The sequence below is a fragment of the Lactobacillus iners DSM 13335 genome (assembly GCF_000160875.1).
Lineage (GTDB): Bacteria > Bacillota > Bacilli > Lactobacillales > Lactobacillaceae > Lactobacillus > Lactobacillus iners.
On the sequence record NZ_GG700809.1, the window covers coordinates 1 to 57,671 of the forward strand.

The following is a 57,671-nucleotide window of genomic DNA, read 5'->3' on the forward strand; positions in this document are numbered from 1 at the left end:
ACCAAAAGAGAGTAGCAATTATGTAATTGCTACTCTTTTTGTATACAATTGTGATTATTAAATAATATTACGTAAAAAAAGTATATTTTTTGGTGGAAGTGCTTACATGCGTAAGCGAATTGTGTTAAAATATCAACGTAGTCTTAATAATAGACATAGTAAGGGGGAAAAAATATGGTAGGAATAGTCCTTGCAAGCCATGGTGGATTTGCTGATGGAATCTTTCAATCTGCTGAAATGATTTTTGGCAAGCAGGAAAATCTTGCACATGTTATTTTAAAGCCTGATGAAGGTCCAGATGACATAAGAAAGAAAATGGAAGATGCCATTGCTTCATTTGATGATTCTGAGCAAGTGTTGTTTATTGTTGATTTATGGGGTGGTACACCATTTAATCAAGCCAACAATTTGGTTAAAGAGCATGAAGATACTTGGGCTATAGTATCTGGTATGAACTTACCAATGGTTGTAGAAGCACTTGGACAAAGATTGGCTTCAAATAATGCACATGATATTGCTAAAGCAATTGTTAAACCTGGTCGAGACGGCATTAAGACCAAACCTGAGTCATTAATGCCTGTAGAAAAGGCAGAAAGTAATGTTTCTGCTAAACACCAAGTTGCCATTCCTGAGGGAACTGTTATTGGTGATGGTCATATTAAATATCTGTTAGCTAGAATAGATTCACGTTTATTACATGGTCAAGTTGCTACTAGTTGGACCAAATCATTAGCTCCTAATAGAATAATTGTTGTATCAGACAGTGTTTCTAAAGACAAAATTAGAAAGACTATGATACGTGAAGCTGCACCTTCTGGTGTACCTGCTAACGTCGTACCTATTGATAAGATGTTAGAAGTTACTAAAGATACGCGTTTTGGTGGTACTAAGGCATTAATTCTTTTTGAAAATCCTGAAGATGCACTAAGAGCTATAAAAGGCGGTATGGATATTAAGACATTGAATATTGGTTCTATGGCTTATAGTGCAGGTAAAGTTAACGTTAATACTGTATTAGCAATGGATCAAAAAGATGTTGATGCATATCGTGAACTTGAAAAATTAGGTGTCAGTTTTGATGTACGTAAAGTGCCAGCAGATAATAAGCAAGATATGAATGAATTGCTTAACAAGGCACAAAAATTAATTAACGAACAAAAATAATTTTGTTTATATAGGAGGTTTTTTAAAATGAATGCTATTCAGATGATTCTGGTAGTGGTCGTTGCATTCCTAGCTGGTATGGAAGGTATTCTTGACCAATTTCAATTTCATCAACCCTTAGTTGCATGTACTTTAATTGGATTAGTTACAGGTAACTTGGAATTAGGATTATTATTAGGTGGATCATTGCAAATGATTGCTTTAGGCTGGGCTAACATTGGTGCCGCTGTTGCACCTGACGCAGCTTTAGCAGCTGTTGCATCAACTATTATTTTGATCCAAGGTGGTCAAGGATCTAAAGGTATTGGTGCCGCTATTGGTATTGCTATCCCATTAGCTATTGCTGGTTTGTTCTTGACTATGATTGTGCGTACAATTTCTGTTGCTATTGTACATATTATGGATAAAGAAGCTGAAAAAGCAAATTGGCGTGCAATTGACGTATGGCAATGTGTTGCTATTGCATTGCAAGGTTTGAGAATTGCTATTCCTGCTGCTTTGTTACTATTTATACCTGCTAGTGTTGTTAAAGCAGGATTGGCTGCAATGCCTGCATGGTTGAATGACGGTATGTCTATTGCTGGTGGAATGGTTGTTGCTGTTGGTTATGCAATGGTTATTAATATGATGGCAAGTCGTGAAGTATGGCCATTCTTCGTCATTGGTTTCTGTGTGGCAGCATTACAAGGTTTGACTTTGATCGCCCTTGGTGGTATCGGTGTCTCTCTCTCTATTATGTACCTTGCTTTGGAAGGCTCCGGTAGCAAGAGCTCAAATAATGGATCTGGAGATCCTTTAGGCGACATTTTAGATAATTATTAAAATAAGACTAAAGGAGGATATATCATGTCTGAAACTGCTAAAAATAAGATTATACTTAGTAAAAAGGACCGTTGGAATGTTTGTTGGCGTTCTACTTTCCTTCAAGGTTCATGGAACTATGAAAGAATGCAAAATGGTGGATGGGTTTATAGTTTAATTCCAGCTTTAAAAAAATTGTATCCAAACAAAGAAGACTTGTCAGCCGCTTTAAAGCGTCACTTGGAATTCTTTAATACTCACCCATACTTAGCAGCACCTGTTATTGGTGTAACATTAGCCTTAGAAGAGGAAAAAGCTAATGGTGCAAAAGTTGAAAATGCTGCATTGCAAGGTGTTAAGGTTGGTATGATGGGACCTTTAGCCGGTGTTGGTGACCCTGTATTCTGGTTCACTGTAAGACCTATTTTAGGTGCTATTGGTGCGTCACTTGCATGTGCTGGTAATATTTTAGGACCTATTTTGTTCTTTGTTGTTTGGAATGCCATTCGTATCGGTTTCTTGTGGAATACTCAAGAAATGGGATATAAAGCAGGTACCAAGATTACTGAAGACGCTTCAGGTGGTTTGCTTCAAAAGATCACACGTGGTGCTTCTATGATGGGTATGTTCGTTTTAGGTGCCTTAATTGAAAGATGGGTAAATATTTCCTTCAAGCCAATTGTATCAAGTGTTAAATTAGCTAAAGGTGCATATATTGATTGGAATCATATTTCAAGTGGTGCAAAAGGCATCCATCAAGTTTTAACTCAATGGAATATGGGCAAAGGTTTGTCCTTGGAACCAATTAAGGTTACTACTTTGCAAGGTAACTTAGATTCATTAATTCCAGGTTTAGCTGGATTACTTCTTACATTCTTATGTATGTGGTTATTGAAGAAGAAAGTTTCCCCAATTGCTATTATTTTAGGAATCTTTGTTGTCGGTGTCCTTGGTCACGTAGTTGGTTTATTATAATATGGTACAATCTATTAATACCAAAAGTGAATATCATGTTGATGCTACGTGGTTTCGTGGCATGTCGGTGTACGGTCAAGTTTTGATTGGTGATGTAGGTTTTGAATTTTATTCTTCAAAGAATGTGAATGATTTTGTTCAAATACCTTGGACAGAAGTGAAATTAGTGATTGCTGACGTATATTTTAAAGGGAGATACATTCCTAGATTTAAAATACAAACACGTAATAGTGGTGATTTCATTTTTGCAACTAGACATCCTAAAGATACATTAAGGGCTATACGTACACATGTTTCCGATGAGAAAATGCGGAAGTCACGTACATTTTGGCAAATTATTAAGAACTTTTTAAAAAGATAGACAAAAAAAACCAGAAAATATATCATTTCTGGTTTTTTTGTTTATGAGGATAAGTGAGATAATTTTTTCTAATTCAATTAATTAATATAAAGACTTAAGAGTTTTACTTTTAAGTCTTTTGATTTTTATAGGTATGTTTAAAATTTGCGAAAAATAAGTGTTTATTTTATAATTCAATAAGACTGTTTGTATCTCATGAGATAAATCAATTATTAGGATAAAATTTATGCAAAATAATTCAAAAAAAATTCAATTAAAACGATCAATGACTGCTGGTCAAATGGAAATGATTTCCTTAGGTGGAGCTATCGGCGTTGGTCTATTTATGGGGTCTACATCAACTATTAAATGGACAGGACCTTCAGTATTGTTGGCTTACATGCTAGTAGGACTAATTTTATATATTGTAATGCGTGCATTAGGTGAAATGCTTTATGTTAACGCTACTACAGGATCCTTTGCTGATTATGCTACACATTATATATCCCCTTTAGCTGGATACTTAGCTGAGTGGTCGAATATTTTTGAGTATATTATGGTGGGTATATCAGAGGTTGTAGCTGTTACGGAGTATCTTAAATATTGGTGGCCTAAAACTCCAACGTGGATAGCTGGTATTATTGTTATCGTATTTTTGGTATTGGCTAATTTAGCCAGTGCTAAAGCGTATGGCACTTTAGAATTTTGGTTTTCTATGATTAAAGTGATTACAATTGTACTTATGATTGTAGTTGGGTTAGCCGTTATTTTGTTAGGTCTTGGTAATAAAGGTGTTCCTATTGGCTTTTCTAATTTATGGTCACATGGTGGTTTTTTTGCACATGGTATTAAGGGATTTTTCTTCTCTTTAGCTATTATTGTTGGATCATATGAAGGAATAGAATTGATTGGTATATCGGCTGGTGAAGTTATGGATCCTCATAAAGCCGTAGTTAAAAGTGTTAAGTCTGTTTTATGGCGTATTTTGATATTTTATGTTGGTGCTATATTCATTATTGTGTGTATATATCCTTGGAATGAATTAAAAGCTATCGGTTCTCCTTTTGTAGAAACATTTACTAAAGTGGGCATTCCTTTTGCTGCTGGATTTATTAATTTTGTAATTTTAACAGCTGCTTTGTCGGGTGCAAATTCAGGCATATATTCTTCAAGTAGAATGCTATTTAGATTAGCACATGAAGGTCATGCACCTAAATTTTTTGGTAAAGTATCTAAAAGAGTTGTACCTAATAAGGCTATTTTGGGAATTTCTGCCGGAATATTAATTGGATTTATTTTAAATCTTATTTTTTCAACTATCAGCAAGTCCGCTAGCAGCTTATTTGTATTGATTTATAGTTCTTCTGTTTTACCTGGTATGGTACCGTGGTTTGTAATCTTGATAGCTGAATTAAAATTTCGAAAAGAAAATCCTAAGCAAATGGCACAACATACATTTAAACTTCCGTTGTATCCTTATTCTAGTTATTTTGCTTTTAGTATGTTATTTTTGATCATCATATTTATGTTTATCAATCCTGAAACAAGATTATCAGTAATAGTAGGAGCAGCTGTTTTATTATTTGCTACAATATTATATTTTATTAGGAAGAAAAAATAGTTAAATAAAAAAGTCTAACTTTTTTGTGTGGGGAGTCACATCAAAGTCTTACAGATAATGCTAATCAAAAATATAAATAGCATTTAAAAAAGTGTTGACAATTTAAAATCATGATTTTATAATTTGCTTAATTTAATTTTAACAAAATACCCAAAGGGTTAAACTAATAATTTCTATTTGGGGAGGTATTATTTATGTCAGATTATAAAAAGATCAATTCAGCCGTAGGTGGTTCTGAAAGAAAATTAGAAAAGGAATTTCAATCCTTAGAAGATATTATTCTTTAATTAGATATGTAGGTTATTTTATGCGTGCTGTTCTAAAAGAGCTTAATAGCAAGTACAAGTTTGAGTATTTTCTTTTTTTAGGAATGAATATTATTAATACGTGTATAGAGACATCTAATATTTTTTTGGAAGGTATGTTAATAAATTCACTAGTATATAAGGCTGATAGAATATCATTCATACACAATGTAGTAATTATAATAGCTTTAAACGTTATAAGACTTTTTTTGTCTTTTTTTATAAATAAAATTCAAATTCTAAACTACAGAAAAATAAACATAGATGTAAACGATACGATAATAAAGAAACTATATTCAAAAGATACGTTAGAGGTCTTAAAACTTGATCCTATTCAAACTGCAGATAGAATTACGGAAGATACTAATGAAATATTGAATTTCTTGTTTCAAACAGTAAATCAAATAATTTCAATTATTATTTCCTCGATTATAATTTTTGTTTATATTATTAAAGCTAAACCTCACTTTTTCCTATTTATAATGATTTTGCTACCAGCATATATTATTTTGTACCTTATTTTGAAACCTAAAATATTCAAAATAAACTTAGAATTAAGACAAGTTTATAATGAATATTTTTCAGGATTTGCTGAATGGTTGAATAGATATGTTGAAATTAAAGGCAATAGACGCGAAGAGAGAGAATATAAAAGGTGGAAAAAGACCCAAGCATCTCTTTTAAATATTACAAGAAGAAACTTCTTTCTTAATTTGGGCATGTCTACTGGTGAAATCGTCTTACAATTGATTTTTCAGTTAATATTGTTTATTAATGGCGGATTGGCAGTAATATCAGGAAGTATGACAATAGGCTCTTTTTCAGTTCTTTTCCAATATTTTAATCAATTATTAGGACAAGTAGATGCACTATTTTCTATTTTATTTGATTTTGAATCTTTTCGTGTTGCATATATGCGAATTGATCAATTGATGTCTATCATGAATGAAGTAGACGGGGAAATAGTTATTACTAAGGTTGAAAATATCCAAGTGCATAATTTCAATATTAGTTTAGATGCACAAAAAACTTACATGTAGTTTTAATAATTCTGGTCTTTATGTTGTTAGAGGCAGAAATGGAATAGGAAAATCTACTTTTTTAAGGACGATAACAGGACTGTATACGCCAGCCAAAAAAGGTACAATTTTAATAAACAATATAGATATTGACTTAATAAACAAGAAAAAACTTAGAGAAGATAATATAAGTTGTTTATTCCAAGATACGATTCTTCCCAATTGTGTTGTAAGAGAATATTTAGATATGTATGTAAACGAGAGTAATGAAAATTGCATTTCTGGATATCAATATTTTCCAAAAGTATTTAGCTCTTCTCAATTTAATATAAAGAAAGTGTTAGATAAAAAAATGACTGAACTGTCAACGGGTGAAATACAATTAGTGAAGCTTTACACTACTATTTTGAAAAACGAAGCCCACTGTTTTTTATTAGACGAACCCTTAGCTAATATTTATCCTGAGTTGCAATCAGATGTATTAAGCTTGTTGAATGAAATAGCACAAAATAATCTAGTTATAATCATTAGTCATGATCTTGGAATTGAAGAAAAAACTAAAAATATAAGGATAAGATAACTATGAACACATTGTTGTAATTAACAATGTATATAAAATTTGGAATGTGGACATATATTTCAAAATCTTACTCTTGTGGCAACATATCTAAATATAGGTTCTGTATGCTCAGGTGGCTTTTCTGAAAAAGAAGATAAATCAAATTTTTAAATTTTTGTTTGAAAATTAAATAGTAATGGAATATTTAGCAAGTGGCTATAGATTAAATGATAACGTTAAACGTGTTATATCTATTTCGTAATAAGTTATAAATTAACTCAAAAAGCATTACCTAATCGTTACAAGAGGTAATGCTTTTTTAAAACTTGATGCATCTTATCATGTTTTGAGGGTTCATATCCAATATCATCTTTGTAGACTTTTTATAATTATAGTCTTTATAAGAGATGAATATTATTTTTCTCGCATTGATCAGCCATTTCCTTAGGCCATATGCTTGCTTGGACTTCACCTATATGTACTTTGGCTAACAATAACATACATAGACGTGATTGACCAATTCCACCGCCAATTGTATATGGTAAATCTCCATTTAACAACATTTTGTGAAATGGTAATTGTTCACGATCTTGTGCATTAGCTTTAATTAATTGTTCTTTTAATGAGGTTTCACTGACACGAATACCCATAGATGATACTTCTAATTTACAATGTAAAGGCTCATACCAGAATATAATATCACCATTTAATTGCCAATCATCGTAGTCTGGAGCACGACCATCGTGTGGTTTACCACTTTTTTCTAGCTTATCACCAATTTTCATTAAGAAAACTGCCTTTTGCTCTTCAGCAATCTTGTCTTCTCTTTCTTGTGGAGAAAGTTCAGGCCATCTATTTTCTAATTCTTGTGTAGTAACAAAGCTAATTTGATCAGGTAATCTATAAATTGAACCTGGATATATTTTACGTACATATTGTTCTGTTTGCTTAATAGCAGCAAAAATTTTACGTACAGTATTTTTTAGTGTTTCTTCAGTACGTTCTTCCTTCTTAATTATTTTTTCCCAATCCCATTGATCGACGTAGATAGAATGAAAGTTATCTAAATCTTCATCTCTACGTATTGCATTCATATTAGTATATAAGCCTTCGTGCATAGGGAAATTATATCTCTTTAAAGCAAAACGCTTCCATTTTGCCAGTGAATGAACTACTTCAATTTGATCATCTGGAATATTTTTTATATCAAAAGAAACAGGTCTTTCAATACCGTTTAAATTGTCATTTAATCCAGTGCTTTTTTCAACAAACATAGGAGCCGACATTCTTTGTAATGTTAATTCAGTGCTAAGTTTATCTTGAAATGTTTCACGAATGATACTGATTGCAGCTTCTGTATCTCGAATGTTTAATTTAGGTACATAATCTTTTGGAATTATTAATGGCATAATTTGTCTCCTTCAAAAAATATTTGAAAGCAGAGAAAAAAGCCCTCTGCCCCCATTAATATCAGGACGAAAGGCTTTTTTCCGCGGTGCCACCTAAATTGTTTAGCTTTAGCTAAACCCACTTTATGAAACACAAACATGTCTCATCGGTAAGGTAACGTGCCGAAAACGTCTCCACCTACTTTAAGTCTTATCATGGCTTATTTAGGTAAGCAGCATTAAGGAAAAAGTGTTATTCGGTAAAAAAGAGCCTGCTGATTTTTCACTACCATCAACTCACTGCTTGGATTAATTACTTACTCATCTTTTTCATAGCTTTTAAATTTATTCATACATTAATGTTATTTAACTACTTTTCTATTTGACTTTCAAGCATTTTTTAAAAAAATTTTGAAAGATTATGTGTAATATAGACAGTATCTGTTATTATTGATAAAGTAGTTAAACACTGGAGGCCAAAAAATGAAACAACAAAAAAAATTATGGATATTTTTAGTAATCATATCTTGTAATTTGTGGGGGATATCAGGATTATGTGCTAAAAGAGTGTTTGATCTTTCTACCCAGGTCAGTCCAATAACTATCACACAAATAAGAATGCTTATTAGTGGGTTGTTTTTACTTTTACTAGCACAACTTACTGGCAAAAAGCCGATTAAAATTCTATATTCTAGAAAAAATATTATAGATATTATCCTTTATGGCCTATTTGGACTAATACCTATACAGTTGTTTTATTTCATTGTAGTTCAAAAATCTAACGCCTCTATAGCGACAATTTTGCAATTTATGGGTCCTTTCTTTATTATGTTTTATATGGTAGTTTTTGAACATCAATTTTTGCGAAGGTTAGATATAGTTGCAGCGTTAGTTGCATTCATGGGAATTATCTTTATTGCAACACATGGTAATTTTTCAAAAATATCATTATCACCTGAAGTTTTATTTTGGGGATTTTTATCTGCGTTAGGAGTAGCAACAAATACATTAATTCCTAGGCCATTACTTAAACGGATGGATAGTGTAACATTGATTGCGTGGTCCATGATAGCGACGGGGTTAATGATGCTGATTGCTTATCCTTCGCAGATTTTAATTCCAAAAGATTCTAGAGTCATCATCCTGCTGGTTGTAATAATAATATTGGGAACTATTTTACCATTTTATTGTATGTTAAATTCTCTCAGATATATTAAACCGTCTACTGCAAGTATTTTAGATGCTTTTGAACCGATATCTGCCACTCTTGGTTCAGTCTTTGTGTTCAATTTAATTTTAAAACCAATTGATTGGTTAGGAACAATATTGGTAATTTTAGCTGTTATAGCAATATGTTATCAACCAAAGAGCAAAATCGAATCGATACAAAAATAACAAAAAAATAGACAAAGCTCAATTAAGGTTTGTCTATTTTTATTTTGTATATATTTTTTTCTTGCTTTTTTGCTTTATATAAACTATACTGTACCTCAATGGTTGCTATTTTATAATATGCATAGTTTATTTTAAATAGCCATTGATAATATACATTATGTATATAATTCGGAGAGGGAAAAGTATGAAGAAAATAAAACAGAAATTATCTCAGCATAATCTGGTTTTTATTATTATGTTTGCGGTAGCTATATTGGCTCCAGTACTTTATAGTCTATCTTTTATTAAATCGGTTTGGGATCCTTATGCGGGTGCCAAGAATTTACCCATTGCTGTGGTGAATAATGATCAGGCAGTAAACTACAATAACAAAAAATTAGCTGTAGGCGATAAGATAGTTTCTCAATTAAAACATAACAAGCAAATGAAATGGTTGTTTGTAACTGAAGAAGAGGCTAAAAAAGGTTTACAAAATAGAAAATTTTATACGGTAGTAACAATACCTAATGATTTTTCTAAAAATGCGACAACAGTTTTGACATCGCATCCTCAAAAAATGAAGTTGTATTATAAAACTAATGACTCGTTGAATTATCTGGGCAGTACAATGAGTGATATGGCATTAATTAGATTAAATGGCAAAGTAAGATCTTCAGTTACTAAGGCCTATGCAAATGCTATGTTTGATCAGTTGCGTATTTTTGGTAAAGGTATGCACAAAGCTGCTAATGGTGCTAAACAAATTAGTACTGGCATGATTAGTTTGCAGGATGGTAGTAAAAAATACGTTGCTGGTGTGTCTAAAATATCCAATGGTATGCAAATTTTAAGGGTATCTGTGCAGCCACTAGCTACAGGATCAAAAAAATTAGTTGAAGGATCAAGCAAATTATATACGGGTATTAATAAATATACGAATGGAGTATCTAAGTTATACTTAGGTTCCGAAAAATTAATTAATGCAACACCAATATTGACCCAAGGTATTAATGAATTCAATACCGGATTATTTGCTTATACTTCTGGCGTTGGTCGTTTATCTTCAGGATTGTCGAAATTAAGTGCCAACTCTTATCGCCTCAGGGCAGGAGGACGTTCCCTATTAACTGCTAGCGATAATTTTGATTTATTAAATGTTGGTAGTCAAAAAGTAAATGCAGGTGTTTCCGCATTTAATAGTAAGCTATCTGATAGTAATTTGTTAGGAACCTTAAATGGTGCTCTTTCTTTACAAGGTCAAGTTTTCCAATTGGAAAGTCAATTAGCAACTGTTCAAGAGACGTTGAAGGTATTAAAATCATTAGATCTTTTAAGTATTGTTAAAAGCATGGCAGATATTAAGCAATATGCCGAAAACTTGTCGCAGGCTAAAAATATTGATCAAGCAATAAATTATAGTGATCAAAATGCAACTAAGGCAGACAAAATTGCTCAACTTGTTAACAGCGAAAGTCAAATAAATGAAAGTACTAAGCAAAAGATTCTAGGATTAGTTAAGGATATAAAAACTAATGCTCAGGCTGGTAATGCTAGTTTAGAGGCATATGTCGGTGAATCTGTAGTGCCACTTTTGCTATCGCTGGAGGGGATGCAATCTAAGTTAAGTCCTGCTCAATTGCAAGGGTTATCAAGTCAAATTGCAAATATAGAATCTGCATTAGTGGGTGCTAAAAAATTACTTTCAGAAACCAAAGGGTTATTATCTAAAGTATCTGATAATAAGGATATGTTGAATAACATGCCAGATAAATTAAAGAAATTATCAGCTGCTACATCACAAATTGCTGCTGGTACGCAACAATTAGTAGATTCAAAAAGTAAAATAAAACAATTGGTATCAGGAATTGATGAATATACTGATGGAGTAGATATGGCAATGTCTGGTGCAGCAACTTTAGATGCTAATTCAGCTAAATTGTTGAGTGGTTTTGATAAGCTTAAGTTAGGATTTAGCCAATATGCTGGTGGTATTGTTCAGATTAATGGTGGGTTGAAATTATTGGATTTGAATAGTAAAACGCTACTATCTGGTTCGAATCAATTAAATGTTGCTTTAATTCAATTAAATGAAAAAGTTCCCGCTTTATTATCAGGTATTGATCGCTTAGCTAATGGCTCCAGTCAATTAAATAGTAAGTCCTCAATTTTATTGCAAGGAATTAATAAATTACGCCAAGGCAGTGGAACATTATCTGATAAATTATCACAAGGAGCAGATAAATTGAATTCTACACAAGCTGCTGATGCCAATAGCGATATGTTTTCTGATCCAGCAGAATTAAAACATGATACAGTTAGTGTGGTACCTAACTATGGACATGCTTTAGCTCCATTCATTATGGCTACTGCATTATTCATAGGTGTATTAATCTTATTAGTGGAATTTCCGGCTAATCGAAGAATGACAGAAATTACATCATATAGATCATTAATCCTACGTGAATTTAAATTAGCAATTATTGCATGTTTAGGTATGGTGCTAGTTCAAAATATTATTTTAATCGTATCAGGATTAAAAGTTTTCAACGTAGTAGAATTATTTACTATTTGTATAGCATATACTTTAGCTATGTTGGGTATCATGCAATTGTTGACATTTATGTTTGGTAGATGGGGTCTGTTACCTGGTTTATTACTATTTGTTTTGCAAATCGGTGGAGCTGGTGGAATGTTTCCAATAGAAGTAACTAATAGTTTCTTCCAAACTATACATCAATTTTTACCTATGTCATATGCTATTGCTGGTTTAAGACAAGCGATAACTAGTGGGTTAGGTACTGGATACTTTATGAGTAATTTAATGGTATTAATATTACTAGCTATTGTTGCTTATGTTGGATTGGTAATAGCTATTGTCTATAAATTTACTAATACAGCTACTGAAACTGTAACTAATTAAATATATTGTAAAATAAACAATTAGGTTTATATATAAAATTAACCTCTAGATTTGCATTAAGTCAAAGCTAGAGGTTTTTATATTTTTAAAATTGACAATTTATTTTGTATAAATAAAAAGATGTAGGTAATTTATATCCTACATCTATGATCATTTAATTGTACTGCAATAAAGCATTCAATTTTTCTTTAAAAAATATATAAATCTTGGAGTTAGAAATTTTGTGGATGAATGTTTGATCATTAGGCTGTTTAACTTTTGCATGATAATAATCAAAATTATTGAATTTTTGATTATTAAACGAAACATACATATCTTTGTCTGCTGCTACTCTGCCTGTTTGATAGTCAAACTTGTACCCAGGTTGGACATTAAAAATATAGACATTAAAATTTAGGGATTTATCTGTTGAGATAGCCTGTAAATGAACACCTCGAGCCATCAATTCACTACCGCGAAAAATAGGTTTTGCTTGATATATTACTTTTTTATCTTGCATGAGTGCGGTTCTAACCTTATCTTCGAATATAGTTTGTAATGCTTTATTTGAAAAATCAGTTTGTGTGAAAAGATTTTTTCTATTGTTTTGATCACCTCTTTGGAGATTAGGGCTATATTTTCCCATTTTATCCATTCCTTTAGATAATGAATAAGCTATAAAGTGTCCACGATTATAAATTTTTTGATCAGGTAGATTGGGATGCCAACCTGAAGGGTTAATATATTGTTTAACTCTGCCTTTAGATAATGAATCTATATTTGATTTAGATAAAAAGGCAGTTTTGGCACCAGTTGCTCTATTAAATTGATCTATACGTTTATAAACTATTTTATGTTCTTGCCAATCATTAGGGTTCAAATTAGCATGATTGTTATTCAGTTCTATGATTGCTTGATTTCCTGAAATAAAATCTAGACTTTCTAACTTATAGTTTTTTATTCCGAGTGTTTGTGTTCTTATATCTTTTGTAGCAGAAATCTCAGTTGCATTAGCTTTGTGAGTTAATGTCAAATTGTGACCTGCTGAAAGCATCAAACCTGTTGATGCAATACTTAATAAGGTAACTAATTTATTTATCTTGATTTTCACGGTAGTACTCCTTTCATCTTGTTAATTAAATGCTTGATTAATTTTTAGATAGAATAATGATTAAAATAACAAATCTTATTTTTGATTATAACTTATGTTTGAAAAAAGTACAGTAAGAATAGTTGTATTTTTATTTTTTAAACTAACAAAAAGAGAAGTAACTTATGCATTAGTTATTTCTCTTTTGAAAAATTTGTTCAGTTATTTGATTTGATTAATTTTACTGTGCTTGTAACCATACAATAGGTAGATAAGAATGCCAATGCTAAACCATATGCCTGCAAACATAAATGTTCTTTTTGATAAGAAAGTCATCATACCAATGCAACATATGCCAGAAAGTAAAGGAATAAAAGGATAAAGAGGTACTTTAAAAGTACCTGATGGTATATCGGTTCTTCTTCTAATTAAAATAACACCAAACGAAACAAATGTGAAAGCTAACAAAGTTCCTATGGAAACTAGGCTAGTGAGTTCATCTAGTGAAAACAGACCACCCATCAAGGCAATAATAATAGTTACAACTATCAAGGCGTTTTTGGGTAATCCTACTGTATTGATTTTTCCTAAAAAGTTTGGCAATAATCCATCACGTCCAATAGAATAAATTAAACGTGAACTGGAATATATCATAGATAGCATCATAGTACTCATTCCTATTATTGCACCTATTGATAAACAATCGGCTATCCAACCTTGGTTCACAGATTTGAGTGCAAAAGCTACAGGATTGGCTACGTCCAACTTGTTGTATGAAATCATACCAGTTAATACGATAGAAACTCCTATATATAATAGAACTGCGATAATTAAAGTACCTATAATGCCTATAGGCATATTTTTTTCTGGCTTTTTAACTTCTGCTGCTGATGCAGATATAACGTCAAAGCCCAAAAAAGCAAAGAAAACTGTAGTTGCTCCTTTAAATATACCGGAAAAATGGAAAGGAAAGTATGGTGTATAATTTTTAGGCTTGATATAAAAAAGTCCCACTATGATAAAAATGCAAATAATTCCGATTTTTAGCAGAACTGCTATATTATTAAATTTTAGAGATGATTTCATACCTTTCGATAACAAGGCTGCAATGAAAATTACGCTTAAAATTGCTAATAAATTAACATATGTTCCTTGTGCTGGATTAAAGGGACCGGAAAGAAAATGAGGTAGTTGCCAGTTAAAACTACTCAATAAGGAGTTGCAGTAAGAAGCCCATCCTGTAGATACTGCAGCTACTGATAGCATATATTCTAATATTAAAGCCCATCCTAAGATCCAACCAATAAATTCGCCATATAATATGTTACCGTAGGAATATGCACTACCTGCAATAGGGATGCTAGCTGATAATTCAGCGTAGCACATGCTGCATAAAGCACAAACGAAGGCCGCAATAATAAAGGATATAGTGACAGCTGGGCCTGCTTTTGTTGCGGCTACAGTTCCAGGTAGGATAAAAATTCCAGTGCCAATTACAGAGCCAATACCTAACGTCAGTAGTTCAAAAGCCCCTATAGTTTTAACGAAATGTTTGTCTGTATTGATATACCGGCTTAGGTTTTCTTTTCTTAATAAATTATAGGGCATGCTCTGTCCTCCTATGATATCGTGTAATAATTTTATCAACTAATGCATTGGCAATATTTTCATTTTTGAGTAGGGGACCATGAGAATAAGATCCAATAAGATTTTTATATCTCATACCTTCAACACCATCTTGGGGATTATTGCCATATCCTTCGATCATTTTCCCTAAAGGTTTTAACTTATCATTATCAAAGTATGTTTGTCCGGAATGATTTTCAAAAGCTCTAACCTCACCCCATTGTGTTATGTAATGTGTATCGCCGATCATTCTTTTGTCAGCTTTAAAAACTGTATGTATTGGAACGATATCTAAGCCTTTAATGGTGATACCAGCATTAGTTTTATAATAAGAGCCTAATAATTGATATCCGCCACAGATGCACAACATAGGATTGCCAGATTCAATATATTTTTGTAAGGTTTGTTTGTGTCGTGGTAAATCTTTAGCAACTATCGTTTGTTCTAAATCTTGCCCACCACCAAAAAAGACAAAATCATATTTTGAAGCATCAAAATTAGTGCCTAATGATACATTGTCTACTTCAGTTTCATAGCCGGCTTTTTTTAATAAAAATTTTATAATTTTAACATCGCCTGAGTCACCATAAGTATTCATCAGATCTTCATATAAATAAGCAATTTTGATTGAACTTTTATTCATAATTATATGCCTTCTTTGTAAATATAATAATATTATTGTAAATAATATTACTATAAAAATCTACTAAGTGTTATAAAATTATATGTAATAAACATATTTATGAATGCATCCAAAATAGCATGTTTTTAAATATTAATATATTATTAAAAAGAGGAGGATTATTTTGTATGAATGATAGACTTATCATCTTGGATGGAGCTGTGAATTTTAGAGATCTAGGTGGTTATGTAACAGCTAATGGTCGATCAGTTTGTTGGAAAAAAATATATCGTTCTGATAGATTAGATAATTTAACAATGCAAGATATGGAAATTTTAGCTCAAAAACACATAGTTACTGATTGTGATCTGCGTACTAGTTATGAGCAATCATATTGGCGGGATAGATTATGGGATGGTGTAGCTCATTATGATTGCCATATTTATAATGAAGAAGATATTACTTATGAAAATCAAATAACTACAGAAACTGTCAATAATTTAATTAATAGTCTTCCAGTTCCACAGGGTATTGTAGGACGACGGTATCAAAAAATATTGTTGGATAAAACTGGTCAGATGGCTTTAAAGCGGGTATTTCAAGAGATATTGTCGCTTGATGAAAACGATGCTCTTGTTTTTCATTGTACTGCAGGAAAGGATCGCACTGGATTAGTAGCTGCGGTTATTTTGCTAGGATTGGGCGTTAAGGAAGAAGATATTATTGCTGATTATTTATTAAGTAATGAATTATATCTTTTTTCAATTAAGCATACTTTACCTACAGATGATGATTTACAAAATATCATTGAGCGGATGAACTTAAATGGAGTTGATGCACTATCTATTCAGACAATTATTCAAACTATTAATCAGGGATTCGGCGGATTTGATAATTACTTTTTAAAAGTTTTAAATTTTAGCAAAGCAGATTTAAGTGAGTTTCGCAATAAATTGACAGTGTGATTTATTCAGTAACTGACTTGTATTTAAATGGTAATTGTTGATAACATACGTTAGAATAAAAATATAGATTTATTGTATTTTTAGGAGGTAATTGTGGTCACATTGTCTGATGTTGCAAAAGAAGCAAATGTTTCAAAAATGACAGTTTCTCGTGTTATTAATCACCCAGAGCAAGTAACTAAAGAATTAAGATCTTTAGTGGAAAAAGCAATGAAAACTTTACACTATAGTCCCAATTCAGCTGCACGTGCCTTAGCTAAAAATCGTACAAATGTAGTTAAGTTTATAATTTTAGAAAATATAGATACTACAGAACCATATTATATGAATCTTTTGTTTGGTATTACACAAGGATTAAATCGTCATCAATATGCGTTGCAATTGCTAACTAGTGTTGATGAAATTACTAAAGGCAATGCTGATGGCTATATTATTACAGGTGCTCGTTCCAGTGATTCTGAATGGCTAGATAAATTAGATAAACCATTTGTACTCTTTGGTGAGAATCGCTACGGGTATGACTATGTGGATACAGATAATAAAATAGGAGAGCAGATAGCTACTCAATATGCATTGAATAAAAATTATCAGTCAATTATTTTTATAGGTATCAATGAAAAAGAAGCGTTCGAATATTCCAGAGAGGCTGGTTATATCAACACTTTGCAAAGTCATAATAAAGTTCCTAAAATTTTTAGATTACCTAATCATAGTCATAGTGCACAGCATTTTATTGATGAACATTGGAAGGAATTTGCACATAATACTTGCTTTATATGTGCTAGTGATAGATTAGCTACTGGTGTTGTGAGAGCTATCATAGCTAAAGGTGGCGAAATACCCAAAGATTTTGGAGTAATCGGTTTTGATGGTATTTTTTTAGATCAAGTTTCACATCCAAAATTGACGACAGTAAAGCAACCTATTATAAAATTAGGTGAGTTATTATCTGACATGTTATTGCAAAAAATATCACAATCAGGTGCTCAACAAGGTGAATTACTGATAGAACCTACATTAATAAAACGAGATACAACAAGAAATTAACACATTTATTAAAAACCTGTTTTCAAAAAAACAGGTTTTTTGTTTGAATTATATTTTTAAAAATAAGTTTATATTCTTTTTTGATAGCGGTAACATATTAATTGGGGCTATATTTACGTGATAACTCTTGTTAAATTGATATTAGTAAAAGAAAGGAGATAATCATGGCTAATTGGTATGATCGAGCAATTATTTATCAAATATATCCCAAATCATTTCAAGACAGTAATGGTGATGGGATTGGTGATTTAAATGGTATTCGCCAAAGAATTCCCTATTTAAAGAGTTTAGGTATAAACGCTGTGTGGTTAAATCCAGTGTTTGTTTCGCCGCAAGTAGACAATGGATATGATGTGTCTAATTATTATGCAATTGACCCAAGTATGGGTACTATGGAGGATATGGAGAATCTGTTATCAGAATTACATGATGCAGGTATTCGTGTGATAATGGATTTTGTTTTAAATCATACTTCATATCAACATCCTTGGTTTCAAGATGCAATCCATAATAAAGATAGCATTTATCGTGATTACTATATTTTTGCTAAGGGCAAGGATGGTAAGGAACCTAATAATTGGGGTAGCTTTTTTGGCGGCAGTGTTTGGGAGAAAGATCCTGCTGGAACAGATGAATATTATTTTCACTTGTTTGATAAAAAAATGCCTGATCTCAATTGGAAAAATCCTGAAGTTAGACATGCTATGTTAGATGTAGCAGAGTTTTGGCTCAAAAAAGGCATCGACGGATTACGAATAGACGCTTTTATTCACATTGGCAAAGCAGATTTACGTCAAAATTATCCTACTGATAGTGATGATGATCAGCCAATTGTTGCTGAACCATTTTTTGCTAATTTATCACAAGTGCAAAAGTGGTTACGCCCATTTTGTAAACAAATTAAAGCTGATTATCCAGATACCTTATTATTAGGTGAAGCTGCCAGTGCTAATGTTAATTTGGCAGTAGATTATACTTTGCCTCGCAATGAGCTAATGGATACTGTGATTACTTTCAGATATTTTACTGAAAATTTGACAAAACTTGATGAAAGCTTTTCTACTAGGTACCAGCCACGTGATTTGGATATTCCTGCGTTTAAGCAAAATCAGGTAGTATGGCAACAAACATTGAGTAATGTTTCGTTACCAACACTGTATTGGAATAACCATGATATGTCACGTGTTGCTACTCGATTTGCCAAAGATGAACAGCAAGTTAAGGGCTTAGCAATGTTGATGTACTTGCAAAGAGGTATACCAGTAATTTATTATGGTGAGGAGTTAGGTCTTAAAAACTTACATTTCGATACAGCAGAACCATTTAATGATATAACTGTTGATGAGTTTTTAGCTTCGGCAATTAAAGCAGGGAAGACTAAAGAACAAGCTCTTGAAATGGTAAGTAAGATGCATAAACTCGCAGCTAGAAATGTTATGCCATGGGATGATAGTGATAATTCCGGGTTTACAACGGGTGAGCCATGGAATGTCGGGGTACCAGCCAATGCCGATAATGTTGCTGGCGAAGAAAATGATAACAATAGTGTATTAAATTTTTATCGTCAATTAATTGACTTAAAGAAGACTGATTTATTTACTAATGGTACTTACTATCTTTTTGATACTAATAGGTATACTTATGTATATGAAAGAGATTTGGAAGATGAAGTAGGCATTGTGGCAGTCTCTTTGAGCTCAAAAAAAGAGATGATCGAGCTTCCTATTGGAAACTATGATATCAAGCTCAAAACCGGTACCTGTGAGCTGGTTAACAATCAATTAACATTAGCTCCAGGATCTGGTGTTGTATTAATTAAAAAATAGGATGGAATATTATAATGCAATTATCAGCTATAAGTCATCGTCCTGATAGTGAAGATGCCTTTTTGTATGATAAAGATCATTTACGTATTAGGTTGCATACTGCTAAAAATGATATTGCTAAAGTTACAGTATTTTATAATGATCCATATATGTTCATGCCTGATAAAGAAGGTAAATATATTTTTCATTATCATATTAAAAAGATGCACTTAATTAGTAAGGGACAAGTTCATGATCACTGGGGGGTAACTTTAACCGCCAAATATCATCGAATTCAATATTTATTTGAGATTCAGGATACATCTGGTAGAAAAATCTTCTTAACTGATAGAGGGTTTAGAACCGCATGTAAAGAAGGATTGAATAAAACTCAGAATTATTATCGTTTGCCATACTTTCATGAAATAGATATGGTTAAAACACCAGAATGGGTTAAAGGTACTGTTTGGTATCAAATTTTCCCAGAACGTTTTTCTAACGGTAATAAATCTAATGATCGTCCAAATGTAAAAGATTGGGATCCACAAACTCATCCTGGACGCGAAGATTTTTATGGTGGTGATTTACAAGGTGTAATTAATCATTTAGATGATTTGCGTGAATTGGGTGTTAATGGACTATATTTCTGTCCAATTTTTAAAGCAAGTTCTAATCATAAATATGATACGATCGATTACAAAGAAGTCGATCCAGATTTTGGTGATAAGGGATTGTTTAGGCAATTGGTCCAAGAGGCTCATAAGCGTGGCATGAAGGTGATGCTCGATGCAGTATTTAATCATATAGGGGTTAATTCACCACAATGGCATGATGTGATTAAAAATGGTTCTAAATCAAAATATGCCGATTGGTTCCACATTAATTATTTCCCAGTTGAACCATATCATGATCCTACTAAAGGACAAGGTGAACCACCTTATGATACTTTTGCTTGGGAACCACATATGCCTAAATGGAATACGGCTAATGTTGAGGTTCAAAATTATCTTCTAGATATTGCAAGTTATTGGATTAAACAATTTGATATTGACGCTTGGCGTTTGGATGTAGCACCTGAAGTTGATCATAACTTTTGGAGGTTATTTAGATCTAAGGTTGATAGTTTGAAGAAGGACTTTTATATTGTTGGTGAGATTTGGCATTCAGCACAATCTTGGCTTGATGGTGATCAATTTTCCTCAACAATGAATTATCCTTTTACTCAACAAATTGAAGATCACTTTTTATTAGGCACCAAGACATCACATCAAATGGTTGAATTGCTTAGTGATCAATTAATGTTATATCGTGCCCAAACAAACCAAGTTATGTTAAATACTTTGGATTCGCATGATACACCACGTATATTAACGATGGCTAATGGAGATAAAAAGCTTGTCTATCAAACGATTGCCTTTACTTTTATGCAAACTGGTAGCCCATGTATTTATTATGGAACAGAAATGGGTATGACTGGTGGACCAGATCCAGACTGTCGTAAACCGATGGATTGGAGCCATAAGGGCGATGAATTTTGGCAAAAAATAGCAGGACTTGTTAAATTTAGGCTCCAAAATGCCCGCATTTTAGGAAAAGGTAACACTAGAATGAGAGTTACTGAGGATGGTTTAATTAGAATTAAGCGTACAGAATCAGGACAGTCAATTTTAGGATACTTTAATACAACTGATAAACCAGTAAGTTGTAAGATGAAAGCGGTTCTTAGCCAGAATTTTGCTAATGATATATTAGAGCCTCATGGCTTTGTTATTGGGTATAATTAATTTTGATAACGGTAACATCAAAGATGGTATTGTAAAGCGTTTTCAAAAACATAATAATAGACTTATAGAGATTAAGCCAGTTAATAGCTGGAGGAGAAGACAAATTAATGAAACGTATTTTTGAAGTAGATCCTTGGAAGGTAACATCACATATATTTAATCCTGAAGACAAACGTCTTCAAGAATCCATGACTGCCATTGGTAATGACTATATGGGTATACGTGGTAACTTTGAAGAAGGATATTCTGCAGATGGGTTGCAAGGAACTTATCTTGCAGGTGTTTGGTTCCCTGACAAAACTAGGGTTGGCTGGTGGAAGAATGGCTACCCTGAGTATTTTGGTAAATCACTTAATGCACCTAGCTTTATTAATGTTGAAATTACAGTTAATGGTGAAAGAGTTGATTTAGCTAAGTCTAAGTTTTCAGATTTCTATTTATCATTAGACATGCATCAAGGTTTATTAACTAGAAGCTATGTTTATGAAGGCAAAGACGTTAAAGTTAAGTTTGAATTTAATCGTTTCTTGAGTAATAAAATCAAAGAAGCTGCATTAATTGATATCAAGGCTACTGTTTTAGAAGGTAGTGCAAAAATTAAATTTAATGCCAAGATCGATAGTAACGTAGTTAATGAAGATAGTAACTATGATGAACATTTTTGGCAACCTTTGGGTGAAGATGGTGAAGGTAGAACAGTTCAAGTTATTACTAAGCCAAATCCATATGAAGGTGTTCCTCAATTTACAGTTTTGTTAAAACAAGGCTTAAAAGCAAATGGTGAAAAAATCGAAGGCAAAGTTACTACAACTACTGGTGTGCTTTCCGAAACAGTTGAAGTTGAATTAAATGAAAACGACACCTACGAATTAGAAAAAGATGTTGTTGTTGTAACTAGTCGTGATGTTGAACCAGCTGAGCAAGCTAAAAAAGCTACAGACTTGTTAGATGCTGTTCAATCTGAAAGTTTTGTTGATAACTTAGCTGATCATACTGCTATTTGGGAAAAACGCTGGGAACAAAGTGATATTGTTATTGCAGGTGATGAAGCTGCACAACAAGGTATTCGCTTTAATATTCTTCAATTGTTTATGACATACTATGGCGAAGATCGTCGTCTTAACGTTGGACCAAAAGGGTTCACTGGTGAGAAATATGGTGGTGCAACTTATTGGGATACTGAAGCATATATCGTCCCAATGTATTTGGCTGTTACTAAGCCAGAAGTTACTAAGGCATTGCTAGAGTATCGTCATGAGCAATTGCCAGGAGCATATCATAATGCTAAACAACAAGGCTTGAAGGGTGCTTTATTCCCAATGGTGACATTTAACGGTATTGAATGTCATAATGAGTGGGAAATTACCTTTGAAGAAATTCACCGTAATGCGGATATACCTTTTGCTATTTATCAATATACTAATTACACAGGTGATGATAGTTATGTCAAAGACGAAGGTATGGATGTATTAGTAGGTACTGCAAGATTTTGGGCAGATCGTGTTCACTTCTCTAAACGTAAGGGTAAATACATGATCCATGGTGTAACTGGACCTAACGAGTACGAAAACAATGTTAATAATAACTGGTTCACCAATACTATGGCTAGATGGTTGATTGGTTATACTTTGGAAAGACTTCCTAAGGCAACTGCCGAAGCACAAAAGCGTGTAGCTGTTACTGATGAAGAAAAAGCTAAGTGGCAAGATATTGTTGATAATATGTACCTTCCTGAAGATAAGGAATTAGGTATTTTTGTTCAACACGATACTTTCCTTGATAAAGATTTGAGACCAGTTAGTGAAATTGAAGATCAGCGTCCAATTAACCAAAACTGGTCATGGGACAAGATTTTGAGATCACCATTCATAAAGCAAGCTGATGTATTACAAGGTATTTACTTCTTGAATGACCATTATACAATGGAACAAAAAGAGAAGAACTTTGATTTCTACGAGCCAATGACTGTGCATGAGAGTTCATTATCACCATGTATTCACTCCATTTTGGCAGCTGAATTGGGTAAGAAAGAAAAAGCTGTTGAATTATATGAAAGAACTGCTCGATTAGATTTGGACAACTACAACAATGATACAGTTGATGGATTGCACATCACTTCAATGAGTGGTTCTTGGTTAGCTATTGTTCAAGGCTTTGCAGGCATGCGTTATGATGCAGATCATTTGAAGTTCAATCCATTTGTTCCTGATAAATGGAATCATTATAGTTTCAAATTAAATTATCGTGGCAGATTGATCGAAGTTTATGCTGATCATAAAGAAATTAAGGTATCACTTCTTAAAGGTGCAGATCTTGAAATTATTGTAAAAGGTGATAAAGTACAACTTAAGGAAGGCGAAACCCAATGCTTAAAGGCTTAATTTTTGATTTAGATGGTGTGTTGACAGATTCAGCTAGGTATCATTTAGCAGCCTGGAGTCAATTAGCAGAAAAGTTAGGTATCCATTTAGATGCTAAGGCGGGTGATGGCTTAAGGGGTTTGTCACGAATGGATTCACTTAATCTTATTCTTAAGTTTGGACATCAAGAAGATAAATATACAGCAGCCCAAAAGGAAGAATTTGCTGCTGAAAAAAATAGTTTATATGTTGAATCTATAAAAGCTATGACAGCTAGTGATATCTTGCCAGGAATTGAGCAGTTGTTGACAGATGCTAAAAAACAAGGTTTGAAATTGGCAATTGCTTCTGCTTCAAAAAATGCTCCAACAATTTTAAATCAATTAAATATTATGGATAAGTTTGATGCAATTGTAGATCCAAGTACATTGCACAAAGGTAAGCCAGATCCTGAAATATACCAAAAGGCACAGGAACTTTTGGGATTAGAATCTGACGAGGTTATTAGTTTTGAAGATGCTGCAGCAGGTGTTGCATCTATTAAAGCGGCAGGTCAATTTGCCGTTGGTATAGGTGATAAAAAGGTCATGGCGGCTGCAGATTACATAGTTTCTGATACTGGTAAATTGCGGTTAGAGGAGATCGAAGCCGCATTTGATCAAAAATAGAGAAAGCAGGTAAGGGCAAATGGTTGAAGTTGATTTAAACCATATCTACAAGAAGTATGAAGGCAATGACAGATATTCTGTTAATGACTTCGACTTGCATATTAAGGATAAGGAATTTATTGTATTCGTTGGCCCTTCAGGTTGTGGTAAATCAACTACGTTGAGAATGATTGCTGGGCTTGAAGATATATCAGAAGGAACATTTGAAATTGATCACCAAGTGATGAATGATACTGCTCCTAAGGATCGAAACATTGCTATGGTTTTCCAAAACTATGCTTTGTATCCACATATGACAATTTATGATAATATGTCATTTAGTTTAAAATTAAAGCACTATGCCAAGGAAGAAATTGATAAGCGTGTGAAACATGCTGCTAAGATTTTGGGCTTGGAAGACTATCTAACAAAGCGTCCATCTGAATTGTCTGGTGGTCAAAGACAGCGTGTAGCTCTAGGACGTGCTATTGTGCGTGATGCACCTATCTTCTTGATGGATGAGCCTTTATCCAACTTGGATGCTAAGTTGCGTGTTACTATGCGTGCTGAAATTGCTAAGTTACATCAAAGATTAGGTACAACTACTATTTATGTTACTCACGACCAAACAGAAGCCATGACTTTAGCAGATAGAGTTGTTGTTATGTCAGTAGGTGAAGTTCAGCAAATAGGAACTCCATTAGAAGTGTATAATAAACCAGTGAATATGTTCGTTGCTGGATTTATTGGTTCACCTCAAATGAACTTCTTTAATGTCCATTATAAGGATGGATATATTTCAGACGGAAAGGGACTTAATATTGAAGTTCCTGCTGGTAAGGCAAGCATGTTGGAATCTAAAGGCTATGCTGATAAAGATCTTGTATTTGGTATTCGTCCAGAAGATATTCACTCAGAGGAAGCTTTCCTTGAAACTTGGCCTCACGCTGTGATTGATTCAGAAGTTGTTGTTTCAGAGCTTTTGGGTGCTACTATCCAACTTTACCAAAAGGTTAATGGTACGGAGTTCGTTGCTAATGTTAATGCACGTGATTATCATAAACCTGGTGATAAAGTTAAGATGGGCTTTGATGTAAATAAAGCACATTTCTTTGATAAAGATACTCAAAAAGCTATTCGTTAATCGTTGTTTTTATGCTAATACTTGCAACGATGTAGAAGAACGTCGTTGCAAAAAAAATATCTATCTATTCTTTGTCTAGTTGAAAACTAGGAGGAAATATATTATGAGTTTGTTGAAAAAATTAGGTGTAAGTAGTGTTGTTGCTTTAGCAGCTGTTTCATTGGCTGCATGTGGTAGTAAAAAAGATGCTGATAAGTCAGCTGAGAGTAGTAAACCTTTAACTTTGTGGGTAGATACTCAACAAGTTGGTTACTACAAGAAGATTGTTAAAGAATTTAATAAGAAGTATCCAAAAATTAAAGTTAGAGTTACTCAAAGCCCTAATGGATCAGCACAAGCTAAGACTGATGTTGGTAAAGACCCTGCAAAAGCAGCTGATGTTTTTGAAGTTCCAAACGACCAATTAGGCCAAATGGCAGAATCAGGTTATATTAACCCACTTTCTCCAGATGCAGTAAAGCAAATTAAAGCTGACAATGTTCCAGAAGCTTACAAAGGTGTTGAATGGAAGGGTAAGGTTTACGCATATCCATTTGCAGAACAAGCACAAACACTTTACTACAACAAGTCTAAATTATCCGCATCTGATGTTAAAGACTGGAAGACTTTAACTTCTAAAGGTGTAGTTGCTACAGACTTTACTAATGCATATACTATGTTCCCAGTATTCTTTACTGCAGGTAACAAGTTATTCGGTGCTAATGGTGAAGATCCTAAGGGAAGTACAGTTGCATCTGAAAATGGTGTTGCAGCATTGAAATGGTTTGCAGAACAAAAAGGTAACAAGGGTGTAATGCAAACTTCTAACGGATTGAACCAATTGAAGAAAGATAAAGCACAAGCTATCTTAGATGGTCCTTGGAACGCAGCAAACATTAAGAAGATTTTAGGTAAGAACTTTGCAGTAACAGTATATCCAAAGATTAATGTTGCTGGTAAAGACGCTCCAATGCAAGCATTTTTAGGTATTGAAGGATTTGCTGTTAACTCACATACTTCAAACGCAAAGAACGCAACATTGTTAGCTGCCTTCATTACTAATAAAGCTGCACAATTAGTAGCACACAAAGAAGCAGGCCAAATTCCTGTAAATAAAGCTGCTCAAGCAAGTGATGAAATTAAGAATGATGACGTTGCTAAAGCTGTTATTGCAATGGCTAAGAAACAATCAGTATTAATGCCTAAGTTATCACAAATGGCAATCTTCTGGGATGGTGCTAGTCCTCTTATCAGTGGTGCATACGATGGTAAGATTAAAGCTGACCAATTCAAAGCACAACTTGATAAATTTGCAGCAAAAATTTCAAAGAAAAATTAATTTAAGTTGATAAGTATTATTTGTTATTAATTTAACAAAACGCATAAGCAAAGGTTGATAATATGTTTAAGAAAAAGCATGTAGCTCCTGAGGCAACGTTTGGTGAGACATTTGCTAAGGGTGATATAGCTACGAAATTGTCATTTTTCTTAATGGGTGTAAATGCTCTAAAACACAAACAATGGGTTAAAGGGCTTTCATTCTTAGTTACTGAGATCGTGTACTTTGTATGGCTAGTATTAAGTGGTATTAGTGCATTAAGTATGCTAAGTAACTTGGGAAAAATAAAGAAAAAGCAAGTCGTTTTTGATAAGGCACAAGGAATTTATCTCACCAAGCAGCCAGATAATTCAGTTTTGATACTTTTATTTGGTATCCTTGCTATCTTACTTACTATTGGATTTATTTATTTATATTATGTAAATTTAAAGTCTAATCGTAATTTGTACGTATTAGATCGGGATCACAAGCATATTCCGACTAATATGGAAGAATTGGCATCTTTGTTAAATACTAGATTACATTCGACTTTGATGTTTCTTCCAATTTTAGGTATTTTATTGTTTACAGTTTTGCCGACTATCTTCATGATTTCCATGGCATTTACTAATTATGATTCGCATCATTCTATAGGATTTTCATGGACGGCATTTAGTGCATTTGGTAGTGTTCTTAGTGGTGATTTGGCTGGAACGTTCTTCCCAGTTTTAGGATGGACATTGATATGGGCTGTTGCTGCTACTGTTACTACATTCTTCTTCGGTGTGTTATTAGCTTTGTTAATAGAGTCGAAGGGAATCAAGCATAAGAACTTTTGGCGTACAATATTCGTTATAACATTTGCGGTACCACAGTTCGTTTCGTTATTGATGATGGCACAATTCTTGGACTTACAAGGTCCGTTGAATTCCTTGCTGAAAATGGTAGGTATTCATGCTATTCACTTTATCGACGATCAAGCATCGCCATTGGTAGCTAGAATAACTGTTATTGTTGTCAATATGTGGATAGGTGTGCCAGTATCTATGCTAACATCTACTGCTATTATTCAAAACTTGCCACAAGATCAAATTGAAGCAGCTAAGATTGATGGTGCTTCAGCTGTACAAATTTTCAGATACATTACGTTCCCTCAAATTTTGTTTGTTATGTCTCCAGCTTTAATTCAACAGTTTATAGGTAATATTAACAACTTCAATGTTATTTTCTTATTGACTGGTGGTAAACCATTTAATAACAACTATAATGGTGCTGGGTCGACTGACTTATTGGTAACTTGGCTTTACAAGTTAGTTTTCGGTCAGCAACAAAGGTATAACGCTTCAGCCGTTTTAGGTATTTTGATCTTTATTATTAGTGCTACAGTATCATTGATTGCATATCGTCACACTAATGCATTTAAGGAGGGCTAAAGATAATGTCTAAAAAAATGAAATCATATTCTGCACAAAGAAGATTATCATTAGCTTTGCGTTACTTGCTCTTAGGATTTTTAGCTATTCTTTGGATTTTACCAATCGTTTGGATTATTTTAGCCAGTTTTTCATTCAACAATACAGGATTTGTATCAGAGTTCTGGCCTGAAAAATTCACATTGGATAACTACATTGGTATCTTTACTAATAATCAATATCCTATAGTTAACTGGATTATTAATACGTTATTGGTAGCCATTGCCTCTGCCATCTTGTCTACATTTATTACCATTTCGGTAGCATATGTTTTGTCAAGATTACGTTTTGGATTCAGAAAGCCATTCTTGCAAATTGCATTAGTATTAGGAATGTTCCCTGGCTTTATGTCAATGATCGCATTGTACTATATTTTGAAAGCATTAAACATGTTGAATTTAGTAGGTTTGTTGCTTGTTTATGTTGGAGGATCAGGATTGGGATTCTACATCGCCAAAGGATTCTTCGATACAATGCCGCGTGCTATTGATGAGGCCGCTGAAATTGATGGTGCTACCGCTTGGCAAGTGTTTATTCACATTGGATTGCCACTTTCTAAGCCTATGATTGTTTATACAGCATTAACTACATTTATGGCACCGTGGGTTGACTTTATTTTCTCAGGAATTATCTTATCAACTTCAGGTAATTCCAAGAATTACACGATTGCGTATGGATTGTATAATATGCTTACATCATCTAAAGGTGCATCCACTTCTAACTTTGCCCAGTTTATTGCTGGATGTGTAATAATTGCTATTCCTATTACGATCTTATTTATGATTATGCAAAAATTCTATGTTAGTGGAATTACTGCTGGATCAGATAAAGGTTAATGATTTAATTTGTTTTATGCGTGAAAAGCCTCTTGCTTTAAAAGCAAGAGGCTTTTTTGGTATTTTAAATTAAAAAAATTATTTACTAAGAATATATTTTGCGGCTTGGATCGCTGCTTCTCTTCCAAAAACGATAGTTTCAGTAATTGAGTTACCGCCTATTCGATTATTTCCATGTAAGCCACCTGTTACTTCTCCTGCAGCATAAAAGCCCTTAATAATATTACCAGATATATCTAGTACTCTAGCATGTTGGTCAATATGAATTCCGCCCATAGTATAATGAATAGCAGGATGGACGTGAATAGCAAAGTAGGGTGCAGTAGCAATAGGACGTTCCAACCCTGTCGTTCGATGATAATCGACATCATTATTTTGGGCGATAGCTTGATTCCAACGCTGGATGGTCTTTATTAATGCTTGAGGACTAATAGAGATAGCATTGGCTAATTCAGATATTGTTTGTCCTGTTTTGACTAAACCTACTGCATCATAAAATTCAAGTGCTTTGACATGATTACGAATTTCCTGATCTAAGATTAGCCAAGCTCCGTCTTCATGTAAATTTGTGATGGCATTTGCTACGATTTTTCTGGTATCGAGTTCATTTACAAACCTAGCGGCTGCTTGATTAATTAAAATAGCTCCTTCGCCACGTACTGCTTCACCTATCAAATATGTGTGTTTATTATCTGTTTGAGCAGTTGGATGAACCTGTATAAAGTTCATCTGGATAAGTTGAGCACCTATTTTAGTAGCTAATTTGAGGCCATCACCGGTAGTCCCATCTTGATTTGTTGTTTTATATGATAATAAATCTGGTCGATATTTTTTGATTATTTCTTTTGATGCACCAAAGCCACCAGTTGCTAAGATAACGACTTTAGCCGAAATAAGCTGTCCATTTTCCAATTTAATAGCAAAATCTTGGTCCTTGTGTATTAACTCAACGACTTTGGCGTTGTTAAAGACACTTATATGTTGCTTTGTAATTTCTTTTAGAAGATTGGTAATTAAAAAATTGCCAATGGGTTCTTTAGAAGCAGGCCGATGTGTACGTTTAATCGTCATACCACCAGTTATGGTGAGTTCATTTAATAGAATATTGTGGTCTTTTAACCATGCAATAGCTAGGGGAGCATGTTCTACAAAAAAATGTAGCATATCTGGATCATTAAGTTGACCGCCACCTTGTAATGTTTCTTGATAAAACTTGGTCATGCTGTCAATAATTCCTTGCTGATATTGAATATTAGTTTCAGCAGCATTCATTCCCGAGGATGCTCTGGCAGTATTTCCTCCCAGTTTATTGTTTTTCTCGAGTATTGCAACTTTTAATCCAAGTTCATGAGCTTGAATAGCAGCACTAAGTCCTGCACCTCCTGATCCAATTACGATAGCATCATAATATGACTCAAGATTATTTATAGAATTAGTTTTAAAAACGAAATTAGACATTTTGTCTCCTTATCTAATAAATATTATAAATTAGGATCAATTTTGAAACTTAAAGGAGAGTCAGCTGTTTGTAAGGTAATTAGTTGCGAAATCAATTTTTTAAAAGCTTTAATTGCTACTTGGGCCATTTCTTTATTAGCCTGATTAACTATATCTATAACTTTATTTTGTTGAGTTTCGTTAACCAACTTTTGATCATATTGATATCTAATTTTTTTCAGAGTATAGCGAACTTCTTTTTGTGTATTAATCAAATATGGTGAATATTTAGCCCAATTTCTGTCTACAAGAGTTCCAGCTAATTTAAATACCCAATATGCTGAGTTGGCAGAGTATTCTTTTTTGCCATATTTAAATAAGTTGGGAACAATAGTACCTTGAGGATAAAAAGGAATATATACACTTTGTGATGCAATACCTAAAGCAAGCCATTGTGTCATATTCTGATCTTTTAATTGTAATAAATGAGATTCTTGTGTAGTTGCTATACTAATAGGTCTAAAAGTGGAATTATTGACATTCTTTGCCTTCGTTAAGTCATACGGTGTGCCGTTATAATGATCACTTAAGACTCTTTGGGCATCTTCAATAGAAATAGGATGATCAGGTTTTTGAATAAAAGGCAATTCAAAACTTTGAGGCTGGTTGCTTACCGATGGTGTTAAAATTTTCTGACCTATCCAAACACGTGGGGTATTGTAGGTTAAATCAGAATCATCATGCGTTCCAAAGATACGCCTAAAGTCAAAGGGTTTATCTTGTGGCCATAAATTATGATCAATAACAAATTGGTTGATATTGTTGGAATACATAAAATTATCTGAATCATTAAAGTCAATGATTTGGATAGATAATTGATTAGCTACGACAGCATACGAATCATCAGGTATTCTTTGAGCTACCCAGTGGTGACCAGAACCAATTTCCATATACCATGCTTCATTTTTGTCAGCAAATAAAATACCATTGGCTTCTGCTGCACCATGAGTTTCTACTATGTTACCTAATCGTTTAATACCATCACGTGCTGTTTTAATATATGGAAGAACAACAGTAATCATAGCTTCTTCCAGAATACCTGTTTCTTCATTAAAAGGATCACAAGCTAGTACACGTTCATTGGCATAGGCACTTTCTGTTGCACTCATTGCTACATGATATTCATTAAATCCATCTTCTTCAAAGAGACCATATTGATCTGTCCATTCAGGAGTAGATGAATATGAAAAAATTTCGCTAGGCAAATCAATTGTAAATTTATTAGCCTTTGATTTAAAAATATTATTGATTTTAACTTGATGTTGGTTAAATGCTAAATGTTTTGGCCAAGCAGTCTTGCAGTCTTCATTGCGACCAATAATAATACTTTGATCTATTGTTGCTTTTTTACCAATTAAAATTGATGTACATGCTGAACGTCCCACTTTTTTTATCATAATTTTCCCTTTTCCATGTTTTTGTAATATCATATATAATTGTAGTATAAAGGCATTATGGCAACAATCATAAAATTAAAAAGTAGAAGGTACAATTATGGAAGATAATAAAAAAACAATAGTTTTAAAATTTAATACTGAAGAGCATACTATCGATATGAATTTCTCACCAGATTTGACTGATGAAATGGAGATAGGTTATATCTTATCGTCTAGTTTTTTGTCCTTTGCGGCTCATCAAGGTGTTAGCAAAGAAGTATTACATGATATTATAGATGATCAGTATAGTGAATTTTTGTCACAGAATAATGAAGATTAAGGAACTAAGTTAATGAAAATAGTTGCTTTAGTCGGTAGTAATGCTAAGTTTTCTTATAATCGAGAATTGTTAAAATTTATTCAAAAACATTATATAGATAATTATGAGATAAAATTAGCTGAAATTAAAAATATTCCTTTGTTCTGTGAGGGTTTAGCTGAACCTGATAGTGTTAAAAATTTAGCTAACCAAATTCTTGATTCTGATATGGTGATTATTGCTACATCAGAAAATCAGCATTCTGTATCATCTGCTTTAAAAAGTGTTATTGAATGGTTATCATCAGTAGAACATCCATTTTTGAATAAGCCAGTAATGGTAATTGGAGTTTCTAGTCAACATACAGGTTCTGCTAGAGCACAAGTTCGATTGAAGAATGTTTTAGCCTCCCCTGGCGTTGGAGCTATTGTTTACAATGGTAATGAATTTATGCTAGGTAATGCTTCAGAAAAATTTGATGAAGATGGGAATCTAGATTCAGCTACAGTTGAATTTTTAGATAAGTTTTGGCATCAGTTTATGGATTTTTATCAAACAATTAATGGAAGGAAATTAGATAATCAATGTTAAAATTAATAGCTATAGTAGGAACTAATGCAGAATTTTCCTTTAACCGTTTTTTATGTCAATATATTGCTAAACGTTATGGGGATAAGTTTAACATTGAAGTTTGTGAAATTAATGACTTGCCACTATTTTCCAAAGATGATTATCCTAATGAAGCTGTACAAAATTTCAGAAAAAAATTACGTCTAGCTGATGGTGTAATTATTGCTACACCAGAGTACGATCACGCAATTCCAGCCGCTTTAAAGAGTGCTATGGAATGGACAGGAAAGCATTCATTAGGTAGTGGTAATGATGTTATGCGACTTAAACCGACAATGGTAGTAGGTACATCATATGGTGTACAAGGTGCATCTCGGGCTCAAGAAGATATGCGTGAGATTTTATTATCATCTGATGAAGGAGCTTTAGTTTTACCAGCCAATGAGATTTTGATTGGTTATGCAGCCACAAATTTTGACAAACAAAGTCATGATCTAATTAATAAAACAATTATTAAACAACTTGATGTTGCTATGGATAATTTTTATCAATTTATTAATCAATGGAATAAATAAAAAATGAGGAGGCATATATGCAAGAACCAATTGTTTTAGATCATATTAAAATTCCTAATGCTCGTGATTTAGGAGGCTATCTAGGTGCAGATGGTCGAAAAATTCTAAAAAAACGTTTATTGCGAACAGGAAAGATAATTGATTTATCTAATGATGATAAAAAGTTTTTAATTAATTATGGAGTGAAGACGGTGATTGATTTACGTACGCCGTCTGAATATAATGTCAACCCTGATACTCCAATTGAAGGTGTAGAGGATGTACATATTCCAGTCCATAGGGATGCAAAATTAGATACAAAATTAATAGCTATGAGACAGACTTATGATAAGATTCAATATGCAGGATTTAAGTCTATGTGCTACCAATATCGTCGTAGCATCACGGAACCTTTTTCGCAAAATGCGTTTAAAAAGATATTAGAGACTTTGGCCTCCCAAAAAGATGGTGCGACTATTTTTCATTGCTCTGAAGGAAAAGATCGAACAGGATTAACTACTGTTTTTATTCTATATTTGTTAGGTGTTAACTGGGAGACAATTAGACAGGATTATTTATATTCTAATTTTACGTTGAGAGACTATCAGGCTGCTATGGATAAAAAAATTATAGCTGAGGGTGGTAATGATATTTTACGTTCTAATATTAGATCACTAGCCGGTGTAGCCAATGAATATTTAGATACGGCTTTATTAACCATTAAACAAGAATATGACGGAATAGACAATTTTATTCATAATCAATTAGGATTAGATCAAGAATTTATTCAAGAATTTCGCAATTTATATTTAGAAGTAAAATAAAAGATTCTTCAATTAATTTTGAAGAATCTTTTTTTTAGCTTAAGGTTTGACTGATACCAAAGATGCTCTTGAACATACCATTTGATATCAAAGGCGTACTATAAATAATAAATCTGAGGAATGGTGCATCGATTGTTTGCTGGATAAACCATGGATTTTCGAAAAATTCAAACATAGATAGTATGATATATACAAAGAAATATGCCGCAAAAAATGAAATACAAGCTCCTAATATACTATCTAGTAATCCTATCAAATGATGTTTACTATGTTCTCTCTTTGGGAGTCGTTTTTTGATAAATCTTTTGATTATTTTACCAATGAATAAGATAATGAAGAATCCGATGAAATGATATAAGATTAAATCAGAACTATTATTCGTTGAGTTAAGATTGGGTGTTTTATTGGAAAACTCCATAAAAAGCCAATCTCCTAGTGGATTTTGAAATATGACTGCTATAGAAAAAATGATGGCAGAAAAAACCAAGTTAATAATGCGTTGTGCGAAGCCAATCTGAAATCCTTTCTTGGTTTGATAGATTAAATATGCTAATACTAGTAATAATATAATCATAAGCTTGTATCAACCTCCTTTAGTGATATTAGAACATATTTTAATGATTTATGCAAAAAGTTTCATAGGTAAAATGGTATGTATTATGTTGCCCTAAAGCCTAAATTGCGGTAAATTATAAGTTGTGTAACAGTAGTTTCGTTGGGGTGAAAAATGAATTCAGACATATTTAAAGAATTACTATTAAAGCAAGGTATAGAGCTTAGTGCTAGGCAACAAGAACAGTTTAGGACATATTATCATCAATTAATTGTTGCTAATGAAAAAACAAATCTTACACGAATTACTGAAGAAGACGAGGTGTATTTGAAACATTTTTATGATAGTTTGACACCAATTATCAAATTCAGAGAAATGATATCCAATGCTGAATCTTTATGTGATGTTGGTGCTGGTGCTGGCTTTCCTTCTGTACCTATCAAAATAATATATCCTGATATAAAATTAACCATTATTGATTCTTTAGGCAAGCGTCTTACTTTTTTGGATAAATTAGTTAAGCAATTAGGCTTAGATAATATTACTTTAGTTCATAGTCGTGCTGAAGATGCAGGTAGAAATATCAAATTGCGGGAAAACTTTGATGTAGTTACAGCCAGAGCAGTAGCAAGAATGAGTGTTTTAAGTGAATATTGTTTGCCTTTAGTTAAGGTTGGAGGCTATTTTGTTGCTTTGAAGGGACCTAAGCTATCAGATGAGTTATTTGAAGCACAAAATGCTTTAACAATATTAGGTGGTAAGATAGAAAAAACATGTGAGTTTACTTTACCAGATAGTATGGATGATAGAACACTAGTAGCTGTTAAAAAAATCAAAAAAGTGTCTAATAAGTATCCTAGACAAGCTGGTATACCTAATCGTAAACCCCTTTAATTTTTCGGAGGTAATTAATAATGTCATTATTTTTTAGTCACAAAGATAAGTTACCGGAAAATAAAAAAATAAAAGATATTGATTTGGATAATATTGTTCCTAATCGTTATCAGCCTAGAAGAGCATTCAATGATGAAACGATAGCACAGTTGGCCCAAACTATTCAGGAACAAGGATTATTACAACCAATTGTTGTCAGACACATATTAGATTCTGATAAATATGAAATTATTGCCGGTGAACGTCGATATCGTGCAGTTAAGCTGCTTAAATGGGCTACAATTCCAGCTATTGTCAATTCAATGGCTGATGAACAGGTTGCTTCTTTAGCTTTGATTGAGAATTTACAACGTGAAAATCTTAATCCGATTGATGAAGCAAAAGCATATGCACAATTGATGAAAATTAATAACCTTACTCAGGAGCAATTGGCACATCAGGTTGGTAGGACACAGTCATATATTGCTAATAAGATCCGATTATTAAAGCTTACTCCTAAGGTACAAAGTTTTTTAGTTGCTCAAAAAATCACACCACGTCACGGTCGTGCTTTACTTACATTATCTGCATCTGATCAAGATAGGGCAGTAAGTGAGATAGTAAAAAAAGATTTAACTGTTAAAGAAACAGAGAATATGGCTCAAGATATTGATCGTTATTTTAGTAATATGGGTCAAGAAGGTGCAACTAAGGCGAAAGCTTCAAGAAAAGTTACTGTAAAAACAGGTAGTGATTTTACAGTACAAATTAATACTATTAAGCAGGCTATAAAGATGGTTAAAGATTCAGGTATGATAGTCAAACAGCATGAAAATAAATCAAAAGATTCATATAAAATTACAATTGAAATATTAAAAGGGGAGTAGTTATGGCACAAGTAATCTCAATAGCCAATCAAAAAGGTGGCGTTGGTAAAACTACAACGACAATTAATTTGGGAGCTAGTATTGCTATTCGTGGTTATAAAGTATTAATTATTGATACTGATCCTCAAGGTAATGCCACTTCTGGACTGGGTATAGAAAAGTCATCTGTTGATCAAGATGTTTATAATGTGTTAATTGATGAAATATCCATGTCCAAAACAATACATCATACTTCAACTCCAAATTTAGACATAGTACCTGCAACTATTCAATTAGCAGGTGCTGAAATAGAATTAACATCATTGATGGCTAGAGAAACTAGACTTAAACAAGGAATAGATGAAATTAGTGATCAATATGATTTTATTCTTATTGATTGTCCACCTTCTTTAGGACAACTCTCAATAAATGCTTTTACTGCTTCGGATTCGATTTTGATTCCCGTACAAAGTGAATATTATGCTATGGAGGGATTAAGTCAGCTACTTAATACTATTAGATTAGTTCAAAAGCATTTCAACAAAAATCTTGGTGTCGAAGGCGTTTTATTAACGATGTTGGATGCTCGGACTAATTTAGGTGCAGATGTAGTAAAAGAAGTTAAAGAATATTTCAATAAAAAAGTGTATAAAACTATTATTCCAAGGATTACTAAATTAGCAGAAGCACCAAGTTTTGGAAAACCAATTACAGAATATGCACCCAAATCTAGAGGTGCTCAAGTTTATGATTCATTGGCTAAGGAGGTGTTAAAATCTCATGGAAAAAAGATCTAAAGGTTTTAAGAGCTTAGGTAGAGGATTAGAAGCACTTTTTGATGATGGCCCAAAAATAAAAGACGGTGAGGAGATTAGGGACATAAAATTAGACGATATTCGACCTAATCCTTACCAACCTAGAAAAAATTTTGATGATAAGGGATTACAAGAACTAGCTGAATCAATAAAAGAAAATGGCGTTTTTCAACCAATTATTGTGAGAAAATCTGTTGAAGGATATGAATTAATTGCGGGTGAGAGGCGGTTCCGTGCTTCTAAAATAGCTGGTAAAGAAACGATACCAGGCATCGTTCGTGATTTTGATGAAGCAAAAATGATGGAAGTTGCTATTTTGGAAAATTTGCAACGTGAAGATTTAACGCCTCTAGAAGAAGCACAAGCGTACGAAACACTTCAGAAAAATCTGGGATTAACACAAGAAGATGTCTCTAAACGTTTAGGTAAGTCACGACCATATATTGCAAACTATTTACGTTTGTTAACATTGCCTCCCAAAACTAAAAGACTACTACAATATGGTAAGTTATCAATGGGGCAAGCACGTACACTTTTAGGCTTAAAAGATAAAAGTCAGATTGATAGTTTGGCTAAAAAGGTAGCTGATGAAGGCACAACAGTTCGCAGATTAGAGTTACTAGTTAATAAGATTAATACTAAAAGTCAAGAAAAATCTAGAAAAGTTACTAATAAGTCGAAATTCATTGCTGCCAGTGAAAATAAGCTTTCGGATAAATTTGGCACAAAAGTTAACATTAGTTCCAGCAATCGAGGAAATGGTCATCTATCTATTAGCTTTAAATCAACGGAAGAATTAAATCGTATCTTAGATGTATTAGGTATTGATTTAGATAAAGAATAGTGGGAGTGATTTTAATGTATCAGTTAGCTGATGTGGTTCAAATGAAAAAACCACATGCTTGTGGTGAAAATCAATGGGAAGTTTTGCGAATTGGTGCAGATATCAGAATAAAATGTCTCGGATGTGGTCATCTAATTATGATGTCACGTGCTGATTTTAATAAAAAACATAAAAAAGTTTTGCGTACAGCCAAAGATCCAGTTAATTTAAAATCTGAATTTTATGTACCAAAAGATAAAATTATTATTCCAAATATAAATAACTAAGGGGAGAAAAAAATGTCATTAACTGCAGGTATTGTAGGATTACCTAATGTGGGTAAATCAACTTTGTTTAATGCTATTACTAAAGCGGGTGCCGAAATGGCCAATTATCCATTTGCTACTATTGAGCCAAATGTGGGGATGGTCGAAGTTCCAGATAAACGTTTAGCTAGAATTCAGGAATTAATCCCAGCTAAAAAAGTGGTGCACACTACTTTTGAATTTACAGATATAGCTGGATTAGTAAAAGGAGCTTCAAAAGGCGAAGGTCTAGGTAATAAATTCTTAGAAAATATTAGACAAACGGATGCAATAGTACATGTAGTTAGGGCATTTGAAGATGATAATATTACTTCCGTCACTGGTAAAGTTGATCCTGAAGAAGATATTAATACAATTAACTTGGAATTAGCTATTGCCGATTTAGATGCTGTTAATCGTCGTATTGCCAAAGTTCAAAAAGTTGCACAACAAGGAGATAAAGCAGCTAAAGCTGAAATGGCTGTCTTAGAAAAATTAAAACCTGTACTTGAGGAAGGAAATGCTGCACGTTCTATTGAATTTAATGATGACGAGCAACAAATTGTTAAAGGGTTATTTTTGTTAACGACTAAACCAGTAATTTATGTAGCAAATATTGCAGAATCATCCATGGCGGATCCAGAATCAGATAGTTTATATCAAATAGTTAAAAAGCATGCAGAATCAGAAAATGCAGAAGCTTTAGGTATTAGTGCTGCTACTGAAGAGGAAATAGCATCTATGGATGAGAGTGATAGACAGGAGTTTTTGGAAGCAGAAGGTGTCGAAGAATCTGGGCTGGATCGCTTAATTAAGGCGGCATACCATATTTTGGGATTGCGTACATTTTTTACTGCTGGTGGCACAGAAACTAGAGCTTGGACTTTTCGTGATGGTATGAAAGCTCCGCAAGTTGCTGGAGTTATCCATTCTGATTTTGAACGAGGCTTTATCCGTGCTGAGGTAGTTTCTTATGATGATTTAGATAAATTTGAAACTATGCAAAAAGTCAAAGAAGCTGGCAAATTACGACTTGAAGGTAAAGATTACTTAGTTCAAGATGGAGACATTATAGAATTTAGATTTAATGTATAAAGGAGAAAAACATGAGTTTAGAGGAAAAAAATGCTGAAACAATTAAGGCACAAAAACTCCATTTGCAAAAGCAGGCAATGCAAATTAATAAAGTTAATGATATAGAGCATGCTAGTGCAGATGATCTATATGAATTACTTAGTAATAAAAATAGAGACTATGTTTTTAAGTTAAAAAAGCAACTAGCAGATCAAGGAAAGCAAACAGAAGAACAAGTTGCTATTCTGATCGATAAATTATTACCAGAAATAGTTGTTGCTCAAAAAAAAGGAGTAACGGCAGTCAATTATTATGGAAAATCTCCTATTGAAAAAGCATATGAATTGCTACATCCAGTAGAAAAGCCTAAAGAAACTTCATTTACTATGTTAGTGTTAGATAATATTCTCTTATATTTAACTTGCTTTTTGGGCATGTTTGGTTTGATCCAAATGTTTTCTAACCAAAAAAATAATAGTCAAAATATGGGGATTATTACTATTATGAGTGTTGGTATCATCTTTGGTATTTTAATGGCCTATTATAATCGAATGTTAGCTATGGATAAAAAAGACCGACCAGCTGTATGGAAATTAATAGCATATGGTATTGTCATGTTGGTAGGTGTGTATGTATGGATAGCTATTGTATCTGTTGTGCCAATTTTTAGACCAATTAATATTGTTTTGCCAGCTGTAGTTAATGTTAGTATGGGTGTTATTGCATTTGTTTTGCGAATGTATCTTAAGAAAAAATATAATATAATTGATCCATTAAGAGCAAAGCAATTATCTAAATATAATAAATAAAAAATAATCAAGGACACATGATTGTGTCCTTGATTATTATAAATTTTAAAAGTTAAATGATTTGAGCTCCTAAGCAAGTTTTAAAGTGATTTAGTGCCCACAAGTGTCCCTCTGGTGAGAAAGATCCTACTGCATTTTTATGAATAACAAGATTATAATTTAAGTTATAAGCATCAACCGCAGTATGTAGAACACAAATATCGGTGCACACTCCTGTCAAATGTAAAGTGGTGATATTTCTTTCCCTTAAAAAAAGGTCTAGAGATGTGCCACAAAATGATGAGTAGTGACTTTTGTCAATCACTTCTACGCTATTACTATCTTTGTTGGTTTGGTACCAGTTTTCTAGTTTTCCATAAAATTGTCTTCCCCAAGTATTAGCTAAATTGTGTGGTGGAAATAACTTACTTTCTACAGTATATGGATCATTTTTGATATGCAGATCTGTTGGAAGAATGATAAAGTCGCCCTGTTGCAAAAACTGATTAGCTAATGAAACAATTTCATTTTCTAAAATTTGCCCAGGTTGTTTGCAACTTAACGCCCCATGATCATCTATGAAATCATTGGTATAATCTATGATTAACAAAGCCTGTTTGCTCATTGAAAACTCCTTAATTTAATATGTATTTACAATCATTATATTTATATTTCCCAAAAAATACTAGCTTTTAGGAGGAATATGTATGAAAATTATGATAACAGGATTTAACCCATTTAATGGAGAAAAAGTTAATCCAGCTCAAGAAGTATTAAAATTTTTACCTGATACCATAAGGGGACATCGTCTTGTCAAATTAAATGTAGAGACAAGTTTTGAAAAGGCTGCATCTCAAGTTTATGATGCGTTACTTGCTGAAATGCCAGATTACTGTATTAATATCGGGCAAGCAGGTGGTAGAAGTGGTATTACACCTGAAAAAATTGCTATTAATTGGGTGGATGCTTCTATTGCTGATAACACGAATTATCAACCTAAAGGTCAAAAAATTGTTGCAAAGGGTATGGATGGTTATTTTACGCAACTACCTATTAATGCAATTGTCAAAAATATTCGAAATTCTGGTCTTCCTGCTAAAGTGTCAAATACTGCTGGTACATATGTTTGCAATTATTTATTTTATAAAGTTCAATACTGGCGTAATACAGAATTTCCTAATCTTAAAGGTGGTTTTATACATATTCCTTATTTACCTTCTCAAGTTTTACAAAGTAATCAACCTTCTATGTCATTAAACGATATAACTAATGCAATGATGATTATGCTGAAAACAGTTATTGATTACGACGGTTTGAAAGATATAACAAGTTTATATGATTAATAAGATGCAATTATTTGTTAGAAATGTGATGGATTATGGAAGAAAAAAGAAGATTATCTAGAGTTGAAATAAATCATCAAAGAGAAAAGAAAAAAAGAGTTTACAGATGGATCAAATATATTATCGGAATAATATTTTTGTTTGCTTGTATTTATGTTACTGCAGTTTATTTAAAAACTAAAAATGCTTTTGACAAGACATATGATCCTCAAAATTCTGTTACGCAAGCAGGTTTTAGTAGTAAAAAAAAGTTTGCTGTACTTTTACTCGGGACAGATACTGGTGCTTTAGGACGTCATGAGAAACGTGGCAACACAGATACTATAATTGTTGCAACTGTCAATCCCAATGATAAAAAAGTATCTTTAATGTCGATTCCGAGGGATACTATGGCGGAAATGATTGGTAGTCCCAGATTTAGTGTTCATAAAATTAATGCCGCTTATAATATCGGGGGTCCAAAAATGGCTATGGAGACAGTAAGTAAGTTACTTAATGTACCTTTGAAATATTATATTACTATCAATATGGGTGGTATGACCAAATTAGTAGATGGAGTTGGCGGTGTTGATGTAGTTCCGCCTTTAACATTTACCTATGATGGTTGCTCTTTTACTAAGGGTGTTAAAACACATTTAGATGGTAAAAAAGCATTAGCATATGCACGTATGCGGTATGATGATCCCCGAGGAGATTATGGTAGGCAATTGCGACAAAGACAGGTAATTATGTCGATTTTGAAACATTCGATTTCTTTTGATACAGTGAAAAATTTAGATGAAGTTTTAAACACTGCATCAAATAGTATCAAAACTAATATTCGCTTTGATTCTTTTATTAGTATTTTTAAAAATTATCGTGATTGCTCTAACAATATGTCAAATGATTATTTGCATGGCAATGGTGCAATGATAGGTGATGCTTCATATCAAGTGATGAGCAATAAAGAATTGAATAGAGTATCAAAAATTTTACGTGAACAATTAGGATTAGAATATGTTGAGTTAGATAATAATGAAACGTATCAAAATAGCAAGAATAAGCAATTTGATTGGTTAAGTGGTAATCAAAATCAGCCTTATTATATCTATGAACCTAATAGTAATAAATTATGGCATGGGTGATAGTAATGTATAATTTAATAGCACTTATTGTAGGTTATCTATTTGGTAATATTTTATGTGCATTTATTGTTTGTAAAATTAAATTTGGTATGAATCCTACTCAAATCGGATCACATAATCCAGGTACTGCTAATGTTGGTAGTATTTTTGGCAAGAAATGGGGTCTGTTGACATGTGTAGGTGATATAGTTAAAGCGATCTTGGCATTGATATTAGTTCTAATTGTTTGTCCTATGCATATTTCTCTTGCTTATTGTGGCTTGGGATTGATGCTAGGTCATGCTTTTCCTTTTTGGAATAAATTTAATGGTGGAAAATGTGTAGCAGTATCATTGCCAATTGTAATATTTTTTGATTGGCAATGGGGAATTTTTTGTATCATCATTGAATTGTTATTGATGATAATTTTAAAGAATTTAGCTGTTTCACCTGTAATTAGTTTATTAATTTATAGTATTGCAATGTTTGTGATATATAGTAACTGTGCAGGTATATTATTTCTCATTGGTTGGTGTGTAATGTTATATAAATTTAGAAATGACTTGGTTGCATATTGCAAAGGAGAAGGAAAAAGGACAGACATCCTATTTTTATTTAAGCGAGTATTAAAACATAAATAAGTTGACAAATAGTTAATTCTAAATTATTATCTAGCTAAGCAAGTAGTGTATAGATTCAGTGTTCAGAGAGCTAGTGGTTGGTGTGAGCTAGGCAGGTCTATATAACGAAATACAGATGGAGTAGTTGCCTTATTGACTGTAAAGACGCTGCAAGCGTGAATACGGGTGGTACCGTGGTTAAAGTTGATTTAATCGCCCCTGATCTAATTTGTTGGATCAGGGGCTTTTTTGGAGGAAAAAATGGATATTTTAGAAGATTTAAAATGGCGTGGAGCTATTAATCAGCAAACAGATGAGCAAGGGTTGAGGGAATATTTACAACAGCATAAGGATTTAACTCTATATTGTGGAACAGATCCTACAGGTGATTCGCTTCATATAGGACACTTGATACCCTTTATGATCTTGAAACGTTTTCAAATGGCAGGATACCATCCGATTATTTTGATTGGCGGAGCTACTGGAGCTATTGGTGATCCGTCAGGTAGAAAGACTGAGCGTGTTTTACAAAGTGAAGAACAAGTAAGACATAATGAAAAATGTTTAACATCTCAAATGGAAAAATTGTTTGGCACTGAAAATTTTGAAATTGTCAATAATGCTAGTTGGTTGAGCAAGTTAACTTTATTAGATTTTTTACGTGATTATGGTAAGTTATTCCAAGTGAATACTATGCTAAATAAAGATATTGTTGCAAGTCGCTTGGCCACTGGCATTTCATATACTGAATTTACATATCAAATAATGCAGGCTATAGATTTTTATTATTTGAATAAAAATAAAAATGTTACTTTGCAGATTGGTGGTGGAGATCAGTGGGGTAATATTACAGGCGGAATAGATTTAATTCACCGTATAGAAGGGGCTGATCATCCAGCATTTGGATTAACTATACCATTAATGCTAAAAAGTGACGGGACAAAATTTGGTAAATCTGCTGGTGGAGCTATCTGGCTTGATCCTGAAAAAACCAGTCCGTACGAATTTTACCAATTTTGGATTAATCAAGATGATCGTGATGTCATTAAATATTTGAAATATTTCACATTTTTATCTCATCAAGAAATAGAAGATTTAGCCATTAGCGTAGAAAAAGAACCGTGGAAACGATTAGCACAGCGAAAATTAGCGGAAGAAGTTACAAAATTTGTACATGGTGAAGCTGGATTGAGGGATGCTCAATTTATTACTAATGCTCTATTTGAAGGCAATATCATGGAATTGTCGGTTAAACAAATTGAACAAGGATTTAAAAATGCTCCTTACGTTGAAATTTCCAAAGAATCTAAAAATTTGGTCGATCTTTTAGTAGAAACTGGAATTGAAAAATCTAAGCGACAAGCTCGTGAAGATATTAATAATGGTGCTATTTATGTAAATGGATCTCGCCAAAATGATTGCGATTTTTTGGTAGATGTGCCTAACAGTTTTGAAGGTAAATTTGTGATTATTCGTCGTGGTAAGAAAAAATATACTTTATTAAAAACAAAATAGTAAAAAAGACATGCGTTTTAAGCGTATGTCTTTTTATTTATGCTAATATTAAATATATGCTGTTTTAGCTCAGTAGGTAGAGCACCGCCGTGGTAAGGAGGAGGTCCTCAGTTCAAATCTGAGAAACAGCTTATTGGCTAATTTTATTTTGTAAAAGATATATTAACTATAGTGTAATATAATGATGATGAGCTAATATTTAAAGAGGTTATACTTGTGATTTATACGATTACTTTGAATGATGATAAAAATAATACTTGTTGTGGAACTTATGTATCATTATTGCTTAAGAAAAAAGATATCGAGTCAATTGCGTTAGGAATTATTCCTAATGATTATCAAAAAGCAGAAAAATTATTGGATGATGCAGATATTAAACATGATTTTATAAAAATTGATGCCACTCAATTAGATCTTTTTGGAGAAGATAAACAAGTTGCAATTAGTGCACAACAAAAATTATTAGATAATTTAAAGTGCCTAAACAAGGGCGATATTTTAGTTATATGTGGTAGTTTTGCTAAAGGAATATCACCTGTTTATTTATCCGATATGGCTGCTATTGCACATAAAAAAGGAGCATACTTGGTTGTATCTGTACCATATGCAACTGTCATGGATATTTTACCTTTGCAACCATTTTTAATTCAGTTGACGGGTCAAGATATAAAGAACATTTTTGATAAAGTAGCAGGCAGGCAATTACTATATCAATCAGCTCACTATATGGTAGCGAAAGGGGCCAGTCATGTTTTATGTACGTTGGATAAGCAACATATAGCCGTAATTAATATGACACAAGGTTTTGTGGCTGAAGTGCCAGATGTTAAAAAGGTTTCAGGAGTAGGATGTCAAGAATCCTTATTAGCGACCTTTTTAACAGGTATTTTAAAGAATCATATGACTATTACTAATTTAGCCAATAGTGTAGCTGCATATGCTGATTCTTTACAAAAAGATGGGTTGACGGACTATAGCAATAATTTAGCTCTTCAGAGAAAAGTTATTGCTCAAAAAATTATGTTTGATGATTAAAAAAATAATGCTAATTTATCAAAATTAGCATTATTTTTATTTTTGCTTTCTAATATCGAAAGCTGATTTGACAATATTTTGTGGAATAGCTAAAGTATCATGTTGACCAAATTCGTCATATATTGCATGCCAACTGCATGTGTAATCGTTACTAAAAACAAAATCTGCTGCTAAATCTATCCGAACAATTTTATTAGTATGTTTATTTATGATATAAACAAAATTGATCCTAGTTGGTTCAGAAACCTTTACTGCCCTAGCTAAATTCATATTTTGTGAACCAGGTGTATTTAAAGCGTCGATAACTAAATTGTTAACTGATCTCCAAGCAGAAGTATCCGTCTTTGAATAAGTGAAGATGTAGTTACCATTGCTAATTTTGATTTTAGCTTTATTGGTCATCACTTTGTTTAAATTGGAGAAATTTTTGGCATTAAAGCGGTTAAATATTTGATCAGGACTAAATTTATCGTTAGTGTTAGTATTTTTAATCCATTTTCCTTTGTTTTGAGGTAGCAGTATGTATACCATATTATTATTTAGCCAAAATTGTTCACTATTAACCTTATTTCCTTGATTTAATGAATATTTTATATTGACTAGATCAGGTTTAAATAAAGCCGTCATTGAACTATCCTGTTTCATTTTTTTAGATTGAACTGTTTCTATAAAATGTCCACTGTTAAATGATTGATTAAAAGCATGTTTTAATGTGGTCGTAGCTACTGTTCGTATATTGTCGTTGCTTGCTTGGTTGTCAATTGCTTTTTTGGCACATCCTGAAGTCATACAACAAACTAACATTAATGTAAATAAAAGTGTGTGTCTTTTATTCATTGTAAACCCTCCGATATATTATAGATTCGATGTAATAATTTTACTCTTATTATTTTTGAAATGTAATCTATCTTTTTTTAAAGATGATATGTAAAAAATTTTTCAAACGTCTCCATTTCCATTGGTAATCTTTGGTAGGTTGTGTTACCTCGACGCAACCAATGTAGTCACCGCTTTCATTGTGTAAACTGTAAAAAGATACATTGATTGGTTGATTTTTGGACCAACGTTTGGACCAAAGATTAATTGAGAGACTTTTTCTTTCGTTATTATGCATTTGTTCGAGCACCCGCTTAACGTGAGGTTTAGATTTTTCTGCGTGTACATCTAAAACATTTTTACCTAGGTTTGCGGTTGTTCTTTCAAATAATCGACCTTCATTCATTGAAGACCAAACGATAGTATCATTTTCGTCGACTACGTCAAATTCCTGTGGAATAGTTTTAAAAATAGCATCCAATTGTTCTAATGTTAATGAACCTCCAGACAAATTTATTTTGTTATTTGGCATCTAAATAAAACTCCCTTTCATGACTGACTAATGAATATTGTAACATGATATTTATCAATAATTAAAATATTAACTATTAGGAACATATTTGGGTTACTTTTATTACAATAATTTTCTTTAAGCTATTAATTTATCTAATAAGTGTGTAAAATAGACATTGAATGATAATTTTAAAAGGAGATAATTTAATGTCTAAATTAGTTTTAATTCGTCATGGACAAAGTCAATGGAACCTATCAAACCAATTTACTGGTTGGGTAGATGTTAATCTTTCAGATAAAGGTGTTGAGGAAGCTAAAAAAGCTGGACGTTTGATTAAAGAACACGGTTTACAATTTGATCAAGCATATACTTCTGTATTAACACGTGCTATCAAAACTTTGCACTTTGCATTGGAAGAAAGTGGCCAACTTTGGATTCCTGAAACTAAGTCTTGGAGATTAAACGAACGTCATTATGGTGCTCTTCAAGGTTTAAATAAGAAAGATACTGCAGATAAGTATGGTGATGAACAAGTTCATATTTGGCGTAGATCTTATGACGTTTTGCCACCTGTTATTGAAGATGACTCTGAATATAGCCAAGCACATGATCGTCGTTACGCTCACTTAGATCCACATATTGTTCCTAAGGCAGAAAACCTTAAGGTATGTTTGGAAAGAGTTATGCCATTCTGGGAAGATCATATTGCTCCAGATTTACGTTCTGGTAAAAATGTTATTATTGCAGCACATGGTAATTCACTTCGTGCCTTAACTAAGTATATTGAAAATATTTCAGATGAAGATATTATGGGCTTGGAAATGAAGACTGGTGAACCAGTTGTTTATACATTTGATAATGAATTAAATGTAGTTGACAAAGAAAAGCTTGATGACTAATTATATAGTTATTAAAAAGGTACTGACTTTAAAAGTCGGTACCTTTTATTTTTTGAGGATCTTGTAATGAATTATTGTTGATATAACTTTGAAATTCTGAATAAAGTGGTTGAAATAATTGCACATCTCCCAACGACTTGATCATTGTTTTAGGGAAAAAGAAACGTTCATCACCTTGTACAGTGCCATTTAATGCTTTTACTAGGGGACTTAGTTCTGAAAGTTCGACTAAGGTACCATCATTTTCCATAATTTCTATCGGACTATGTGCATTTTTCCCTGTAGGTTTATAAGCATCATAAGGTTCATCAAAAGCAGAATTAGTAGCAGTATAGTATTGTGGATCAAATCCTGCATTTTTAATGAGCTCATTTAATTTAGGTATGAGGTACTTAGTTTGATTGTTAACTTTAACACTTTCAAGGGGATGCCTGTATAAGTAACTTCCTGCTAAATCTGCTAAAATTTTGTCTCCTGATTTAGTCCAAAGCATAAAATTAGTTTCCATTACGCCATCATCTAAGGCTAAATAATCTTCAAGACTCCATTTATTGGCCAAAAAAGCTTCCAATTGAGGAGTTACAGTGAAATCTTTGATATCATTTCTTTGATAAATTTCTTGTGCACGTTGTAATAAATGATGCAAAATGACTTCCATTGAACGACCTATTCGATGGAAGTAAACTTGTTGATACATTTGATAGCGACTGATAATATAATCTTCTACTGCATGGATCCCTTTATCTAAAAAACAGATGCCATTCTTATAAGGTCTAATAACATCCAATATTCGAGTTAAATCAAAGGCACCATATGATACGCCTGTAAAATATGCATCGCGCAGTAAATAATCCATTCTGTCGGCATCAGCCTGACTAGATATTAACTTAACTACTTGTGGATTGGGATAAGTTTTGGCAATTACACTTGCAACTTTTTGTGGAAAATCTGGTGACACTTGTTTTAAAATTTTGTTTATTTGTGTATTTTCATCCAGAATTATTTTTTGCCCCATTAATTCATGATTAGTATTAAATAAATGCTCGAAAGTATGCGAATATGGACCATGTCCTAAATCATGTAATAATGCTGCACACTCTACGAGCAAATTATTACTAGGATCCCATAATCCATCATCACTTTGCTGAGTAGCATATTTTTGAGTGAAAATATTACATATTCTTCTAGTTAGTTCATAGACGCCTAAATTATGCTCAAATCTGGTATGTGTAGCACCAAAGAAAACAAATGAGGTGGGACCTAATTGCTTGATGCGACGTAATCGCTGAAATTCAGGAGTGTTGACTAAATTAAAAATTATTGGATTCTTAATATGAATATATGTATGTACGGGATCACGAAGTACTTGTTCGTGAAAATTGTTTATGTTATTAATATCTCTCATCATGTTCATCTTTTAAAAAAATTCAATGTTAAAAACTAAAATGTGTCTATTCTAAATTACGAGCATATTGTAACATATTATAGTAAGAACCATGATTATTTAAATCAATTTATCTAAAATTAGTTAGAAGGGAGCAGTTATGAAAAAAGTTAAAGTTGAAATAACTAGTATTATCAAGCAAGAAGGGCAAGTTGAGCATTTTAAATGTACTGGTTGTGGTACATTGAGCTGTGACAATGATACTTATCGAATTGAATATATGGAAAAAAATCAATCAGCTGAGATTCCAGTAAAATTACTTTATAAAACTGATGAGTTAATTATGCAACGTGGTACTATTGAAAATAATAATTACAATATGATGAAATTTATGGCTAATGAAAAGAAAAATTGCCGATTAATTGCCGCAGGAAAAATTATGGATCTGACTAGTTTTACTAAAAGTATTAATTTTTTAAAGAAAAATGCAAATAATATCCAACTAAAAGTTGAATATCAACTATTTTCTGATATATACTTAATAGGTGACTATAAAATTAGCATTGATTGTTTTGAAGATACGCAAAGTTAGATGAAAGGACGTGTCATTAGTGGGATTAGATGATTTTAAAGACCAGAAAAGAGAAGAACTATCGATGATTGAAGTAGCTCGTGCTATTTTGCAAGATAGTGGTAAAAGAATGGCCTTTGCTGATATCGTTAATGCTGTTCAACAATTTTTGGGAAAGAGTGACGAAGAAATTCGTGACCGTTTGCCACAATTTTACACAGATTTGAATACTGATGGTGAGTTTATCTCGATGGGTGATAATGTATGGGCTTTAAGATCATGGTTCCCATATGAATCTGTAGATGAAGAAGTTAATCATCCTGAAGATGAGGAAGATTTACCACGCAAAAAGAATCATAGAAAAGTTAATGCCTTTATTGCTGATTCTGATAGTGATGATATTATTGATTATGATTCTGATGATCCAGAAGATGATGACTTATCATTGGATGAAACGGATGCTGATGATTATTCAGATGATAGCGATTTAGATGATGCTGACGATGATGATGAGCTTGATGATGGATTAGAAGGTCAATTATCTGAGTTACACAAAGATGATTTAGATTCTGATGATGAAAATTAAGTACTTGACGTATTGCTGATTAGCATTTACCATATAATACGGGCACTTTGTGCATATAGCTCCCATTAGGGGAGCTTTTTTATTGTGTATTGGAAAGGAATTATTGCATGACTAAGTATATTTTTGTAACTGGTGGCGTTGTATCATCTTTGGGAAAAGGTATTACCGCATCGAGTTTAGGACGTTTATTAAAAAATCGTGGTTTAAAGGTAACTATGCAAAAATTTGATCCATATATTAATATAGATCCAGGTACGATGAATCCATATCAACATGGTGAAGTTTATGTAACAGATGATGGAACTGAAGCTGATTTAGATTTGGGTCATTATGAACGATTAGTAGACGTAAGAACTAGCAAGTATTCAAATGTTACTACTGGTAAAATATACCAAGAAGTTTTAGAAAAAGAACGTCGTGGCGATTATCAAGGTGATACTGTACAAGTTATTCCGCATATAACAGATATGATCAAAAAGAAAATAATGCGTGCAGGGTTAACCACTGATTCTGATGTAGTTATTTCTGAAATTGGTGGTACTGTAGGTGATATAGAATCTACACCATTTATGGAAGCTATTAGACAAATGCGTCGTGAAGTTGGCGATGAAAATGTAATGTATATTCATTGTACTTTAGTTCCATTGCTACATGCAGCTCATGAAATGAAAACTAAGCCAACACAACATTCTGTAGCAACTTTACGTAGTATAGGTATTCAACCTAATATGTTAGTTTTACGTGCTGAACAATCTATCAAGCAGGAATTAAAGAATAAAATTTCTAACTTTACTGATGTTCCAGTGGAAAGAATTATGGAATCAATCGATGAACCATCTTTATTTGATGTGCCATTGTCTTTCCAAAAACAAGGTATGGATCAATTAGTATGTGATTATTTACATCTAGACAGTCCAAGAAAAACTGCGGATATGGAATCTTGGAAACGTTTAGATCAAAGAGCTAAGAATTTAGAGCATACTACAAAGATTACTTTAGTTGGTAAATATGTTGAGTTAGAAGATGCATACATTTCTGTAACAGAAGCTTTGCAACATGCAGGTTACTTATATAGTACTAAAATTGAGGTTGATAAAGTACAAGCAGAAAATATTACTGAAGATAATATTGCAGATATTATGCGTGGTTCTGAGGGATTAATTGTACCTGGTGGTTTTGGCACAAGAGGTCTTGAAGGAATGATTACTGCAATTAAGTATGTCAGAGAAAATGATATTCCATTTTTAGGAATATGTTTAGGAATGCAAATGGCCAGTGTAGAGTTTGCACGTAATGTTTTAAATATGAAGGGTGCAAATACTACTGAGGCAGATCCAAAAACCAAATACAATATAATCGATATTATGGCTGATAAACGAGACGTTGAAAATATTGGTGGTACTTTGCGTTTAGGTCTTTACCCTGCAACTTTGAAAAAGGGTACTAAAACTAGTGCTGCCTATGATGGCGAGTCAGTAATACAGGAACGTCATAGACATCGTTTTGAATTTAATAATGAGTATCGTCAAGCATTTGAAGATGCGGGCATGATATTTTCAGGTGTATCACCAGATAATAGATTAGTAGAAATTATTGAGATACCTCAAAATAGATTCTTTGTTGCAACACAATATCATCCTGAATTTTTGAGTAGACCACAGCGTCCAGAGGGCTTATTTAAGGCATTTATCGGTGCTGCAAGTGGTTTACCTATTTCAGAATTTAATTAGTAGATATATAAAATGCAAGAAGTTCGAGTGAAAATGCTTTCTCTTCTTGTTTTTTTGGCTATTTTTCTATATCATGTTTTGTGATACAGTTATGTATTACAGTAAAAAATTAGAAGGAATTGTTCCCTATAATGAAAAAAATGATTATTCATGGTGGAAAGCCCTTAAAGGGCGACGTATGGATAGGTGGAGCAAAAAATTCAACAGTAGCTTTAATTCCAGCGTCAATACTTTCTCGTACGACCGTTGTTTTAGAAGGTGTACCTCGTATCGCTGATGTAGATAATTTGATGGATTTGTTAGGTGAAATGGATGTTAAATGTAAATTTGAAGAAACTACATTGACCATTGATCCTGAGAATATTAAGCGTAGTCCATTGCCAGCAGGCAAGATAAAGTCTCTACGTGCATCATATTATTTCATGGGTGCTCTTTTGGGTCGCTTTGGAAAAGCTGTTGTAGGATTCCCAGGTGGGGATGATATTGGGCCTAGACCGATCGATCAACATATCAGAGGATTTGAAGCATTAGGTGCTAATGTGGAAAATGAAGATGATAAAATTATTATTACAGCTCCTGAAGAAGGGTTAAGGGGTGCAAAAATATCTCTAGCTATGCCTTCCGTTGGTGCCACTATGAATATTATTATGGCATCAGTAACTGCTAATGGACAAACTGTAATAGAAAATGCAGCTAAAGAACCTGAGATTATTGATTTAGCCATATTTTTAAATAATATGGGTGCAGTAATTAGAGGAGCAGGTACTGATACGATTAGAATTAATGGTGTCAGTCAGTTAAAGGCAAAAGCTTCACATACGATTATTCCAGACAGAATTGAAGCAGGTACATATATTTCTTTAGCAGCTTGCATTGGTAATGGTATCAGAATTCATAATGTAATTACGGAACATTTGGATAGTTATCTTGCTAAGATTGAAGAAATGGGCGTTGTAACGGATGTTGATGAAGATTCAATTTTTGTTTATCCAGCAGGCGATCTTAAGATGGTTCAAATCAAAACTGAACCGTATCCTGGTTTTGCTACAGATTTACAACAGCCAATTACACCACTTTTATTAACTGCTAAAACTGGCGAGGGTATAATAATTGATAATATATATCCTAAGCGTGTAGGGCATGTGCCCGAGTTGCGAAAAATGGGTGGCGAGATTTGTGTGGAAAATAATATTATTTTGATCCACCCTAGTTCTAAATTAAAAGGTATGGATGTTAATGCTGGTGAAATTCGTGCTGGTGCTGCTTTAATGATAGCAGGCTTGATGGCTGATGGTGAAACTGTTATTCATAATGCAGGCAACATTTTGCGAGGATACGATCGTGTTCAAGATAAGATTCGTAAGTTGGGTGGCGATATAACTGTTGTTGAAGAATAATTAAGCTTACGAGTAAACAAATCCCCTATTTTCTAAAATTTTTCGAGAGGTAAATATTATGTCAGAATTATTAGGTGAGTTCTTCGGTACTATGGTCATGGTGGCTTTAGGTGTTGGTACTGGAGCAGCTGTTAATTTAAAGAAAAGTTATGCTAAGAATGCTAATTGGTTTTATATTATTTTTGCGTGGGGTTTAGCTGTCACATTTGGAGTTTATGTTGCTGCTAATTTCGGCTCTAAAGCCCATTTGAACCCTGCTGTTACTCTTGGTATGGCGGTTGGTGGTTATTTCCCATGGGACAAAGTTTTTACGTATATTGTAGCTCAATTTATAGGTGCTTTTTTTGGCGGATTGATTCCATACATACATTACTATGCCCACTTTAAAGAAACCAAAAATGAGGCTGAGGGTAATCATGTAGGTATTTTTGCTACAGGTCCAGCTACTAATAGTCCAATCTTTAATTTCATAGATGAAACAATTGATACTTTTATTTTTGTATTTGTATTAATTCATTTGGGTAATTTCGGAGAAGGATTAAAACCATTTATTGCAGGATTTTTAGTTATTGTTATTGGATTAGCCTTAGGTCCTACTACTGGATTGGCTATGAATCCAGCTCGTGATTGGTCACCAAGATTAGTTTATACAATTTTCCCAGTTCCATATAAATCTACAGCTAATTGGAGTTATGCATGGGTTCCTATGTGTGGTCCCCTTTTAGGTGGTATTTTAGCAGCTCTCTTGAACTATAGCTTGCAAAACTATATTTTATAATTTTATCTAATAAAAAAAGCAACATTTTAAAATGCAATGTCATTAAGTTAAGATATTGACGAAAATAGAGCTTGATGAACCGAATAATTTTGATTCGGTTCTTTTTCTTTTTAAAAGAAAAGTGAGCAGAGTTTTTGTCTTTCTGCTCACTTTCGTCATATCATTGGTCTTTCATAGAAAATTGTGGTTCTTATGAAATACCTTCACTTAACTATTATTAAACATATCGATAAATGCCTTGAAAAGCGTTGCTGAATTCGTCAATGTCTTTCTTGATGTAAGAAAGGTTATAGCATGGATTTTTTTACTTGCATAGATTTTTTTGAAATTTTATTTTAATTTTGTAGTGCTAGCACTAATTAGTGTTTATACTATAGAATTTCAGTACTACAGAATAGATCTAAACTAAATGTATTTCTCTATCAAAGAGACTGTACATTTCATCATTAAAATTATGAGCTATAAAGATCACAGTATATGGACTATTTAATAACTTCTTTAAAATATCGAGCGTTGCTTTTTTATCTATAGCACTAGTGCCTTCATCAATTAAAATAAAATCGTCATCGTGAATGCAAGCCCGAGCTAATACTATTTTTTGTCGCTGACCTCCAGAAATATTTAATTTTTGCAAATTTAATTTTGTCTTTAGGCCTAATGGCATTTTTCTAATATCAGATTCAAAAGAAACGTCTTTAACATAATCTAATACTTTATTTTTCAATTTCGAATTGAACATTGTAATATTATTTTCGATACTATCAGGAAATAATATTGGATCTTGTGGGATATATCTTATCTTAACCTTATTAATTTTAATATCAGCACCATATTTATTTTTAAAATTGATCGTACCAGTATGAAGTTTAATTTTACCAAGAAGTACTTTAAATAGAGTGGTTTTTCCAGTTCCTGAGTCACCAGTTAATAAAACTTTTTCACCAGATTTTATATTCAAATTGGGAAACTTTATTATTTTCCCATTAGAAAATTTTACTGACACGTTTTTTGTAGTCAAGCTAGCTGGAGACTGTAAAGTACCTATATGCTCAACTACAGCTGTATCCGCATTAACCTCATTGCTTAAACTATCTACTGAATGAATCTGTCCTAATTCAGTTGCAAGCATTTTAACTGACATATTGATATAGGAGCTAAAGCTTTCAACAGTTACTATTACACCAAATACAACAGTATGGTTTGTAACTAATACGGCCGTAACTGCTAATAAAGCAAATTGCAGCAGTGCTGAAGTAGCCTTATTCAATACAGCTAAACCTTGCATAGTACTTGTTCTTGCTATATTTGCACTTTCTAATGTATCAGATGCATTATCCATAATCCTAGAAAGCTGTGCACCCACTGAAAACCTTTGAAGTACCGACAGACCATCTAACCATTTTTCAGCTGTATCTAAATACTGCTTATTTGCTTGAGATAGCTTTAGAGCAGCTGCTTGCATAGCGGGACGAAGAAATTTAGGCAAATAAAAGCTGAGCGTTCCCAATATCAAAACGACAATTAATAGACTCCAATGAAACAGCAACAGCCCAATCGAGGCAAAAATAATTTGAGCTAAATAGTATGGAATATCTGTATATACTGCTAGCTTTGAATCTTTTATTAAGTTCAGATCGTTAGTTAAGCGATTCTGAACTTCGGCAGCATTATGTGCTTTATTATCATAAAAATAATGGTTTACTATTTTAAATCTTATTTTATGATTATATTGCTGAATTTGTTTTTCAATCCAATACTGACAAATATTAAGACTAGCATAACTTATAATAAATAAAATTAAAGATAGAGTAATCAGAAAAATAAATTGTTGCCATTTTCTGTTTTTAATGGCCGTTATTTGATATGTATTAATATAGCTGACCCCAATTATTAAACCAGAAGTTAAGAATTCTAGAACTAATAGCGATATCATTCTTATTCTATTAACAGCATATATATCTTTAAAAGACACTTATAATCACCTCTTATTATTTACAAGCTAATCTTTCTACTAAATAGTTTTTCCATATCTTGAGTTAAATTATGAGCTATTACAATAACTGTCTTATTCGATGATACTAAGTTTTTTAGAATACGATAGCTACTTCTTGAATCTATTGCACTAGTTGCCTCATCAGCTAAAATAATAGAAAAATTATGTATCTCATTACGAGCTAAAATAATTTTCTGTTTTTGCCCTCCAGAAAAATTAATCGTGTCTAAATCAATTTTTGTTTCAAATCCGTTTGGCATACTAGCTATATCTTTACTTAAATCATTGTTTTCAATAGAATTTTTTACCTGCTGTTTCAACTTATTATTGAACATAATAATATTGTTGATAATAGAAGTAGGAAAAAGCTTACCATCCTGAGGAATATAACCAATTTGAGCATAATCTGGACTAATTTTTTTACCATATTTATCTTCAAAAATAACTTGTCCCGTAGTTGGGTACATTTTATTAAGAATTAATTTAAATAGCGTAGACTTACCAGTACCACTATCTCCACTAAGCAACACTTTTTCGCCTTTTTTAATACGAATATCTGGGAAGTGTATTGTTTCTCCATTTTTAAATGAAATGCTTAAATCATGTGTACTAATTGAGTATATTTCATCAGTATTAATTTCTTTATGAGAGGGGATTACCTTTTGGGACTCAACAATTTGTTTGTTAAGCTCTTGAACTGATTGAATTCGTGTTAACGATGTAGTAATTGGCAACAAACAATTTAAAATCATAGAGGAAAAGTTACCGGCTGCTATTATTACTCCGAAGGTTACTTGATGATTAAAAAATAAGATTGCTGCTAACAGAGTAATCGCAATTTGAGAGAAAGAATTGGCACATCCGTTAAGAAAATCTGCAATAGAAATTACTTTTTTTCTTTTTACGAAGCTTGTTTCTAGATTTTTACTAACTTCTTGCATGACTAAGTTTAGTTTATTAAAAGCAGTATACTTTCTTAATTCTTCTAAGCCATTAAACCATTCTTCAAT

Annotated in this window: 52 protein-coding genes, 1 tRNA gene, 1 pseudogene and 1 other annotated feature (1 of these 55 running past the window's edge); of the genes and pseudogenes, 41 read left to right on the forward strand and 13 right to left on the reverse strand. The window is 32.7% G+C overall.

What is annotated here, in order from left to right; translation table 11 throughout:
- The first annotated feature begins 174 nt into the window (after positions 1 to 174).
- The 6 genes and pseudogenes from HMPREF0520_RS04410 (at position 175) to HMPREF0520_RS04435 (ending at position 6,805) form a co-directional block, all read left to right on the forward strand.
- Complete coding sequence (locus HMPREF0520_RS04410) at positions 175 to 1,164, forward strand: PTS sugar transporter subunit IIB (RefSeq protein WP_006729707.1); 990 nt, start codon at positions 175 to 177, stop codon at positions 1,162 to 1,164.
- 27 nt (positions 1,165 to 1,191) lie between these two features.
- Positions 1,192 to 1,986, forward strand: a complete 795-nt coding sequence (locus tag HMPREF0520_RS04415) for a PTS mannose/fructose/sorbose transporter subunit IIC (protein ID WP_006729708.1) — start codon at positions 1,192 to 1,194, stop codon at positions 1,984 to 1,986.
- 24 nt (positions 1,987 to 2,010) lie between these two features.
- On the forward strand, positions 2,011 to 2,940 hold the full coding sequence (locus HMPREF0520_RS04420) for a PTS system mannose/fructose/sorbose family transporter subunit IID (protein WP_006729709.1): 930 nt from the start codon (positions 2,011 to 2,013) through the stop codon (positions 2,938 to 2,940).
- 1 nt (position 2,941) lies between these two features.
- Positions 2,942 to 3,301, forward strand: coding sequence for a DUF956 family protein (locus tag HMPREF0520_RS04425; protein ID WP_006732807.1), 360 nt, complete (start codon positions 2,942 to 2,944; stop codon positions 3,299 to 3,301).
- Between the two features lie 226 nt (positions 3,302 to 3,527).
- Positions 3,528 to 4,901, forward strand: a complete 1,374-nt coding sequence (locus tag HMPREF0520_RS04430) for an amino acid permease (protein WP_006729711.1) — start codon at positions 3,528 to 3,530, stop codon at positions 4,899 to 4,901.
- A gap of 307 nt (positions 4,902 to 5,208) precedes the next feature.
- Positions 5,209 to 6,805 (forward strand): annotated as a pseudogene (locus HMPREF0520_RS04435) (ATP-binding cassette domain-containing protein).
- 377 nt (positions 6,806 to 7,182) lie between these two features.
- Here the strand turns inward: HMPREF0520_RS04435 and asnA are convergent.
- Positions 7,183 to 8,193 carry an aspartate--ammonia ligase gene (gene asnA / locus HMPREF0520_RS04440; RefSeq protein WP_006729714.1) on the reverse strand — a complete coding sequence of 337 codons (1,011 nt, stop codon included), beginning with the start codon at positions 8,191 to 8,193 and terminating at the stop codon, positions 7,183 to 7,185.
- Between the two features lie 59 nt (positions 8,194 to 8,252).
- Positions 8,253 to 8,515 (reverse strand) — a binding site (T-box leader).
- A 140-nt stretch (positions 8,516 to 8,655) separates the two neighbouring features.
- Here asnA and HMPREF0520_RS04445 point away from each other — a divergent pair.
- Positions 8,656 to 9,567 (forward strand): DMT family transporter, encoded by a 912-nt coding sequence (locus HMPREF0520_RS04445; protein ID WP_006729715.1) that lies wholly within the window; start codon positions 8,656 to 8,658, stop codon positions 9,565 to 9,567.
- Positions 9,568 to 9,751: 184 nt separating this feature from the next.
- Positions 9,752 to 12,466, forward strand: coding sequence for a YhgE/Pip domain-containing protein (locus tag HMPREF0520_RS04450; protein WP_010222284.1), 2,715 nt, complete (start codon positions 9,752 to 9,754; stop codon positions 12,464 to 12,466).
- A 154-nt stretch (positions 12,467 to 12,620) separates the two neighbouring features.
- Here HMPREF0520_RS04450 and HMPREF0520_RS04455 read toward each other — a convergent pair whose 3' ends face one another.
- From HMPREF0520_RS04455 to HMPREF0520_RS04465, 3 genes are all read right to left on the reverse strand, one after another.
- Entirely contained in the window at positions 12,621 to 13,556 is a 936-nt protein-coding gene (locus HMPREF0520_RS04455; RefSeq protein WP_006729717.1) for a DNA/RNA non-specific endonuclease, read from the reverse strand.
- A gap of 201 nt (positions 13,557 to 13,757) precedes the next feature.
- Positions 13,758 to 15,143, reverse strand: a complete 1,386-nt coding sequence (locus HMPREF0520_RS04460; protein WP_006729719.1) for an APC family permease — start codon at positions 15,141 to 15,143, stop codon at positions 13,758 to 13,760.
- Positions 15,133 to 15,804, reverse strand: a complete 672-nt coding sequence (locus HMPREF0520_RS04465) for a type 1 glutamine amidotransferase (RefSeq protein ID WP_006729720.1) — start codon at positions 15,802 to 15,804, stop codon at positions 15,133 to 15,135. Before HMPREF0520_RS04465 ends, HMPREF0520_RS04460 begins: the two co-directional genes overlap by 11 nt.
- 167 nt (positions 15,805 to 15,971) lie before the next feature.
- Here HMPREF0520_RS04465 and HMPREF0520_RS04470 point away from each other — a divergent pair, with 167 nt between their 5' ends.
- The 10 genes from HMPREF0520_RS04470 (at position 15,972) to HMPREF0520_RS04515 (ending at position 29,140) form a co-directional block, all read left to right on the forward strand.
- The gene (locus HMPREF0520_RS04470; protein WP_006732158.1) at positions 15,972 to 16,748 is read left to right on the forward strand and encodes a tyrosine-protein phosphatase; all 777 of its coding nucleotides are present in this window, start codon (positions 15,972 to 15,974) and stop codon (positions 16,746 to 16,748) included.
- 93 nt (positions 16,749 to 16,841) lie between these two features.
- Complete coding sequence (locus HMPREF0520_RS04475; protein ID WP_006729722.1) at positions 16,842 to 17,795, forward strand: LacI family DNA-binding transcriptional regulator; 954 nt, start codon at positions 16,842 to 16,844, stop codon at positions 17,793 to 17,795.
- Positions 17,796 to 17,959: 164 nt separating this feature from the next.
- The gene (locus HMPREF0520_RS04480) at positions 17,960 to 19,621 is read left to right on the forward strand and encodes an alpha-glucosidase (protein WP_006729723.1); all 1,662 of its coding nucleotides are present in this window, start codon (positions 17,960 to 17,962) and stop codon (positions 19,619 to 19,621) included.
- A 14-nt stretch (positions 19,622 to 19,635) separates the two neighbouring features.
- Complete coding sequence (locus HMPREF0520_RS04485) at positions 19,636 to 21,384, forward strand: glycoside hydrolase family 13 protein (RefSeq protein ID WP_006729724.1); 1,749 nt, start codon at positions 19,636 to 19,638, stop codon at positions 21,382 to 21,384.
- 107 nt (positions 21,385 to 21,491) lie between these two features.
- The gene (locus HMPREF0520_RS04490) at positions 21,492 to 23,765 is read left to right on the forward strand and encodes a glycoside hydrolase family 65 protein (RefSeq protein WP_006729726.1); all 2,274 of its coding nucleotides are present in this window, start codon (positions 21,492 to 21,494) and stop codon (positions 23,763 to 23,765) included.
- Positions 23,750 to 24,412 (forward strand): beta-phosphoglucomutase, encoded by a 663-nt coding sequence (pgmB, locus tag HMPREF0520_RS04495; RefSeq protein ID WP_010222291.1) that lies wholly within the window; start codon positions 23,750 to 23,752, stop codon positions 24,410 to 24,412. The genes HMPREF0520_RS04490 and pgmB overlap by 16 nt, the downstream gene beginning before the upstream one ends.
- Positions 24,413 to 24,431: 19 nt before the next feature.
- The gene (locus HMPREF0520_RS04500) at positions 24,432 to 25,535 is read left to right on the forward strand and encodes an ABC transporter ATP-binding protein (RefSeq protein WP_006729728.1); all 1,104 of its coding nucleotides are present in this window, start codon (positions 24,432 to 24,434) and stop codon (positions 25,533 to 25,535) included.
- A gap of 103 nt (positions 25,536 to 25,638) precedes the next feature.
- Positions 25,639 to 26,853, forward strand: coding sequence for an extracellular solute-binding protein (locus HMPREF0520_RS04505; protein WP_006729729.1), 1,215 nt, complete (start codon positions 25,639 to 25,641; stop codon positions 26,851 to 26,853).
- 62 nt (positions 26,854 to 26,915) lie between these two features.
- Entirely contained in the window at positions 26,916 to 28,265 is a 1,350-nt protein-coding gene (locus HMPREF0520_RS04510; RefSeq protein WP_006729730.1) for a carbohydrate ABC transporter permease, read from the forward strand.
- 17 nt (positions 28,266 to 28,282) lie between these two features.
- The gene (locus HMPREF0520_RS04515; RefSeq protein WP_006731534.1) at positions 28,283 to 29,140 is read left to right on the forward strand and encodes a sugar ABC transporter permease; all 858 of its coding nucleotides are present in this window, start codon (positions 28,283 to 28,285) and stop codon (positions 29,138 to 29,140) included.
- A 78-nt stretch (positions 29,141 to 29,218) separates the two neighbouring features.
- Here the strand turns inward: HMPREF0520_RS04515 and HMPREF0520_RS04520 are convergent, their stop codons facing one another.
- Together HMPREF0520_RS04520 and HMPREF0520_RS04525 are read right to left on the reverse strand one after the other, a co-directional pair.
- Positions 29,219 to 30,598 carry a flavocytochrome c gene (locus HMPREF0520_RS04520; RefSeq protein ID WP_006729732.1) on the reverse strand — a complete coding sequence of 460 codons (1,380 nt, stop codon included), beginning with the start codon at positions 30,596 to 30,598 and terminating at the stop codon, positions 29,219 to 29,221.
- A gap of 23 nt (positions 30,599 to 30,621) precedes the next feature.
- Entirely contained in the window at positions 30,622 to 32,034 is a 1,413-nt protein-coding gene (locus tag HMPREF0520_RS04525) for a C69 family dipeptidase (protein ID WP_010222295.1), read from the reverse strand.
- Between the two features lie 97 nt (positions 32,035 to 32,131).
- Between HMPREF0520_RS04525 and HMPREF0520_RS04530 the strand changes: the two genes are divergently transcribed.
- From HMPREF0520_RS04530 to HMPREF0520_RS04545, 4 genes are read left to right on the forward strand one after another with little or no spacing between them, the layout of a single operon-like run.
- Complete coding sequence (locus HMPREF0520_RS04530) at positions 32,132 to 32,353, forward strand: hypothetical protein (RefSeq protein ID WP_006729734.1); 222 nt, start codon at positions 32,132 to 32,134, stop codon at positions 32,351 to 32,353.
- 12 nt (positions 32,354 to 32,365) lie between these two features.
- The gene (locus HMPREF0520_RS04535; RefSeq protein WP_006729735.1) at positions 32,366 to 32,923 is read left to right on the forward strand and encodes an NADPH-dependent FMN reductase; all 558 of its coding nucleotides are present in this window, start codon (positions 32,366 to 32,368) and stop codon (positions 32,921 to 32,923) included.
- Positions 32,917 to 33,477 (forward strand): NADPH-dependent FMN reductase, encoded by a 561-nt coding sequence (locus HMPREF0520_RS04540; RefSeq protein ID WP_006729736.1) that lies wholly within the window; start codon positions 32,917 to 32,919, stop codon positions 33,475 to 33,477. Before HMPREF0520_RS04535 ends, HMPREF0520_RS04540 begins: the two co-directional genes overlap by 7 nt.
- A 17-nt stretch (positions 33,478 to 33,494) precedes the next feature.
- The gene (locus HMPREF0520_RS04545; protein WP_006729737.1) at positions 33,495 to 34,280 is read left to right on the forward strand and encodes a tyrosine-protein phosphatase; all 786 of its coding nucleotides are present in this window, start codon (positions 33,495 to 33,497) and stop codon (positions 34,278 to 34,280) included.
- Positions 34,281 to 34,314: 34 nt separating this feature from the next.
- Here HMPREF0520_RS04545 and HMPREF0520_RS04550 read toward each other — a convergent pair whose 3' ends face one another.
- Entirely contained in the window at positions 34,315 to 34,854 is a 540-nt protein-coding gene (locus tag HMPREF0520_RS04550) for a CvpA family protein (RefSeq protein ID WP_006729738.1), read from the reverse strand.
- Between the two features lie 153 nt (positions 34,855 to 35,007).
- On the opposite strand from HMPREF0520_RS04550, the gene rsmG reads away from it, so the two are divergent.
- The 7 genes from rsmG to HMPREF0520_RS04585 are packed head-to-tail and all read left to right on the forward strand — an operon-like array spanning position 35,008 to position 40,398.
- Positions 35,008 to 35,727 (forward strand): 16S rRNA (guanine(527)-N(7))-methyltransferase RsmG, encoded by a 720-nt coding sequence (rsmG, locus tag HMPREF0520_RS04555; protein ID WP_006729739.1) that lies wholly within the window; start codon positions 35,008 to 35,010, stop codon positions 35,725 to 35,727.
- Positions 35,728 to 35,747: 20 nt separating this feature from the next.
- Positions 35,748 to 36,593: a nucleoid occlusion protein gene (gene noc / locus HMPREF0520_RS04560; RefSeq protein WP_006729740.1), complete on the forward strand. Its 846-nt coding sequence runs from the start codon at positions 35,748 to 35,750 to the stop codon at positions 36,591 to 36,593.
- 2 nt (positions 36,594 to 36,595) lie between these two features.
- Positions 36,596 to 37,369 (forward strand): ParA family protein, encoded by a 774-nt coding sequence (locus HMPREF0520_RS04565; protein WP_006729741.1) that lies wholly within the window; start codon positions 36,596 to 36,598, stop codon positions 37,367 to 37,369.
- The gene (locus HMPREF0520_RS04570) at positions 37,353 to 38,231 is read left to right on the forward strand and encodes a ParB/RepB/Spo0J family partition protein (RefSeq protein WP_006729742.1); all 879 of its coding nucleotides are present in this window, start codon (positions 37,353 to 37,355) and stop codon (positions 38,229 to 38,231) included. The genes HMPREF0520_RS04565 and HMPREF0520_RS04570 overlap by 17 nt, the downstream gene beginning before the upstream one ends.
- A 14-nt stretch (positions 38,232 to 38,245) precedes the next feature.
- On the forward strand, positions 38,246 to 38,497 hold the full coding sequence (locus HMPREF0520_RS04575; protein ID WP_006730260.1) for a DUF951 domain-containing protein: 252 nt from the start codon (positions 38,246 to 38,248) through the stop codon (positions 38,495 to 38,497).
- Positions 38,498 to 38,509: 12 nt separating this feature from the next.
- Positions 38,510 to 39,610, forward strand: a complete 1,101-nt coding sequence (ychF, locus tag HMPREF0520_RS04580) for a redox-regulated ATPase YchF (protein WP_006729744.1) — start codon at positions 38,510 to 38,512, stop codon at positions 39,608 to 39,610.
- 11 nt (positions 39,611 to 39,621) lie between these two features.
- The gene (locus tag HMPREF0520_RS04585) at positions 39,622 to 40,398 is read left to right on the forward strand and encodes a DUF1129 family protein (protein ID WP_006729745.1); all 777 of its coding nucleotides are present in this window, start codon (positions 39,622 to 39,624) and stop codon (positions 40,396 to 40,398) included.
- A gap of 52 nt (positions 40,399 to 40,450) precedes the next feature.
- Here the strand turns inward: HMPREF0520_RS04585 and HMPREF0520_RS04590 are convergent, their stop codons facing one another.
- The gene (locus tag HMPREF0520_RS04590; RefSeq protein ID WP_006729746.1) at positions 40,451 to 41,002 is read right to left on the reverse strand and encodes a cysteine hydrolase family protein; all 552 of its coding nucleotides are present in this window, start codon (positions 41,000 to 41,002) and stop codon (positions 40,451 to 40,453) included.
- A gap of 82 nt (positions 41,003 to 41,084) precedes the next feature.
- Here HMPREF0520_RS04590 and pcp point away from each other — a divergent pair, with 82 nt between their 5' ends.
- The 6 genes from pcp to HMPREF0520_RS04620 all read left to right on the forward strand — a co-directional run bounded on the left by pcp (position 41,085) and on the right by HMPREF0520_RS04620 (position 45,993).
- On the forward strand, positions 41,085 to 41,720 hold the full coding sequence (pcp, locus tag HMPREF0520_RS04595) for a pyroglutamyl-peptidase I (RefSeq protein WP_006729747.1): 636 nt from the start codon (positions 41,085 to 41,087) through the stop codon (positions 41,718 to 41,720).
- Between the two features lie 35 nt (positions 41,721 to 41,755).
- Positions 41,756 to 42,844: an LCP family glycopolymer transferase gene (locus HMPREF0520_RS04600; protein ID WP_006729748.1), complete on the forward strand. Its 1,089-nt coding sequence runs from the start codon at positions 41,756 to 41,758 to the stop codon at positions 42,842 to 42,844.
- 5 nt (positions 42,845 to 42,849) lie between these two features.
- Positions 42,850 to 43,464 carry a glycerol-3-phosphate acyltransferase gene (locus HMPREF0520_RS04605; protein ID WP_010222306.1) on the forward strand — a complete coding sequence of 205 codons (615 nt, stop codon included), beginning with the start codon at positions 42,850 to 42,852 and terminating at the stop codon, positions 43,462 to 43,464.
- A gap of 240 nt (positions 43,465 to 43,704) precedes the next feature.
- Positions 43,705 to 44,958: a tyrosine--tRNA ligase gene (tyrS, locus tag HMPREF0520_RS04610; RefSeq protein ID WP_006729750.1), complete on the forward strand. Its 1,254-nt coding sequence runs from the start codon at positions 43,705 to 43,707 to the stop codon at positions 44,956 to 44,958.
- Positions 44,959 to 45,016: 58 nt separating this feature from the next.
- Positions 45,017 to 45,089, forward strand: a tRNA-Thr gene (locus HMPREF0520_RS04615).
- A gap of 85 nt (positions 45,090 to 45,174) precedes the next feature.
- The gene (locus HMPREF0520_RS04620; RefSeq protein WP_006729751.1) at positions 45,175 to 45,993 is read left to right on the forward strand and encodes a PfkB family carbohydrate kinase; all 819 of its coding nucleotides are present in this window, start codon (positions 45,175 to 45,177) and stop codon (positions 45,991 to 45,993) included.
- A gap of 36 nt (positions 45,994 to 46,029) precedes the next feature.
- On the opposite strand, the gene HMPREF0520_RS04625 is transcribed toward HMPREF0520_RS04620, so the two are convergent.
- Entirely contained in the window at positions 46,030 to 46,830 is an 801-nt protein-coding gene (locus HMPREF0520_RS04625; RefSeq protein WP_010222309.1) for a DUF6612 family protein, read from the reverse strand.
- Positions 46,831 to 46,897: 67 nt separating this feature from the next.
- Positions 46,898 to 47,341, reverse strand: coding sequence for a PAS domain-containing protein (locus HMPREF0520_RS04630; RefSeq protein ID WP_006729753.1), 444 nt, complete (start codon positions 47,339 to 47,341; stop codon positions 46,898 to 46,900).
- A gap of 188 nt (positions 47,342 to 47,529) precedes the next feature.
- Between HMPREF0520_RS04630 and HMPREF0520_RS04635 the strand changes: the two genes are divergently transcribed.
- Entirely contained in the window at positions 47,530 to 48,222 is a 693-nt protein-coding gene (locus HMPREF0520_RS04635; RefSeq protein WP_006730272.1) for a 2,3-diphosphoglycerate-dependent phosphoglycerate mutase, read from the forward strand.
- A 28-nt stretch (positions 48,223 to 48,250) separates the two neighbouring features.
- Here the strand turns inward: HMPREF0520_RS04635 and HMPREF0520_RS04640 are convergent, their stop codons facing one another.
- Positions 48,251 to 49,627: an HD domain-containing protein gene (locus HMPREF0520_RS04640; protein WP_006732931.1), complete on the reverse strand. Its 1,377-nt coding sequence runs from the start codon at positions 49,625 to 49,627 to the stop codon at positions 48,251 to 48,253.
- Positions 49,628 to 49,766: 139 nt separating this feature from the next.
- Here HMPREF0520_RS04640 and HMPREF0520_RS04645 point away from each other — a divergent pair, with 139 nt between their 5' ends.
- From HMPREF0520_RS04645 to HMPREF0520_RS04665, 5 genes are all read left to right on the forward strand, one after another.
- A complete protein-coding gene (locus HMPREF0520_RS04645; RefSeq protein WP_006729756.1) occupies positions 49,767 to 50,198 on the forward strand; it encodes a YwiB family protein in 432 nt (143 codons plus the stop codon).
- Positions 50,199 to 50,217: 19 nt separating this feature from the next.
- Positions 50,218 to 50,763, forward strand: coding sequence for a DNA-directed RNA polymerase subunit delta (gene rpoE, locus HMPREF0520_RS04650; protein ID WP_006729757.1), 546 nt, complete (start codon positions 50,218 to 50,220; stop codon positions 50,761 to 50,763).
- 107 nt (positions 50,764 to 50,870) lie between these two features.
- A complete protein-coding gene (gene pyrG / locus HMPREF0520_RS04655; protein WP_006729758.1) occupies positions 50,871 to 52,493 on the forward strand; it encodes a CTP synthase in 1,623 nt (540 codons plus the stop codon).
- Between the two features lie 131 nt (positions 52,494 to 52,624).
- On the forward strand, positions 52,625 to 53,890 hold the full coding sequence (gene murA / locus HMPREF0520_RS04660) for a UDP-N-acetylglucosamine 1-carboxyvinyltransferase (protein WP_006729759.1): 1,266 nt from the start codon (positions 52,625 to 52,627) through the stop codon (positions 53,888 to 53,890).
- 55 nt (positions 53,891 to 53,945) lie between these two features.
- Entirely contained in the window at positions 53,946 to 54,668 is a 723-nt protein-coding gene (locus HMPREF0520_RS04665; protein ID WP_258003331.1) for an MIP/aquaporin family protein, read from the forward strand.
- Between the two features lie 400 nt (positions 54,669 to 55,068).
- Here the strand turns inward: HMPREF0520_RS04665 and HMPREF0520_RS04670 are convergent, their stop codons facing one another.
- On the reverse strand, positions 55,069 to 56,640 hold the full coding sequence (locus tag HMPREF0520_RS04670; RefSeq protein ID WP_006729761.1) for an ATP-binding cassette domain-containing protein: 1,572 nt from the start codon (positions 56,638 to 56,640) through the stop codon (positions 55,069 to 55,071).
- Between the two features lie 20 nt (positions 56,641 to 56,660).
- On the reverse strand, positions 56,661 to 57,671 hold the 3' portion of the coding sequence (locus HMPREF0520_RS04675; RefSeq protein WP_006729762.1) for an ATP-binding cassette domain-containing protein. It continues 561 nt past the right edge of the window; only the last 1,011 of its 1,572 coding nucleotides appear in the window; the start codon falls outside the window, past its right edge; it ends in the stop codon at positions 56,661 to 56,663.

Bases quoted from the DNA above. Each gene is read 5' to 3' on its own strand.
- pgmB (WP_010222291.1), top strand. From the start codon at position 23,750: ATGCTTAAAGGCTTAATTTTTGATTTAGATGGTGTGTTGACAGATTCA.
- HMPREF0520_RS04570 (WP_006729742.1), top strand. From the start codon at position 37,353: ATGGAAAAAAGATCTAAAGGTTTTAAGAGCTTAGGTAGAGGATTAGAA.
- HMPREF0520_RS04510 (WP_006729730.1), top strand. From the start codon at position 26,916: ATGTTTAAGAAAAAGCATGTAGCTCCTGAGGCAACGTTTGGTGAGACA.
- rsmG (WP_006729739.1), top strand. From the start codon at position 35,008: ATGAATTCAGACATATTTAAAGAATTACTATTAAAGCAAGGTATAGAG.
- tyrS (WP_006729750.1), top strand. From the start codon at position 43,705: ATGGATATTTTAGAAGATTTAAAATGGCGTGGAGCTATTAATCAGCAA.
- HMPREF0520_RS04530 (WP_006729734.1), top strand. From the start codon at position 32,132: ATGGAAGATAATAAAAAAACAATAGTTTTAAAATTTAATACTGAAGAG.
- HMPREF0520_RS04445 (WP_006729715.1), top strand. From the start codon at position 8,656: ATGAAACAACAAAAAAAATTATGGATATTTTTAGTAATCATATCTTGT.
- HMPREF0520_RS04565 (WP_006729741.1), top strand. From the start codon at position 36,596: ATGGCACAAGTAATCTCAATAGCCAATCAAAAAGGTGGCGTTGGTAAA.
- pcp (WP_006729747.1), top strand. From the start codon at position 41,085: ATGAAAATTATGATAACAGGATTTAACCCATTTAATGGAGAAAAAGTT.
- HMPREF0520_RS04540 (WP_006729736.1), top strand. From the start codon at position 32,917: ATGTTAAAATTAATAGCTATAGTAGGAACTAATGCAGAATTTTCCTTT.
- HMPREF0520_RS04450 (WP_010222284.1), top strand. From the start codon at position 9,752: ATGAAGAAAATAAAACAGAAATTATCTCAGCATAATCTGGTTTTTATT.
- pyrG (WP_006729758.1), top strand. From the start codon at position 50,871: ATGACTAAGTATATTTTTGTAACTGGTGGCGTTGTATCATCTTTGGGA.
- HMPREF0520_RS04415 (WP_006729708.1), top strand. From the start codon at position 1,192: ATGAATGCTATTCAGATGATTCTGGTAGTGGTCGTTGCATTCCTAGCT.
- HMPREF0520_RS04600 (WP_006729748.1), top strand. From the start codon at position 41,756: ATGGAAGAAAAAAGAAGATTATCTAGAGTTGAAATAAATCATCAAAGA.
- ychF (WP_006729744.1), top strand. From the start codon at position 38,510: ATGTCATTAACTGCAGGTATTGTAGGATTACCTAATGTGGGTAAATCA.
- HMPREF0520_RS04625 (WP_010222309.1), bottom strand. From the start codon at position 46,830: ATGAATAAAAGACACACACTTTTATTTACATTAATGTTAGTTTGTTGT.
- HMPREF0520_RS04480 (WP_006729723.1), top strand. From the start codon at position 17,960: ATGGCTAATTGGTATGATCGAGCAATTATTTATCAAATATATCCCAAA.
- HMPREF0520_RS04505 (WP_006729729.1), top strand. From the start codon at position 25,639: ATGAGTTTGTTGAAAAAATTAGGTGTAAGTAGTGTTGTTGCTTTAGCA.
- HMPREF0520_RS04550 (WP_006729738.1), bottom strand. From the start codon at position 34,854: ATGATTATATTATTACTAGTATTAGCATATTTAATCTATCAAACCAAG.
- HMPREF0520_RS04525 (WP_010222295.1), bottom strand. From the start codon at position 32,034: ATGATAAAAAAAGTGGGACGTTCAGCATGTACATCAATTTTAATTGGT.
- HMPREF0520_RS04590 (WP_006729746.1), bottom strand. From the start codon at position 41,002: ATGAGCAAACAGGCTTTGTTAATCATAGATTATACCAATGATTTCATA.
- HMPREF0520_RS04605 (WP_010222306.1), top strand. From the start codon at position 42,850: ATGTATAATTTAATAGCACTTATTGTAGGTTATCTATTTGGTAATATT.
- HMPREF0520_RS04465 (WP_006729720.1), bottom strand. From the start codon at position 15,804: ATGAATAAAAGTTCAATCAAAATTGCTTATTTATATGAAGATCTGATG.
- asnA (WP_006729714.1), bottom strand. From the start codon at position 8,193: ATGCCATTAATAATTCCAAAAGATTATGTACCTAAATTAAACATTCGA.
- HMPREF0520_RS04585 (WP_006729745.1), top strand. From the start codon at position 39,622: ATGAGTTTAGAGGAAAAAAATGCTGAAACAATTAAGGCACAAAAACTC.
- HMPREF0520_RS04460 (WP_006729719.1), bottom strand. From the start codon at position 15,143: ATGCCCTATAATTTATTAAGAAAAGAAAACCTAAGCCGGTATATCAAT.
- noc (WP_006729740.1), top strand. From the start codon at position 35,748: ATGTCATTATTTTTTAGTCACAAAGATAAGTTACCGGAAAATAAAAAA.
- HMPREF0520_RS04535 (WP_006729735.1), top strand. From the start codon at position 32,366: ATGAAAATAGTTGCTTTAGTCGGTAGTAATGCTAAGTTTTCTTATAAT.
- HMPREF0520_RS04575 (WP_006730260.1), top strand. From the start codon at position 38,246: ATGTATCAGTTAGCTGATGTGGTTCAAATGAAAAAACCACATGCTTGT.
- HMPREF0520_RS04520 (WP_006729732.1), bottom strand. From the start codon at position 30,598: ATGTCTAATTTCGTTTTTAAAACTAATTCTATAAATAATCTTGAGTCA.
- HMPREF0520_RS04410 (WP_006729707.1), top strand. From the start codon at position 175: ATGGTAGGAATAGTCCTTGCAAGCCATGGTGGATTTGCTGATGGAATC.
- HMPREF0520_RS04485 (WP_006729724.1), top strand. From the start codon at position 19,636: ATGCAATTATCAGCTATAAGTCATCGTCCTGATAGTGAAGATGCCTTT.
- HMPREF0520_RS04430 (WP_006729711.1), top strand. From the start codon at position 3,528: ATGCAAAATAATTCAAAAAAAATTCAATTAAAACGATCAATGACTGCT.
- HMPREF0520_RS04515 (WP_006731534.1), top strand. From the start codon at position 28,283: ATGAAATCATATTCTGCACAAAGAAGATTATCATTAGCTTTGCGTTAC.
- HMPREF0520_RS04490 (WP_006729726.1), top strand. From the start codon at position 21,492: ATGAAACGTATTTTTGAAGTAGATCCTTGGAAGGTAACATCACATATA.
- HMPREF0520_RS04500 (WP_006729728.1), top strand. From the start codon at position 24,432: ATGGTTGAAGTTGATTTAAACCATATCTACAAGAAGTATGAAGGCAAT.
- HMPREF0520_RS04645 (WP_006729756.1), top strand. From the start codon at position 49,767: ATGAAAAAAGTTAAAGTTGAAATAACTAGTATTATCAAGCAAGAAGGG.
- HMPREF0520_RS04470 (WP_006732158.1), top strand. From the start codon at position 15,972: ATGAATGATAGACTTATCATCTTGGATGGAGCTGTGAATTTTAGAGAT.
- HMPREF0520_RS04635 (WP_006730272.1), top strand. From the start codon at position 47,530: ATGTCTAAATTAGTTTTAATTCGTCATGGACAAAGTCAATGGAACCTA.
- HMPREF0520_RS04420 (WP_006729709.1), top strand. From the start codon at position 2,011: ATGTCTGAAACTGCTAAAAATAAGATTATACTTAGTAAAAAGGACCGT.
- HMPREF0520_RS04640 (WP_006732931.1), bottom strand. From the start codon at position 49,627: ATGAGAGATATTAATAACATAAACAATTTTCACGAACAAGTACTTCGT.
- HMPREF0520_RS04545 (WP_006729737.1), top strand. From the start codon at position 33,495: ATGCAAGAACCAATTGTTTTAGATCATATTAAAATTCCTAATGCTCGT.
- murA (WP_006729759.1), top strand. From the start codon at position 52,625: ATGAAAAAAATGATTATTCATGGTGGAAAGCCCTTAAAGGGCGACGTA.
- HMPREF0520_RS04630 (WP_006729753.1), bottom strand. From the start codon at position 47,341: ATGCCAAATAACAAAATAAATTTGTCTGGAGGTTCATTAACATTAGAA.
- HMPREF0520_RS04425 (WP_006732807.1), top strand. From the start codon at position 2,942: ATGGTACAATCTATTAATACCAAAAGTGAATATCATGTTGATGCTACG.